We start from the raw sequence: 57671 nt of genomic DNA, 5'->3' as shown, positions 1-57671 counted from the left end.
GAGATTAAAAATACACTTTTTAAAATAAACTGTTTTGCCGCAGAAAATGGAATCGTAATCAAAGCCATTGCCTTATATCATTAACTAGAAATGAATTATAATTTTTAAATACATACATTATGAAAACCAATGAAGAATTACAAAGAGACGTTCAAAATGCCATCAAATGGGAACCGCTTTTGCATGCTGCAGAAATTGGAGTAACCGCAAAAGATGGTGTAGTGACCCTGACTGGCACAGTGGACGGATATTATAAAAAAAAGGAAGCTGAAACAGCAGCCAAAAATGTATCAGGGGTAAAAGCCGTTGTTGAGCAAATAGAAATTAAATACTCTAATACTTTTACCAAAACCGATAATGATATTGCCAATGAGGTTTTAAAAGCCTTAAAAGACAATTGGTCGGTGGCCGAAGATCGTGTTAAGGTAAAAGTAGAAGACGGCTGGGTTACACTTGAGGGTGAACTAACCTGGAATTTTCAGAGACAAGATGCCAAGACTGCTATCAGCTTTCTGCCGGGAGTAAAAGGGGTGACAAATGAGATCAAGATCAAGTCTGACATCAAAGATGCCATTGAAAAAAAGGATGTCGAAAAAGCACTGGCAAGAAGCTGGTCGCTCAATGCTAAAGATATTACGGTAACTGTAAATGGCACAAATGTTAAATTAACAGGTTTTGTTGATTCTGTTTATCAAAAAGACCAGGCCGAAAAAATCGTCTGGAAAACCCCCGGCATATGGTCTGTTGATAATGAACTTGTTGTGGAATACGATTATGCCATGTTGTAAAACACAAAAATAAAATAGAGGATCCTATCCTCTATTTTTGTTTTTTTACGGGCCGTTTTCCACATATTCCAACAAAAGCACAACAAAAAGGCATAAAAGAGTGCCAAGTCACCAGAAATGCTAAAACCAGCAATATGATAGCTATAAAAAGAGAGGGAATTATACTTGAGAAAACCGGGCTTTTTTTCGAAAATGAAGGGGTAATGAATCCAGCTGCGATGAAAACAGGAGGCTTTGTTCATCTTTTTTACCGCGCCGTTAGCAAAGGTAATCATTCCACTATTGGCTATTGCAAACTAGATGGCCCTGTGAGCCTTCTACAACGCGCGAGTAAACCAATCCTTATTGATGAATTTGAATACGAAAGCCATGGCTTGGAAGACCCAAGAATTGTAAAGATCGAAGAAATTTATTATCTGACGTATACTGCCTTTGATGGAGTAAATGCCTTAGGCTGCCTGGCAATTTCAAACGATTTAATCCATTTTGAAAAAAAAGGGATAATAGTACCCATTATGACCTTTGATCAATTTAACCAAATTACAAATTCTGATAATCACTTAAATAGCAAATATTTCAGATATAATCAACTCAATGGAGCAGCAGAACAAAACGGTAAAAAAATACTGATCTCCGATAAAAACATTATTTTGTTTCCCAGAAAGATAAATGGTAATTTTTGTTTTATGCACCGCATTAAACCCGAAATTCAGATTATTACTGTAAAAGCAATTGAAGACCTGACTGCTGGATTCTACACTAACTATTTTCTGAATTTTAGTGACCACATTCTGCTCTCGCCAAAATACGATCATGAATCAAGCTATGTCGGTGGCGGATGTCCGCCGATAGAGACAGCAAACGGCTGGCTTATTATTTACCATGGTGTAAAGGACAGTATTGATGGATATGTATACTCAGCCTGTGCCGCTTTACTGGATCTTGATAATCCGCAGATTGAAATAGCACGCCTTCCCTACCCTTTATTTAGTCCAAAAAAAGATTGGGAATTGCAAGGACAGGTAAACAATGTGTGTTTTCCAACTGGAACAGCGGTTTTTAATGATACTTTATATATTTATTATGGAGCTGCCGATGAGCAAATAGCCTGCGCATCGGTTAGCGTATCAGGTTTAATCAATGAATTAATGCTTAATACAAAAAATAATGATACTTAAGTCACCACTCCGTAACAGTATGCCTATATGGGCAAAAAAAAACAATAAAGCTATTGTAGAGGACAAAGAAAATTACAGAACACCTGAAATTTTATTTATTACATCCTATCCTGCCCGGGAATGTGGCATTGCCACCTATTCTGAAGACTTAATTGCTGCATTAAACAATAAATTTGACCAATCCTTTATCATAAAGGTTGCTGCCCTGGAATCAATCCATGACAGCTATACTTATGGAACTGCTGTAGACCGAATTCTTAAAACCGATTCTGCTGATTCCTACCTAAAGCTTTCACAGTACTGCAACACTGAAAAAGCAATTCAGCTACTTTTAATACAGCACGAATTCGGACTCTTTAAAAACAATGAAACTGATCTTATTCAATTCTTAAGCGCTTCTGTAAAACCCGTTATCATTGTCCTTCATACTGTTTTGCCTGATCCAAATCAGGATATGAAACGAAACATTATCGAAATGGATACCCTTATCGACGGGTTTATTGTCATGACCCAAAGATCGGCTAAATTACTTGAGAATGTTTATGGGATTGATAGGGGCAGAATTACCGTTATTGCCCATGGAACGCATTTGGTAAAACACGGGGACAAGAAAGAATTAAAAGAAAAATACGGCCTTTCAGGTAAAAAGGTAATCTCCACTTTTGGGCTTTTAAGTTCTGGAAAATCCATTGAAACCACCTTGGATGCATTACCGGTTATTGTGAGCCGGAATCCTGATGTCTTATTTCTGATTATTGGTAAAACCCACCCATCGGTGGCCCGCAATGAAGGAGAAAAATACAGGGATTTTCTAAAAAAAAGAGTCGAAATCTTAGGGCTGCAAGCGCACGTAAAATTCATCAATGCCTATTTGCCATTAGAGGAATTACTCGAATATCTCCAGCTTACAGATATTTACCTTTTTACCTCCAATGATCCGCATCAGGCAGTAAGCGGCACATTTTCTTATGCCATCAGTTGCGGTTGTCCGATCATCTCTACCCCAATTCCACATGCACTAGAAGTACTTGAGGATGGAACGGGGATTATTATTGAGTTTGGAAATACAGTCCAATTGGCCGAGCAGGTTATGAGACTTTTAAAAAACCCACAATTGCGTAAAAATATTTCTTCCAACGGCATACACAAAATGGCACCTACGGCCTGGGAGAATTCCGCAATTGAACATGCCTGGCTATTTAAAAAGATTATCGGGGATAAAATATCGCTGGATTATAAAATTCCGGAAATTAATCTGGGGCATTTCAGGGATTTGACTACCTCATTTGCCATGATACAGTTTTCAGTAATTAACCAGCCGGATATCAATTCGGGCTATACTTTAGATGACAACGCAAGGGCATTGGTGGCCATTTGCCAGCATTACGAATTAAAAAGAGTACCTGAGGATTTAAAGCTCATTGAAAAATATTACAGCTTTATCAAATTTTGCCTGCAGCAAAACGGGAGCTTTTTAAATTATGTAAACAAAGAAAAAAAATTCACCAAGCAAAATAGTGAAAACCTCGAGGATTCCAACGGAAGGGCCATTTGGGCATTGGGCTTCATGCTTTCTCTCTTGCCTATTTTTCCAGTTGGATTTACATCAGATGCGGCAAAGACCATGAGTAAAGCCTTATTACGAGTAGAAACAATCCATTCACCAAGGGCAATGGCTTTTGTTATAAAAGGAATTTATTACCGCAATATAAATGCGCTAGATTATGAAAATATCGTGCTGATTAAATTGCTTTCGAACCGATTGGTGCAAATGTACAGACATGAATCTAAATCAAACTGGAAATGGTTTGAAAGCTACCTGACCTATGGCAACAGTATACTGCCCGAAGCACTTCTTTGTGCCTACTTAGCCACGGGCAGCTATCAATATAAAGAAATTACCAAAGAATCCTTCGATTTTCTTTTGGCTCATATTTTTACAGAAAAAAGAATCAAAGTAATATCCAATAAAGGATGGCTTGACTCCACAATGCAAAAAAAAGAAATCCTAGGGGGAGAACAGCCTATCGATGTTGCTTACACTATTCTTGCCCTTGAGAGATTCCATGCTGTTTTTAAAAACTCATCCTACATGGAAAAAATGAAAATTGCCTTTAGCTGGTTCCTGGGCAACAATCATTTGGGTAAAATTATCTATAATCCGTGCACCGGGGGCTGTTATGACGGTTTGGAATTAAATTACACTAATCTGAATCAGGGCGCAGAATCAACTGTAAGTTATTTAATGGCCCGTTTAACCATGGAAAAATATGCTGCTAAAAAACAGCTCCCTGATAAAAATAGGCCTACAGTGAACCATTCAGATCCCATAGCGGTATAAAAGATATAATCCAATATTCTGAAAAATAAACGGATCATCCGGCGCTTTAAAGATACTTTACTGCCACGATCTTTATTTCATCAGTAAAATCATAGACCCGGGGCTGGCCTGTGGGAATATTTACTTTTACAATGTCAAGAGGATTTATGTTTTCAAGATACATCATCAGGGCCCTCAGGCTATTGCCATGGGCTACCAATAATATATTCTGCCCCATTTTTAATTTCGGTTCTATCACGGTTTTGTAATAAGGAACTACGCGCTGATAAGTGTTCAACAGGCTTTCCCCTCCTGGAGGACATATATCGTAACTCCTCCTCCAGATATCCACCTGGGCGAAACCGTATTTTTTTGCCGTTTCATCTTTGTTGAGTCCCTGTAAACTGCCATACATGCGTTCATTGAAAGCGCTGTTTTTTACAATAGGAATCGTTACCTGCATTTCTCTTAGGATAATCTGCAGGCTTTCCTGAGCCCTGGTAAGCATGGAAGTATAGGCAATATTAAAATCATAACCTATCAGTTTTTGTCCTGCCAGTTTTGCCTGTTCTTTTCCAAGGTCTGTGAGCGGAACATCCAGGATTCCCGTAAAACGGTTCTCTAAATTATAAAGAGATTGCCCATGCCTGACAAAAATTAGTAGTGCCATTTCTTCTTTTATCAAATCTAACCTAAAAGTAACCTAAAAAAGTGTTCCTTATCACTTATGATGATGTTGGTGATCATTTCTCTACTGGTTCTTTCATCTCAAATTTGCACAGTAGATTTAAAAAGTAAATCTTTTAAATTCAATCTTCTAAAAAAAATAATTATGAAAACATTATTTGCACTTATTGCACTTGCTGCTTTAACAGCTACTATCCTCATGGATACTGTAGGGAAAAGAGTTTCAAAAACTAAGTTATAACCCTAATCTATTTTATTTATGTGTTTTTCTGCTACAGCAATCATGTCAGAAATTAGAACGGGTCATCTTGAAAAATTATATTTCAAAAAAAGCGCTAGAGCTCAATAAATATTGCAAATTCTGCTCTTCTGTCTTAATTAGTAATTACGATCAATTTTTATGATGTTGAAGATCATTTCCAAAGACTGTGATAAAATACACCTTTACTATAATAAACAGTAGCAGATGAAAACCAACGAAGAATTACAAAGACGGGTCATAAAAGCCATTAACAGCAAGCCCTTATTATCAGATACAGAAATTGGAGTGCTGGCTTTAAACGGAATCATTACTCTAACAGGATCGGTGCACAGCTATGCTAAAAAAGAACAGGTCGAAGCGACTGCTAAAAATGTAAGGGGCGTTAAAGTAGTAATAGAAAAAATTGACGTAGTGTTAAAGGACAAAATACAAAAAACAGATAATGAACTGGCTATGGATATTGTAAATGCCTTCAGGTGGCATTGGGATATTCCAAATGACAGCGTACAGGTAAAAGTGGAAAGTGGCTGGGTCACCCTTAGCGGCTCTCTGGAATGGAATTACCAAAAAGAAGAGGCAAAAAAAGCTGTCAGTGTGCTTATTGGCGTTAAGGGAATCATCAATAATATAATGATAGTTTCCTTGTCCAAAGACAGGATCAAAAAAAAGGATATTGAAGATGCTATACAGAGCAACAAAATTATCGGCAATGCAATAATTACTGTAGAAGTTCTTAATAATGCCGTTACTTTAAAAGGAACTGTCGAATCATGGTTTCAAAAAAATGAAGCAGGCCGCCTTGCATGGAAAGCCCCGGGCGTACTGGTGGTTAAAAATGACCTGCATGTAGACATTCAGCAATAACCTAAAATTATGTCGAACAAAAATTATACATTATGGAAAAAGTAAATATGGACAGTCTGGTCACTGTACTGACTGAAATTGAGAAACTCGGATTTACATCCCAATTTGAGGTTAATGGAAAAAATCTGGTTTCGCTTAAAACAGACCATCACTTTATGCCAGAGCAGATAAAAATAATTCATTTCTATCGCTTTGAAGGCGAATCCAATCCTGATGACAGCTCGATCATGTATGCAGTTGAAACCAACACTAATGAAAAAGGAACCCTTGTGGATGGTTACGGTAATGCCTCAGATCCTGCAACTGCAGATTTTATGCGCAAAGTAAAGGACATTCATAAATAATAAATCTTAGACTAAAGATGAAAAAACTCAATCCGTCCATTGCTGTCATTTTTGCAATTTCGGCAAGTATAATTCTACTGAACCGATATACCCGGTTTAATATTAATGATTATCGGGTCCATTTTTTCTTTCTCTTCTTTGCGGTATCCTCATTGGCAATCCTTATTGGTCAGTTTTTCAAAAAATTACAAAGTAACTGGTCTATTATTTCGGTTTTCCTAATCATTGGAATCCTATGCGGGCTCAAAGCTTTTTTTACCTGGGGCGGAGACTGGAAAACACAAACCGTACTTTATAGAAATATTCAAAATAGAGATAAAACAATAAATTATCAATTGCGGGGAGACCGATTTGCATTTGGATACAAAAAACGAATTATTGGTATCTATCACCTGGCGCCTTTTATGGAATGGACAATAGATGTAGATACACTTTATCTTGATAAAACAAAATGGGAAAAGTTAAATCTTCAGCTCAATGAAATGAAACTGAAATAGAACTCTAAAATATTTAAAACCGCTGAAATGAATTTAGATAAGCCCAAAAACTTCTATTTCAGTTTAAAAAATAAATACAATGAAAAAATTACTCGTTACAACAGACTTTTCCAATATCTCCAAGGCAGCAATACGATTTGCTATCCAACTTGCTACTCAGACTCCCTGTGAGCTGATATTCTACAGCGTAAATACAAAAAAACTTGAAGATAATATAGACAATTATTATAAAAAGACCACGCAAACCTATAAACTTAAAAAATTCATACTATCCATTTACAAAACAACCCAAAAAGAAGCTGGTAAGGTAGAATTTGTAACCGAGAACCATACTCATGTGGATAAGGCTATTATCGCTTATGCACAAAAATGCAATGCTGATTTTATTTGTATCAACACATCCGGCCCAGGTATATTTAATCAGTTGATAGGCACTACTGCCGCAAAATTGATTACTACTTCCCCTATTCCACTTTTGGTCATTCCCTACAACTATCGCAGAAAACCAATACAGCTTTTATTGTATGGATCAGATCTTGCAAAACTAGGTGTAGAACTGCCTTTTGTTAAAAGATTTGCAGCCCTGTTTGCTGCAGATGTTGCAGTGTATCATTACGATGAATTATTAGATCAGGGTAATTTTAAGGAAGATTTTAATAAAATAGCCCAAAACTACCAATCAGATAAAGTCTCTTTTAATTTTAAAAAATTAAATATCGAATATTCCTTACTGAATCATTTAGAAGTTGATATCAGAACAATAAGACCCTCAATCGTTGTCATGTTTACCAAACAAAACCGTGACTGGTTTGAACGTCATTTTCTTTCGAGTAAAACCAAGGAATTTGGTTTTAACACCCATACTCCTATACTTGTTTTTAGAAAGTAAAAAATACCATTGAATAATGACTGCAAACAAATTCAATACAACTGGCTTAACCACTGCGCAAGTGTTTGCGGCCAGGAAAAAATACGGCCAAAACGTATCTTCTCATAAAAAAACAAACCGTTATACCGCTGCAATGCTCCGAATGATTAAGGAACCCATGATGATTCTGTTATTGGTTGCATCGAGTATTTATTTTATCAGCGGAAAAACTGCCGATGGTTTCTTTTTAGCCTCAGCAATTGTTTTAATTGCGGCTATTTCATCTTACCAGAATGCCCGAAGCAGAAATGCTTTGGAGCAGTTAAAAGATTTTACCAAACCCAAATGCAAGGTTATTAGAAATGGCAATGCTGTAGAAATAAAAACAGCAGAAATAGTCATTGGAGACAGTCTTCTGGTGGAAGAAGGCGTCTTGATTTCTGCAGATGGAATCATCTTGCATTCCAATGATTTTTCGGTAAACGAATCAATTCTTACCGGAGAATCCATGGCAGTGAGTAAAGACAAATCAACCAAAGACAATGATATTTATCAAGGTACCACAGTTATCGGCGGACTGGCTATTGCAAGGGTCACTGCCATTGGAAGCGAAACCAAACTGGGTAAAATAGGCAAAAGTCTTGAGGCTGTAAAAGAAGAAAAAACACCCTTAGAGATTCAAATTGGCAATTTTGTAAAAAAAATGGTCATTGCCGGTGCACTGGTATTTTTGATTGTATGGGCAATAAACTATTTCCACTCTTATAAGATATTTGACAGCCTGCTCAAAGCCCTTACTCTGGCCATGAGTATTCTTCCTGAAGAAATCCCTATTGCTTTTACCACCTTTATGGCAATTGGTGCCTGGCGGATGATGAGAGAAGGGATTATTGTCAAACAAATGAAAACAGTAGAGACATTAGGGAGTGCCACGGTGATTTGTATAGATAAAACAGGCACTATTACCGAAAACAAGATGAGTCTGGCGAAAATTTTTTCTTTAAAATCAGCGAAAATTACCGATTTGGAAGCGCCATTATCTGAAGATGAAAAAAAATTAATTACCCTGTCTATGTGGGCAAGCGAACCCATTGCCTTTGACCCGATGGAAATTGCCCTTCATGAAACCTATGCAGAAGTCATCGAAGAAGACCAGCGCCCTGATTTCAAACTGGTACATGAATATCCTCTGTCAGGAAAGCCGCCTATGATGACGCATGTTTTTGAAAATAAATCCGGGGCTAAGATCATTGCCGCCAAAGGAGGCGCAGAAGCATTAATGGCAGTATCAGTACTTGACCACGAGCAGAAAAAAATAATTACACAAGCAATCCAGGAATTATCCCAGGAAGGTTACCGTGTTCTGGCAGTGGGCCAAAGTGATATGAGCTCTGAAAATTATCCTGAAACACAGCAGGAATTTAAATTCCAGTTCATTGGATTATTGGCCTTTTACGATCCTCCAAAAAAGAATATCAAACTAGTTTTACAACATTTTTACCGGGCTGGAATAAATGTAAAGATTATAACCGGTGACAATGCCCTGACCACTTGCTCGATCGCCCGCCAGATCGGTTTTAAGGGATACGAAAAAAGCATCTCCGGAGATCAGCTCATGCAACTTAAACCAAAAGAACTCAAAAAATGCGTCAGGGAAACCAATTTATTTACCAGAATGTTTCCAGAGGCCAAACTCAAAATTATCAATGCACTGAAATCAAATAAGGAAATTGTTGCCATGACCGGTGATGGAGTAAATGATGGACCAGCACTTAAAGCGGCTCATATTGGAATTGCAATGGGCAAAAAAGGAACTGAAATTGCCAAACAGGCAGCCTCTCTTATCCTGATCAATGATGACCTGTCGAAAATGGTGCATGCCATAGCGATGGGCAGAAAAATCTATGCCAACATCAAAAAATCAATTCAGTTTATCATTTCAATCCATATACCGATCATATTGACCGTTTTCTTTCCCCTTGCACTGGGCTGGACATATCCCAATATATTCTCCCCTATCCATATTATCTTTTTAGAATTGGTTATGGGCCCCACCTGCTCTATTGTGTATGAGAATGAGCCAATGGAAAAAAATACTATGGCACAGCGACCAAGGCCTTTTACTTCAACCTTTTTCAATTGGAAAGAACTCTCCACCAGTATAATTCAGGGATCAGTAATCACAATTGGAACATTGCTTACTTATCAATATTGCATTTTGCAGGGTTACAATGAACAGATGACCAGAGCAATGGTTTTTGTATTATTGGTAAGCGCCAATATCTTTTTAACATTAATGAACCGCTCTTTTTATTACTCCATTTTTACCACCTTGCGTTATAAAAATAATTTGGTTCCTATAATTATCGGCATTACCATTTTCATTACCGCATTATTGCTTTATATCAAACCTTTTGCAGTATTCTTTGCCTTTGAACCGCTAAAAGCCTTACCGCTTGTCATGGTAATTGGAGTGGGCTTTCTCTCTGTAATCTGGTATGAGATAGTGAAATTATGGAAAAGGAATTTTGAGGAATTTAAAGCCTGAAAAATAAATTTGATATGTACTAAATTTATTTGCCTCTATATTGTATCAGGTGCCTGTATTTTCTTTCCAGTAAAAAAGCATTAAAGCGGATCCTGTCATATAACAAACCCAGAAGCAAAGCCGTAACTGCAATGAATAAAACATGCAATCCCATTTTGGAATAAAAAATTCCGCCTGTAATTCCACCTGCAAAAAAAGAGCTGATGATGGTCATTCGCAGTTTAATTGATACCCACAGCTTTTTTCGAAGGAGTGCTTCACGATAAAAAAACAGTTGGGACAATTCAATTCCAAGATCTGTAAATAGCCCTGTTAGATGTGTTGTCCTTACAGTAGCATTAGAGATTTTTGTTACCAATGAATTCTGCAGGCCCATTGCAAACAATAAAGTATACGCTATAAAATTAGTGTTAAGGATAATTAAATATTCTCCAAAAACGGCAATTGCCAATAAAATTGCACCTTCAATTGCGGTTGGAATTACGTAACTGTATTTCTCATTTCTTTTTAGAAGAAACTCTACAAGCATACTGGAGAAGAAAGACCCCAGGAAAAAGAAGAAAATATACAAAAAATAAATAGCTCCCTGTCTGAAATTAAGCTTAAAAATCTCATCAACGAGAAAGGCAAAATGTCCTGTGACATTAGTAGTTAATTTTTGAACTGCCAAAAAACCAGCAACATTTACAAGCCCTGCCACAAAGGACAGCAAAGAGGCAATTTTAAGATTATGTCGTAGGTTTCTTTTGTTTCCCTGATGTTTGAACATTGTTTTTCAGTACTTAATAAGGGTTATTTATCTGAAATATTATTTCACTTTAGAAATAGCATAGTTATATGTAATTTCTATGACTTCGAACTTTGCATAACTGTAATTTCCCTCTTTCAATTTCCAGATTGCTTCTGGTGAAGCTGGAATTTTAACCTGATTGATTTCTTTATAATTGGCCATTCTGCAAAGCCATGGTTCCCTTTTCTTATCGGTCATGAACCGCAGGGTTTCCATTGTAACAATTTCGCCAAGAGCATTAAATGTTACGATAAAATCAAATGAGATTTCTTTATACCGGAATGATAATTTTGCTGAATTTTCATCAATTGCACTCCAAGTTATATTTTCCGAAGGAAGTAAATTTGTCGGAAACCAAACACTTTCGGCCAGCCAGCGCTGTAACTCGCCTTCGCTCGTTTCACTGCCTTTGGCATCAACAAGAGTAAAAATATTGAATAAAGAAACTTTTAAATTTCCCTTCCCAGCAATAAAACTGTCTCTTGCCGTAAAAAGCATTGTAGTCCCTTTCCATATAAATTGTGGTCTTTGTGCAGAAAAATATTGTTTTCCTTTAATGCTAATGAACTCTTTTTTTAGATTGGTTTTAAACAACCCGTTGTGTTTTAATCTAACCAGACTTATATACGGCATTCCGTCCCGTATAACATAATTAAAATAGCGCTGAACGGGTTTAGGCAAACCGTTTAATTGACTGATACTATATGTTTTGTCAGATATATTCAATGCATTTTTGTATAATACCTTGACCTGATTTTTAAATTTTAAATGCATCGCAATTTCTCCCAGAAGAATCGCCAAAAGCAGTATTCCGATAATAATTACTAAAAATATCATGGTTTGCTATTTTGTTAAGTTTAGGATTTTGGGCAAATGTTCTGATGGCATTTTTCTCAATCAAGTTCTACAAAAAGCTCATTATCAACATACCATACTCCCGGGGTATTCCATGTGATCCTTTCTGCCTCTTCCTTTTGGAAAAGTGAACTTACAATACCGCTAAGAAATATCGTTTTGCCATCAACCCTGACTTTAATATTGCCAATATCAAGAATCCAACTGCGGCTGAGTGCTTTCACCACGATATCTTTCTCAATTTCATTTTTCATTTCAGCTTCAATTTTTATCTTATCAATTACCCCCCTTACACCCTCCAGATAGCGAATAGCATTATCTGCCGCCTTTCTTTGGAAATTCCAATGTAAAATCCCCTCCAGGGTTACCCATCCGTTTTCAACTGTAACTTTAAGCCTGTGGTTGGGAACGGCCCAGCTCTCCTTCAAAGCCTTAACAACAGAACTGGCAATGTCTGTATCATTTCTAAGTGATGCAACAGGCAGGTGAACCTTTAAATCATCAACAACAGCCGTAACCCCTAAAATGTCCCTAACAGTGCTTTCTGCTTCCTTTTTTTGAGTATAATTATCCACACTTCCTGTAAGGGTAACAATACCATCCTGGACATTGACATCTATCTTATTAGATTCTAAAAGAGGTTCCCACGTAATAGCCTCTATCACTTCTTTGCGTAAAACATCATTACTTTTTTTCATTGGAATAATTTTTATAATACTAACCTTTGAATGATATTGTTTAAAGTATCATCATCATTGATCATTACGCAAAATTGAAACAAAGAGATCTAAAAAGAAATGATTTATATCAATTCAAAAAATGATAAGAAACATTTAATTGCTAAAGCACAATAGGTAGATCATGCTAAAGCTGATCCAATAGCGCAGAGCTGCCTATTGTAATGGTCAGAAATAAAATAACTAGTAGTGACTGCTTGAGGCAATAATTCAATAAACATTTTAACAACGTTGGCTATTAGCGAAAGGTTCTCTGTTTTTTTAGCAGTATTTCATAAAATTTATGCTTTACAATTTCGGCACATACAATATAAGCTGTTATTAATAAAAACGTCCAGGTATAAAAAAGCAATGGAAGTTTTACAAAATTAAACCATCCTGCAAATGGTGTAAAAGGCACCGTCAGGACAAAGATGACAATAATGGCAGTTGCTATGGAAAGATATCTACCAGGCAAGCTCTTAAAAAACGGTAATCGGGTTCTAACTACAAGTACTATCAATGTTGCCGAAATAACGGATTCTATAAACCATGCAGTTTGAAATTCTTTTTCCCTAACATGAAAAATAAACAGTAAAATACCAAACATCAGAAAATCGAATACTGAACTCAAAAGACCAAATACAACCATAAATTTTCGAATAAAAGAAATATCCCAGCGCTGTGGTTCCTGAATATTAATAGCATCAACACGATCTGTTGCGATTGCCATTTCAGGAAAATCAGTCAGGAGATTGGTCAATAAAATCTGCTTGGGAAGCAAGGGTAAAAAAGGAAGAAATAAGGAGGCACCAGCCATACTAAACATATTGCCGAAATTGGCGCTTGTGGCCATAAAAATATATTTCATGGTATTGGTAAATGTTTTTCGGCCTTCAACAATGCCATTTATCAGAACATTTAGATCCTGACTCAGCAAAACAATATCGGCCGCTTCTTTAGCTACATCTACAGCGGTATCGACAGATATTCCCACATCGGCAATGTGCAGGGCCGGGGCATCATTGATGCCGTCACCCATAAAACCAACAACATTCCCGCTGCTTTTTAGTATCGAAATAATATGTTCTTTTTGGTTGGGCTCTACTTCGGCAAAAATATCGGTTTGCAGCGCCTGATGCATCAGTGCAGCTTTGGTCATTTTTCTTAATTCCCAACCAGTGAGTATTTTTGGGTCTTTAATGCCAACCTGCAAAGCCAGGCTTTTTGCCACCAATGCATTATCTCCGGTAATAATTTTAAGTCTTACCCCCAGTGTATTTAGTTTGCTGATTATAGTTTCTACATTGGGTTTTGGAGGATCAAACAGGGTAATGAATCCTAAGAAAATCATGTCGTTTTCATCATCCTTAGTGAAATTACCCGGATCCTTTACAGGCTTGTAAGCAACTCCTAAAGTTCTTAAACCTGCCTGGCTTAATTTCTCATATTGCGCCTGAATCGACGCTCTTGAATCTGATATGCCTGATAATTTTCCTTCAGCGATTTCAGCCTGACTGCAAATGGCCAATATAGCATTCAGGGCGCCCTTTGTAATTGCAAGGTTTTCTTTTTCACCTTTTACGGCTATAGTTAAACGTTTTCGGATAAAATCGTACGGAATCTCGGATTTTACAGAAAAAGTATTCGGTATTCCCTTATAGGCAAGACCAATAGCCTCATCAATTGGATTTTTAAACCCTTGCTGCATGGAGGCATTAAACCAGGCATATTGAAGTACTTTATCACTATGGTTTCCGTTTATATCCAAGGTATCTTTTAAATTTACTCTGCCTGCGGTTATGGTACCTGTCTTATCAGAGCAAAGAATGTTCATGCTTCCTATATTTTCGATAGAAGAAAGACGCTTTACAATAACCTGCAATTTGGCCATTCTTTTTGCTCCTGTAGAAAGATTTACACTAATAATAGCGGGAAGTAACTGTGGTGTCAATCCTACTGCAAGTGCCAGAGAAAATAAAAAAGAATCCAGAATAGGTTTGTGAAGAAAGACATTTGCGCCAAAAATAATAATGACAAGAACCAGCGTGACTTCCATCAGCAAATATCCAAATTTGCGTATTCCCAGTTCAAAATCCGTTTCCGGCACTTTTAACTGCAGGCCGGCGGAAATTTTTCCGAACTCTGTATTTTTACCTGTTTCCATTACAAGTGCAGTACATTTTCCACTGATTACACTTGCTCCCATAAACAAGGTATTGCTTCTTTTAGAAAGTACTGTATCGACAGCAAGGCGATCCCCGCTGCTCTTTTCAACCGGAAAAGTTTCTCCGGTAAAAGCCGCCTCATCAACAAATAATTCTTTTGAATCTAAAATAAGACAATCCCCAGGTATAATATCTCCTGCTGACAGAGTCACGATATCTCCGGGAACAACTTGTTCTACCGTTATTTCTTTTGAAGTTCCGTTTCTTATTACACGACATTTTATTGTGACCATTTTCAATAGTTCTTTTACGGCCGCGGCAGCTCCTTTTTCCTGCCAAAAACCAAGAAGGCTGCTCAGTATAATGATACAAAGAATAATTATTGTATCGGAAATATCTCCTAAACCAGCCGAGAGTATAGCTGCAAGAATAAGTAAAATGGTGATTGGACTTTTAAACTGTGAGAGAAACAGCAAAAACATAGAAGAATTCGCATTATTTTTTAAGGTATTGGGACCATACTGATTTAATCTTTGGGCTGCTTGTTCATCGTTAAGTCCTTTTGGATCGGTATTTAATTTATGATAAGCCTCTTCAATACTTAAATTCCAAAAACTATTTTCGTTAACTGATTTAATTTCCATGAGAGATTTACTGTTTAATTCCCATAAAGATAGAGCATAATAAACAGCTTTGCCATAGTAAAACAATAATGTTTACTTTTGGATCTGATACCCTTTTATAACAAAAGTTTAATATCGCTTTCTAATCAATTCCTTTATTTCCTTTCAAAGAATTTCAACATTATTTCATATTCTGATTTCGCAAAAATTTTTATTTTTACATTTGAAACAATCACAAATTATACAACTCATTTTAAGCAAGTTAATAGCTTAAACATTGACAATTTGAAATTTGTGGCACATTAGTGGCACAGCAGAAATGGAATGGATACCTTTTTTTGCCACAAAAAGTTAAGGCGGTTTTCGAAAAATATTTTACCAGTTTAAGTTTCGTGGCAGAATCGTGGCGCACCAGTATTTTAGAAATAGAAAACGAGTTATGATAGTCGATCCAACTGTTAGGTTCGAATCTGCAGCTGAACGATTTGCTAAGTACATCTATCATCAATTTCTTGAAGTACACTTATTCTATAACCTATTATTTAAGAACCTTGCGACCGCCCGTCAGTACAGGCTTTAAAGATAGGCTCAGAATTTATAAGCTCCACATAACAAGGGATATGCTTTAAAATTATCTACTTCAAGTTTTGTGGCAAGATCGTGGCAAATTGCATTTGAAGTGGATATTCCGGCAAAACAGTTTTGGTCAGTAGTTCTGTATGACAATCAGACCCGCCCTATGCTTCAAACTGATCAGCAGTTTCGGAGTGTCAGCAGCCAGAAAAAAGAAACTCAGGTGAATGCTGACGGTTCTGTAGATTTGTATCTTGGACCTAAATCACCTGCAGGAAAAGAAAGTAATTGGGTGCAGACATTACATGATAAAGGATGGAGCATTATTCTGCGCTTTTATGGTCCTCAGAAGTCTTGGTTTGACAAGACCTGGAAACCTTCGGAAACTGAAGAAATGCAATAATTTAAAAATCAAAAATCTAACGTCACCGATTTTGAAAGTTGCAGTGCAATGTGTTTGTTTTAATGTTAGATAAAAGAATCATTTTTTTATTCAGATTATGTTTTTTTTATAAATGAAATTAATTTCGCCTAGCCGGAAATTTACTCACTTACATTAATTTCCGTAAGTAATTTCTATTGCATAAATCCAATAAATTATCCTAATAGAGTTAGTAAAAATCAGTGGAGTTATCCTATCTTTACAATATATGAGAAGAAACGGCGAAATAATTATAATAGAAGACGACGAAGATGACAGGTTATTACTAATGGACATATTTGAAAGTTTATCTTATCCCAATAAGATAACATTGATTGATGATCCAATGGATGCCATTGCCTATTTGTCAAATCCTTTGATAACTCCTTTTATTATATTTTCTGACATTAATATGCCGAAGCTAAATGGATTTGAACTTCGCCAGCAAATACTTGAGATCCCAGAAATAAGCGAAAAATGCGTACCATATATCTTTCTTTCTACTTCAAAAACACCAGAAAATGTCATTAAAGCCTATTCCTGTCATGTTCAAGGATATTTTAAAAAGGAGGACGACTTCTTGAAGTTTAAAACCGTAATAAGCAATATCATAGAATATTGGAAAACTAGCCTCACTCCTACTAATACATTATAATACTTATATTTATACTTAATATTTATACTTCTAAATTTAAACGTAACTTTCCAAGAACGGCATTCAGGTAGATGAGAAGGAAGCTAAAATTATTTTGTAATTACTATATTTAGTATCAAAAAATTACGACAAACCAAAAGAGAAAAAAATACCATATCCTTAATGAGACTTCGAACCACTCTTAGTCCCTGTTAAATCACGAATAACCTGCTTTTAGACTGTTATTTCAAACAGACTAGGGATTCCCCATGAAAAAAATCGAACCGTAAAATATCAGGTGATAAAAGCTTGATAAACAATTATTTATAGATACAAAAAAGAGACAACTACAAAGTAGTTGTCTCCTCAAGTGACTCCTTGGTACAAAATTCGAACCTTTTACTTGAAGATTTCCAGATTTTAAGCGAGTTGACAGAGGTTTAAAAAGAAAAGGATTTGATTAACGCCACACTCCCCTCGTATTAGTTTTTTGAGGAATTTAATATCAGTTTCTTTTGCACCATAATTTAGTCTGTTTGTTATGTTAACTGTCAAGTTTATCTTTTCGCTATCGTCAGTACATAAATAACAGTTAAACTTCTGGTTTTTCAAATTTATGTGGCGTAAGAAGTCTTTCATATGGAATCAGTTTTTTAGTTGCCATTAACGTTTAGAAATTATAGCGGTTGCCGGCAAAATAAATACCGTTTTGAATTTACCATTTCATCCTACAAACTAGCTTTCTCTATTAAAGTGCCATCATGCGCAATCACTTCTTCGCTTTTCGTGCTTGTTTCAATTGTTCTAGTTCACTCAGGACGCTGCCAAATGTAGTTTTTCATTGAATCATCAAGAGGTGTTTTTGCAATTATATTAGTCAAATTGGTGATTGTCTTGCTTCCAATTCCTCCAATAATTTCAATTGCATTTTGTTGAGTAAATCCCGCATTCAAAAATTTTTCTAATTCATATGTTTCTATTTGACCTTTTTTAAGAATTAGTTGCTTTGTGAAATTTCGTAAAGTTTCAAGTTTTTCGTCTTTGATTTGTTGCCCATTTCTTAGTGCATTAATAATTTCCATTGGTACTTTAGTCATTTCCATTCCCCAAGAGTGCAAAGCCATACAGTACGGACTGCTATTTTCAAAACTAACTGTCATAAGAATAATTTGGCCTTCTAAAAGTCCTAAGGTAGATTTTCCTAAAAACAAATCAAATGATTGATTATAGGCTTGATATATTGAAGGCGATACAGCTAATATTTTGTCTTGATTAGGTACAAATCCAAATTTATTAAAAATGTTTTGAAGAAGTTCTTTTGAATTCTCAGGTGCTGTTTCTATTGTATATTGTTCAAACATTTTTTCGTTTTTTATTGCTTTTCGTTTTTTAGCCTGACAGTTAACGTTTGGCCGCTTGGTGATGTGGAGGATTAAGGAAGTCTAAACTTTCGATTAATGACTACCTTTACAAGTACAAAACCATCTTTAAATTAAGCCTAAACCTGCCAATTCCAAACGGCGGTTATCTGCTGGTTTTTTAGGGATTAGATTTTTTTATCTGTTCTGTTTTTTTAATCATTTCTTTGGCATTATCATTCTTAGGATTTAGTTCTAATGCTTTTTGATAATTTTGTTTAGATAAATTATATTCTTTATTATTAAAATAAGCTTCTCCTAAACTATCATATGCATTTCCAGAATTAGGAAATTCTGTTACAAGAAGCTTAAAGATTTTAATAGCAGAAACAATACTTCCACTTTTTAAAAATTTATAACCCAGAGAATTAAGTTCTGATTCATCTGAAAAATTATAAAGTTGGATACTTTTTTCTTTAAGTTGATAATAGTATACAATACCATCACTGATATTTTCTAGGCATTTTTTCTCAATAGCTCTTCCAATTGACTTTTTCCCAAATGGTTTTAAATCATCTACCAAACTTTGTCGTGCTTCATATAGGTATGAAGATGTATTACGACCACTTTGATTCACGATAATAGAAATTCCCATATTATATTCGGGATACACAGCAAACAAATTTTGAGTACCAAAGGCACCACCATGTTTCCAACAATTTAGTCCATTAGAATCTGAAGTTATTCCGTCCCAAAAATAGCCATTCCAAACTCCATCATTTTTTAATAAATTCCTTTGCGATTCTTGAACTATTGTATTTTTTTGGTCTAATTCAAAACTTAAAAACGTAGTTAGGTCACTCATCGAAGACTTCAAATAGCCAGCAGAACCCCAAAGACTATTGGGCATATTTGGCATTAGAATATTCTTTTCATTATAGCCATTGGCAATAGTTTCATTTATGTCTAAATGTAGTTTTGTGTTTTTTAAGTTTAGTGGGGAAAAGATATTTTCTTTCAAAAGTGTTTCATAACTTTTTTGATAAACATTTTCTAAAATATGAGCTGCTAACTCCACACTGGCGTTACTGTATTTATAAATAGTACCTGGCAATGTGTCTAATTTTATAGATTTTAAGTCATTAAAAAATTGTTCTTTGCTATAAGATTCTTCCATTTCTTTTAGCAGGAATGGCATATTATCACTTTCGCTTTTCAGGAATTCGTCTCTATTGGGCAAATCTTTATCAAAACCAGATTTAAACGAAACCAAATCTTTAATACGTATAGGCGTTCCATGGTATTCTAAGTTCGGATAAGAACCTGTCATATAGTTTCTAATATCATCATCTAAATTTATTTTTCCATCCAAAACGGCTTTTGCTATTAACGTTCCAGTAAAAATTTTTGTAATTGAGGCAATTTCAAACAAGGTAGTATTGTCGGCTTTATTTCTCTTCCCTTTATCTATTTCACCATAATGTTTGGTGTAGGTTTTACCATCTTTTACAATTCCAATTGAAACTGAATATGCTTTTGAATCTTTTAATAAAGTATTTGCATTTTCATCCATCGATGCAAAAATCTCTTTTTCAACACTCTCATTTTCTTTTGTAAGTGTCTTTTTTGAACTTTCTTTTTGCTGGCTTAAACAAGTAAAGCCAATGCTTAATGCAAAAAATAAAATTAATTTGTTCACAGGGTTAGTGGCGTTTTCATTCATTGTTGTTTGTCTTATTTCTGATTTGGCAGGTTTTGTTAAACTTTAGGTTCCTTATTTATATGTGTGCGAACCACCCAACGCTGCCCAAATTTGGGTAATTTTTTAGATGAAGTAATTAATCAGCAAAAATCTGATGCAATACCGATATTTATCGCAGACGACTAATATAAATAACATTAATTTAAAGTAATAAATATTTCAAAATTTGATTAAATAGACTTGAAATTGGGAAAACAATTTCATTGTGTATAATAACCCGTAAACTCCCTTAATATCGAATAAAGATCTCTAAATTCAAAATATTTTGGACTTATACTAGTAGCATTGGGAAAGCCTCGTTTTTTAAATAACATTTTTGTGCGCGTGACATGGAAATATTGTGATACCACAATTACGCTTACAAAGTGGAGGCTATCTTTTAATTTGAGAGTATTATCGACAGTTGCACGTGTATTATTTCCAAAATTATCAACGATTATTACAGAGTCAGGAACTTTATTTGAAACTAAGTACTCCTTCATCTTGTCTCCTTCATAATACCCTTCTCTGCCTAATCCGCCACTTACTATAATTTTTTTTATGCGGTTCTCTCGGTATAACATTAAGCCACATTCCAAACGTTTTTCCAGACGTTCCGAGAGCGTTCCGTCGTCGTTTACTTTGTTGCCAAGAATAACTGCAACATCTGCTTTTTTTAACGTATCAGTCAATCCATCAATGACTATATACAGAACATGTCCAAAAAACCACATTATAAGCAGGGTCATAAGAGATTTTAATAAAGCCTTTAAATTATACATATTTTAAGTTTAAGATTCTCTAAATCCCAATATCTTATTACATCTTCATTTACAATAAAATGCAATTGTGAGCTGTATGGCAGTATATTATAAATATTTATGTCAAAAATTAGTGCTAATGGATTTAACTTGTATCATTTTTTTGTAATAGAAATCAAAAGTTAAGAATATATTCATGTCAATTGTGCAATTTAAAAGATTTTACCCATAGTCTACAAACAATGTGATTGGTATTCCAAAAAAAACATCATTAGATAATGCAATTCTTTCAAATTAAAATTTTTCCCTATGGTCTTATTCTGTAATATTTTTTGTTTTCTTCATTCCAAAATTATCGTTAGTTATCATCTCCCCATTTTTGCATTATATTTTTGTTCCATAAATTCAGAGCAAATTCTTTAAAAATTTTTGGCGCCTTTTCAAAATTTGCGTCAAATTTAAATTCGCCACCTATAAATTTTTCTTTTCCTTCCGAAGTTTCTAACATTACTTTATTTTCACCTCTCATAGCATATTTTTCTTTGCCTTCGTACATGATAACTTTCATTTGCAACGGACTTACATCTCCATGACAAGTAGTTTTGTACATTAACCATATCTCTGCAATTCCATTTTTATTCAAATCCGTAACATTAAAAGTGTTTTTAACAAAATAGGCTGCAATTTCAACAGGGCAATCCGAAATATAGTCATAAACTTTCCATGTTTGTTTAGCCTCATCACCTGAAATTATATAATGATACGCGAACAATTCTGCATCAGAACTATCTTCATTTTCATGCTTAAATTTTGGATTGATATAATGACCAGTCTCGGTTGTGATTACAATATTATCACCCGCATTATCTTGCCAACGAACAGCATTTTTAATATTGCCTTCATATTTTAACGCGGCAGGTAAATTTGTAGTATCAATTTTATTTACTTTAAAAGAAAGATCTTTTGTTGTACTTAAAACTTTAGTTCCATCATCTGAAGTTTTACTTTTTTCTTGTTTACAGGCAGATAAAAGAACAGCAGATAAGAGAAAAACGGCAATATTTTTCATATTAGTTTACGGTATATTTTAGTCTGCAAACATACTTATTTCTTTGTAATTTAGAATTGCTGACTTTTTGTTTGATTATAAAACATTTATATACCACAAGGAAATATATTCTTTCAAATCAGTACTTTACATAAATAAAAGCGATACTCACAAGTACCTTCGTAAAAAGTGTAGATACAAAATAGATATTCGAATCACAGTTGTAGATATTAAATATATGCATGCTCAGACTCTGGAATACGACACAGCACTTTTTTTTTTGAATGACTCTCTGGTATCATCGATTTATTTATTATTTACTTTTCTGATAATCTCTATCTTTAAAAGGATTTAAATCCTGTACAAACATTTCCTCCAAGAATTATAACTATTTTCTATCGTATGTAAATATTTTCTACTCCTATTCCCTTACTTTTCAGGTATTCCCTTTCTTTAAACTGAGTGTCACTAAATAAAGACAACGTTTTTAGATTGGAAAACTGTTCTACATCTGTAATTGTATTTATATTGAAAACATCATCTTCTCCGTCCCAAAAACACAGCATATTCAGGTATATATCATCACCGCCATCCTGATAAATTTCGGTTATTTCGCTGGCAAATTTTTTATCGATTTCCAGTTTTTCAAAATAAGCTGTTACTTCTGGTATTAAAGCATATCCTTCTTCGTCAACATCAATTTCTCTGTCTTTATAACGCTCTACAAATTCATATAGATCAAATTTAGGCCGCAGCAATTCTTTTTCATACATCAGAATCTGGATAATAGCAAGTTTAAAATTGAAATCAGCAAACTCCATTTTTTCTCCTGCTACAGGTTTATAGTCATATCTATCCGGATCTTGTAAGATTGGAGGCTCTTTAAAGTCAGTAATACTTATAGTAGAGTATTGACTATCCTTTTCGTTGAACTCCATATATAAAGAATTGTTCCCTATTTGTTTTTCAACAAAATCTGATTTTTTATTTTTTTTAAATTTAATTTCCTGATAAGATTCCCCATTTATTTTAAGGACCTGATTGAATAATTTCCGAGGACTAAATTTTAGATCTTTTTGATTTGATAAATAAATTTCAAGTGTTTCAATTTGTTTCTTCTTTTTTGAATACCCCAAAACTCCTATTTCATGCCAGGTATAAATATCATTATACTTCATTTTAAAAAAATCAGGCTCTCCAAAAATTAAACTTAATTTGTTTAAATCTATCGGAAATGTAAATAGTTCTGAATTAATTTTCAATCCTTTATCTGTAATATCTATTTCTAAAATATCAGGCTTTTTCAATTTAGTAAAGTATTAAAATATTAGTATCGTTTTTAAAATTAGAGAATTGAGATTTTGATTTTTTACTTTTTTTTCGGGTTAGTTTGTTAACGGATTTTCCCAGAAATTTTTCGTTACTGAAAGAAATTCTGACACTACTATATAGATACAGTAAATAATCGTCTTAGTTTTATATTTTATTTTTATTAACTAATTCGTCAAGCAAAGCAACAAAACTGTGACCGCTAAAAACGGAGGTAAATGCTTTTTTGAAAACTATTTTGTTAGCCCTATTTGTAAGTTGTATCTGATTGGTCCAATCACTCACTGAAAAACTAAGAAGATCTGCAAAATAAATCGTTTCTGATTCAACGACCAGTTTGTCTTTGTACAACTGCATGGTTTTGGTTTTTATATTTAAATACGACTTGGTATTTAAGGCTGCAAATTGTTTCATCACCAAATTTGAAAAATCGACATATGTAAAATTTACGGCATGTCCTTCTTCCAGTTTTTTTAATACCAAGGGTGTATACAATTCAGCGTGTCTGGAACGTAGAAACTTAATAACGATATAAATAGCTGAATATCTAGCTGAAATTGGATACCAATCCTCAGTGTTATTGGTACGAAACGCAATATTATTGATGCCCAATATGTTTTTGCCGGAAGTAAACAAATAAACATCCTGAATATCTTTAATAAATAAAGTTTTTTTAGTGTCTTTGTTCTTTATAATAATGGCATTTTCATATATATAAAAAATTGGTCCTCGTGATATGTAAATTGCTAAAACCAATAAAAGTATAGCAAGTGTCATCAGAAAAGCGATCGAATAATATAAAACACTAATGTCTTCTGAAAAGTTAATACTACCGTCGTTTATTGAGCGAATAAGTATAAAATAAATAAAAATACTTAATCCGGTTAGAAAAACGAATAGTGGATAAGCAATGTATAGCATTGCCTTTGATATGGCGGTTTTTCTAATGAATGTACCTAGTTCTGAATTTGATTTCATGATGTAATTTTTAATGATAATTGGGGATTTTTTTTAGATGTTTTTTTTAATCTAAAGCTTACCAGGTTCTACAAATCTTTTATCAATCTGACTTAAGATCGTTGGATCTTGTATTTCGTCATCTTTTGCAAATAATAACACTTTAGACATTACTTCGGCTGATTTTGGGTCATCATCTGCAAACGGGAGAAACAAACGTCCCCGATGTTGCGAATGAACAGGCAGGATCGATAAATATTTACCCGGTATCTGGTGCACAACAGCACTTCCCAGATGAATACTATATTCTGCCATTTTTCCTTTTACGATGGCATGATTTTCAGTGATTTCAACATTTTTAATTTTAAACAATCGCAATGTTTCCCTTAATAATACGGCTCTCATTTCGATAGATGAATGGCTTGCTTCCGGATCTACTCCGCCAACGTGTGCAACACTTACAAATAAATCTATATCACGCATTACTTCTGAAAAATCTATTGGATCTACAGCCTCAAAAGCAATATTTTTATAGTCTTTTAACGAATGAAATACGATGGTTTCTAAAGTTGGACTTTCTACATCTGCCGGAGAAAACCAATCGGCCATTGCGTAAATTTTAACCTGATAGCCTTTTTTATGAAAAACTTTCTGTAATCCTTCTTCATAATCTACTTTCCATCCACGTGTTTTCAATAAAGCCAGCGTTTGTTTGGGCTGAACCTGATGTCCGGCGTACCTTCTGGATACTGATTTTTCTTTTAATTCATCCGGAGTCGGAATATATAATTCTCTGAATACTTGCTTAAACGGCTGTTTCAATTTGTTATCAAAACAATAGGTTTGGTAATCTGTCCATACTTTATTTTGATGCAAATCATAACAATGCGCAATTCTAAAAGTCTGCTTTTCGTTTAATGCAATTACTTCTCCTAAAGCTGTTACGAGATTTCCGTCAATATAAAAACCAACTTGATCCTCATTTGATATAAAAACTAATTTTTCCAGATGTTTTGAAATAATGGGATGTTCAAAAAGGTTTTGCATTTCCGGAAACAAAAATTCATCGCCACGAATCATACTTTCTTCAAGTCCTTTTCTCGAGCGTGTCCATTGCTCGCGCATTGTTTTTCTATAATCCGTTAATTCCAGAATGGTTTTATCTTTTTTGAATTTTGGCGGAATTGATTTTAATTCTTTATCGCCTTTCACCGTTTTTAAGTCCGCTTTACCTTCTTTATCGATAACCAGACTTATAGTTATGTCTTCAAGAGTTACATTAGTTTCTTTCGACAGGATATTTTGTACTTGTTTGGTTTCCATTGCCCAGGTCAAACGAACCGGATCAGGATAACCTGCATTTCGGGCTAAGTTTTCCAGCGCTACTCTAATCGCTAGTGCTTCACTGGCTTGTTTCATGGAGCCAAATTCTTTGCTTTCTTTTTTAAATTGCTGCACGTATTCGTAACGTGACAGAATATCTTTTTCAGGACTTGTTTTACTCAAAGGCACTAATCCGTAAACGCGCAAATAATCCTGATCTCTTTTGTCTTTTACTTTGGAGGTAACTTCCCTTATTTTTAAATCTCCTGTAAGAGTGTCGCCATACAATCGTGCACGTCTGTGTCCGTTACCATCTGCTACGTATTTTGCAGCTTCATATAAAAGTTCCCATCTTGCTTTTCCTAATTGTTTATAGGCTGATGAAAACCAATTTTTATCGACTGCTCCATCTTTAAAATCCTGAAGATCAATTGCTGAAAATTTTGCCACTTCGCTTTCCAGTTCTGAATTTACATCGCTGTAAGCTGCTGTTTTTGTGTGTGCATGCAGCCACCAGATACCTTCATCTAAACCTTTCCAGTCCAGATATTTACTTGTATGTTTTTGCCATTGCGGCGCATATATAGCGGCCTGAATAAGCCTTTCTTCGGATATTTTTGATTGTTTAATTAATTCGTTAAAACGTTCCTGCGTATCTGTGGCTAACGGATAACATCTTTTGAGCAAAAAGCTAAATAACTTTTGTTTGGTTAGCTCTGTATAACTCCACGAATAAATATAGCCTTTGTATAAACTGGCTTTACCAAGTGTTGTCAATATTTCTACAAAACGATTGATGCCGTATATTTTTCTAAATCCCTGAACAAGATGCGTAACGGATGTATTTGAATCACCACGTTTTAACTCAATATCCAAAAATGTTTCTCTGATTTTATCAATTATCGGAACCAAAAACGGAAATTGGACTATTAAATCTTCACCTCCCACATGTCTGTAATGTTTTGCACTGTCTGTTAAAACAGTAATTCTTTCACTATCCAGGATTCCTTCATAAAGTTCACCCTCGGTAATTATTTTTAAGGCATACGCTTTACAATATAAAAACAGAGGTGGTTTCTGGTACGGGATATTTCTTTTTAAGCCGTTTAATTGTTTCCATCTGTAAAGATTCCAGACCTTTTTGGTTTGTTCATCTGTTAAAATTTCTAAATTAATTTTGCTTAGATAAATATCAAAAAACATTTGATTTTGCCAACCGTTGCTTTGATTTGTATTATAATAGTCGTTCTTTCCTGGTTTATGCTCATATTCTAAAACAGCTTGCGGCATATCAGCATACAAAGTACTGCAGGCATCAATTAAAAAATCCTGTTTTTCTTTAAAAACATATTTCAACTGCAAGGCATTGAGAATGTTTATAATCACATTATTCCAATCATACCCATTTTTGTTTTGATGTGGCAATAATTCTTTATAATAAAAAACATGCTTTTCCAGAAAATCCCTGAATATTTTTCTGTCGCAATTGCTTGAAAGAGTCATCAAAAACAAATCTCTTTCGGCCAATCCTGAATCTTCAAACCATTGTGACCAAACATTATATAAGGGATAATTATGAGCTCTTTCTTCCTCGCTTACTTTTTCCTGATCAGAAAAATTTTTTATTTGATTGAAATTGTTTCCAAGAATAACGGTTTGTTTACTATTATCATGTATATCAATTTCATATTCGTAATGTCTATTTTCTTCAAATAATTTATAAAGCTTTGCAACCTCTGCTTCTATATGAGACATTGGCTTTGAGAAACCGTATTGCCCTATTTTTAAAGCTCTGGCATACAAGGAATCTTTCTCTATTTTTGGCAATTCGTAAGCTGAGATTTCATTAAGGTTATAAAAACTGTATCCGTTTTCTTCGCTTAGAATGTTTTTCTTTTTTTCCGGTTCTAATTGTTCAAGAAATTTAGTTTCTTTTTCAGAGATTTTTGGTCGTGCTAAATACTCTTTGACCCAATCATTGACTTTATCGGTTAATTTGTTGCTTTTTTGCAATTGTAACATTAAGTCTAACGCAGACATTCGCTGCTCGATATCGCCAGTTTCTAAACTTTTGTCTATAAAACTTACAATTTGAGCCTCATTTTGCTGTACTATTATGCCAATTAAATTTTTCTTTAAATTTGAATTTTTGCGTTTGAATAATTCATAAAACAAAACCAATTCTGCCTCTTTTAAACTGACATTACTCAAAACAGAAATACCGGAAGCTACAAGCGCTTCTCCCCTGTCTTTTAAAATTCGTAAAGCAAAATTTCTCTGAAGATCTGTTGGATTTTTTTTCTCTTTTTGGCTATTATCATTTAAGTTATAATACGAATAAGAATAATATTCGCCTACAATTTCTCGTGTAAGTTTATCTCTTAAATTAATCGAAAAACCTTCAAAATGCTGCAATATTAGTTGTAATCGATCCTCATTTTCGCCTACTAAATTTATGGCGGCAGCATAAAGTGTGTCTTTTTCAAACTTAGCATTTAGCCATGAAAATACCTTTCCTTCAAAAAACTTTTCCTTTACGGTTATGGTTTGTGCCAGATCGTATACTTTCTCAAAGAAATTGGGATAATCCTCACTATCCATGAAGAATTTTGATTTTGTATTGGCTTCCAGCAGTGCATTCATTCGCGGAACTGCAAATGCCAAAACCTGTAAATTATCCTCTTCAATTGCCTTAAAATAGAGTGGCATTTCGATATAAGGATCCTGGGTTTCTCCGGCAAATTTCAGGGCGAGACATTTTTTTTCTATAGATCCTTTTTCGACTAATTCCTGCAGATACGGAACTGTTTTTTCTACATCAAAAACACCCTGCACCCAAAGTGCCATATAAACTTCATTGTTGTTTTTGCTCTGAATTCCGGCTGCAATCGACTCCGGATTGGCGAAATAACCTGCTGCCAGATGAATGATATTTCGAACTGTAGTTTCTTTTTCAGATTCCCAGCCTAAACCTGTCCAGGTATCAATGGCTCTTACAACAGATGAAAAACGGGTTAATTTATGTTCAACAATAACGTTGATCATGTATTGCAAACCGCCAATTGAGGTTTCGTCAAGGGTTTCTAAAACCGTTTGGCGTAAGCCTTCCTGACGTTGTGCGGCAAGTAATAGTTTTTCTACAAGTTCCCAACTTTCTTTTCTCTCACTGTTTAAAAGCGCTTTGATGATCTGGTGAGATACTTTTCCTCTTGGCTCTTTATTAAAAATTATATCTTCAAATAATTGAAAAAGATTTTCTTTGCCCAAATCAATCGCGGCCGACCAAATCATAAACTGATTAGTCGAATTAGAAATTTCGCTATCAAAACGAATCTCATCTTCGATACTTAGTTTATAATAAGTGTTTCCATTTTGATAACTATAAAGCGTTGTACCATTGAGTAAAGAGCGCAAAAAGTTAATTTGATTAACCAGTAAATATTTTTTATTGTTTGGCGCTCTGAACGAACGTCTTGAATAGCTGTTTTGATATATTTTTTGTGGTAATCTTTTCCAGGCTTCTTTTACATATACCACATTTTCAGTTCCAAAAAAATAGACTAATAAATCGTAGTAATTTTTATCTTCCCAAATATCATCTGTAATCCATTTTTTAAATTCAGTACATTCCTTAGAACCCAGCGATACATAAGCGCTCGAATAATTATCTTTAAGTTTTACCAAATGCAAAGCGAACTCTGCCACCTCTTTTTTAAGCCTGTTTTTTGACACTAATTGAGATGCGGAATAGTCCGTAATCATTTCTTCTAATTCCTTTTTAAGTCTTTTAACAGGACTTTCAATTGCCTTACTTTTAAGAATATCTTCTATTGTCATGCTGCTCTGTTTTTTATTCTAGAATGATTTTTATGATAATTTGTTTATTGTTTCTTTTTACTACCAATAACTTCCCGCCAAAAAAGTAAGCCGGATAAAGGTGATACTTTTGTTTTCTTGTAAATTCATTTCTTCCGCTAATGTCTCTAATTGATCGTCACCGCAAAAAACAGCATAAATACCATCCTCAAAAGCTTGAATTGCTGTTTCTTGTGCAGCTCTTAAATCAACTTTGTTGTGATTGTACAGCGCTCCAAAACCTACTTTTCCGGTATCTGTTAAAATTGGTAAGTAGTTTTCTTTTGGCAGCTGTATTTTATCCTCGCCTTCCCATTCAAATGAAGAAGATTCAAACAGTTGTAACTGATGCTCAACCACTAACTCAATGAGAGTTTGTGTCGTAACAATAGGGTTTGTGAGGGCTAATTCAATACTTTTTTCGTGAAGAACAGGATGTTTTTTTCCCAATTGTTTTACAGATATGCTAACATTCATGGATACTAAATTATGATTTAGTAAATAAAAATAATACTTGACTATTTTACAATTTTTAAAGACTCTTATTCTGTGTTCTTCATTAAATTGGTAGATAATAGATAGTCCGGACTACTTGATACTAATATTTTTGATTTTTAATTTTAACTGATTCAAAGTATAAATGATTCTTTTGGTTCTTCCTGTAGGTGTAAGAACTGCATCATTTTCTTTATAGAATGGAAACTCCATCACTAACATATTTTTATCAAAAAAATATCTGTTATTCCCCATGAATCCTTCTAGTGATCCTGCTTTAGAACGTTCCATTTCATCTAATTTTTCTTTTTCACATTTTACCAGTTTATCATCCTTATCCGAAACATATACATATAAATCACCTCCACCTTCAGATCCGACGGATCGTGTAAACAAGTACATTTCATCAAAACCGTTGTTGTCTAAGTCTTTTAGCTGTATTTTTTCAATTGGATCAATATCTTCTAATGTAATTAATTTGTTTTCTTTAAATCCTTTTGTGGTTATGTTTATGTTGGATACCATTGGCCCAAAAGGATGCGATTCGGTAACAACAATTGTTTTTTTTGTTTTAGTTTTAAATTCTTTAGTATTATCGTTCTCATCAGCTTTTTGTTCTTCTTCGAGCGCAAAGTTACCTCTCTCATCTTTTATATAAACGGCACCATTTGCATTAATTTTAATGATCTCTAATTTTGGCTGATTCAAAGTATAATATATTTTTTTTATAACTCCGGTAGTGCTTGATTTCAAATCATTATCCTCAAAAAGAGGAAATTCCATTACGACCATATTTTCATCAAAAGAATAAGTGTTATTTCCTATGAATCCTTCTAGAAATCCTCCTTTACAATATTGATCTTTATCTAATTCTTCCTTTTCGCATTTTACCAGTCTTTCATCTTTGTCTGATGCATATACATACAAATCACCTCCGGCTCCAGATCCACCGGATCGCGTAAAGAAATATATTTCCTCAAAACCATTGTTGTCAAGATCTTTTAGCTGTATTTTTTCAATTGGGTCAATATCTTCTAATTCAATCGATTTGTTTTCTTTGAATCCTTTTGTGGTTATGGTTATGGTCGATATCATGACGCCTATAGGATGCGTTTCGGTAACCATAATTGTTTTCCCTGTTTTGGTTCTTAACTCCTTAGAACCGGCATTTTCATTAGGGCTTTTTGTTTCGTCAATAACGGCAGTTTTGCCCTTTTTATTTTTTTCATTACTATCATTATCTGCAAAGTAAAATTTATAAATTCCTGCGCTTAAAAGTATTCCTATAAGCACTGCAACGATTAAAATTGTTTTCTTTTTCATTTAATAGATTTATTTTTTTACGTATCGTTTTTCTACTATTTAGGTACTCATTTCTACATTATCCCAATCATTTTCCTGGTTATAAATCCATTCTAATGATTTTCGTCTTTCATATACCAATCCTTCATTTAGTTTGGCTTCCCGCCCATTCAATCTTTCATCAACACAATACCAGTGAAGTCGGTAATAATAATCTAGTACGGTACAAATCTCAATTTCAGACTTTGAAGTCTTTAAATTATTTATTTTGCTGTTATCATCTCCGTTCTCTAAATTGGGTAAAAGCGAGGCCATATTATCTCCAATATATTCCTCCGCTTCAAGTCCCGGAATCATATTTGTCACCCACATAAAAGCCCACAAGGATTCCAGGTACCATCTGAGGGAATTTATTTCAAATTGGGTCAAATCTTCATTTTGCTTACCTAATATTTCTTTTTCTGAATCTGAGAGATATTGGCTTAAATCATGATCTTCAATCCAATTTTTAATGATAAAAACAGGGGCTTCGAATGCAATGTTAATTAAAGCATTCATAACTGACATTCGTCCTTTAATCTCTTCGAGCGTTCTTAGATTTGGAGTATCTAAAATGGGTAACCAATTATTAACAACATAGCCTTTTTGATTAATAATTTTGTCGTTATCGTCTTTGATTTTTCTGCCTTGTTCTTCAGTCATAGTTTAAATTTAGCATTGAATTTATTTTCAAAAAAGATTTGAAAATACAAAATTTTGGAATTTATATACTTTAATGTACCGCGCAAACTTTTAAATAATCTTAGTGTTTTGAGTATAAAACTAATGAAAATTTGATGTTCATAATCACAAACTAAAAAACTACAAGATGAATATTTTATTATAGTCGATTGGTACATTAAAATACATAATCATTCTTTTAATGGAACTCTTATTTTGGTTTCAAATCAATTTTCCAGTACTTGAATAAGATGTTCCCATTTTAATTGTTTTGCCAGATCTAATGCGGTTTTGCCCTGATTGGTTTTCATGTTTACATCTACACCGGATTCTAATAGAATTGCCACAGTAGTCAAATTTCCGGCAATAGTTTCCCGATGTAATAAAGAGAATCCTTCCTGATCCTGATACGTAATTTCATCCGGATGCTGGTTTAAAAAATCCCTGAACTTCTCTCTCATGTTTTTACTCATTGGATGTTCAATGAGGTTTGCGGGATTTTGTTTTTGTCCATTAACTAATAGCACTTCATTGAAATCGCCAAAGTCTAAGCCCCAGGCTTTGTCATGATCTTTTCTCTCCTGGCTGGTCATTTCTGAACGTATTGCCTGAATGGTAAATCCTCCAAAAGTTTTGGGCTGAGCAACAGAAAATAGTTTAGAAACACCTTTTGGTTCACTGCCCTGAATGGCAAATAACCAATCACTAATTTGGGTTAGAGGAACTATAACCTCATCTCCGTTTTTAATGTTTGTTAACTCATTTGGGGTGTTTATCAAAACACCCCTGATTTGTTCACCATCAAATGAGATACAATCGATCCACATATGTTCGAAAGCAGCGTTTTCACTTCCGTTTATATTTTGAGAGAATGCCACTTTTACGTATGCAACCTTTAATGCAGGAATAATTCTTTTAGATTCCCACGATAACTCTCTCCAGAAATATTTAAATGTTTCCTGTGCCTTTTTAAACGCATCATTCATTTTTTGACTATCTCCTTTGGGGAATACTATTTCCTGATTTGACATGGTTTAATTTGATCTTTAGTTGATGAAATTAAATTTGTCAGTAAATAATTTACCAACTACAGGAACCGGAATTTCTTGTTCGTTGTTTGCATTAATGATTCCCATAATCCATAATACCAAAACACCAAGATTTACAAAACTCAAAATACTTGCCAAAGTGGGTACTATAACTGCGATAATAGTTAAGGCAACTGAAATTGCGATTCCCAGAATAGCAATTCCTAATCCTTGTTTTAAATGAAATCTGGTTAATGAATCTTTTACTGTTAATTTGTTGTAGTTGATGTATGCGATAATCCAACCAATAATAGTGATGTACGAAATAATTGAAAGTGCTTTTTTGCTCATGATTTAGGGTCTTAAAATTTAATCCAAAACTAACTATGGAATCTGTAAAAAATGATTTTATGGTATATACTAAACATCTACAACCCTATTTTGGGTATCTATTTTATATCTACAAGATCTCCTGTTTTGAATAAAAAACGTTTAAAGCATTGACTTTATTGATGTGATCTATGAATTTAAATCAGTTTTGCGGTAATGACTATTGGCGTCAGTAGTAAATACTGCCATCTAGAAAATTAAGAAAAATCTATTCGATTTCAATGCAATCTCCAAAATCAAATGACTCTGGAGGTTGCATTTTGTAATTATTTAAGGGTTAAAGTCAAATTTGGAACAATAATATTACCATTACCTCCAGTATAACGTTGAGCATATAATTCAACATAATCATTAGTAGATAATTCTACACTAGCATTTAGTGGAAGTACCACTATATCATTAGCAACCGTACCTCTACCATAGATTTTATATTGACTTAAAACTGTATTGTTTTTATAAATATAAATTATATAAGTTCCGGCGGCGGGAACTTGAAATGATATAGAACCCGTAACTTGAAAAATTCTTTTCTTTTTGCCTAAATATTTTAATCTTTTAGGTGTACCATCTGTCGACAATCTAAAAAGATTTGATGATGTTGAAATAGTAGCAACATCGCCAACTTTTACTATATTACTGGGGTTTAAATTGTTGGTAAAAGCCACTCCTATACCAGAACCTACAGCATAATCAACAGAAAAATCGCCAGAAGCATTTGAGTCACTCTCTGTAGGTAGTCCGGCAGATCTGACCGACCAGCTATTATTAAAGTTATATCCAGAATAACTGCCAGTGGTATATGGTTTTACATATCCCGTAGTATTAGTACCTAAGAAAACAACAGATTCCATAACTGCATCACCAAAGCAAATTTCAAGTGATAAAACTTTATTTCGATCTTGTCGCTATTAGCTTTTATGGTTACGATATCTGCAATTTCACCTGAGTAATCATCATCGTATATTATATCGTAATAACCTTGCTTTAATTGATTAATAACTTTATATTGAATAGAATCGGTTTTCTTTGGATTAACACCCTGCGCTTCATTACTTAATTCACACCATCCCAATTCCATGATATAAGTTCATCTTTTAAGTAGATCCCTATTTGCTGTTTGAGCTCATAATATTCATTACCAGTAAGATCTGACCCATCAGCAAACCAACAGTAGGAATAAATTTTTCGAAAAATTCTGCACCGCTTAGCTTAGAACGCCCAAATTGAACTTCTACTATTTCCGGAGATTGTTGATAATTCAAAATTCATTTTGTATTGGTTTTTTTTTGCAAAATGACGCCCAATGTCCCGCCGGCTTTAAGCAATCTCTACCAAATATTTATTAACTCTAATTCTTATTACGCCAGTACTAGACTTACATAAAAGAAATTGACTATAGTGTCATTAATGTTTCCATTGCTTTTTTCTCTTTTTCTGATATTTTTTTTAAAATATCAGATGCTTGCAGAATATATTGAATATCTTTTGTCCGACTCACAGTTTCAAATAAGTGAGATACTATAGTCCAAAGTTCTGCAATTTCGATAAACATTTTGTGTCCTGTTTCTAGTTTCTCAAGTTTGAGTATCTCGTAACTTTCTTTCAAAAAGTCCCGGTACAAATTCCTGAATAGTGCTCCGCCAGTACCAGCTTTTTCCATAAGCATTGCAGTTGTCTTAAAATCAGTTTCAATGTTTTTACTTGTTTTGAACCATTTGATTATTTCAGAGCTTGTTTTTAGAATCCCTTTATAGCCAATGTTCTTTATTGGCGGATTTAAATATTCGGTTGCGTTATTTTTAATTGCAGTAACTATTGCGGTTTTTAGCTCAAAATTTTCATATGTCTTATCCAAAATATAATACAAATTTTTGGAAGACATTGTCCCTTTTTCGGCTCTTGCTAATGCTAAACTTTCCAAAGAGGTTTTAACTTGTCCTCCTTGTTGTTTTGTATCTACTAAAAAAGCATTTTCATGGTCATAGCCATAAAGTGCGACATAATGTCCTGCAAAATGAAAAGATTTTGAAAAATATTGAAGATAAAAACAATCTAATTTTAAACCAACTACTTGTCCATTGTCAACTAGTTTTTTAACGTTGTCCCAAGCCTTTTGAACGGATGACGTTTCTTTTATAGTCAATTTAAGATTTAAGTTTCTTGCAATATTTTCAGTTAAAATATCCGGTTTCACTCGACCACCAATGAATGGAAAATTCATAGATTTCATATTCCAAAAAATAAATCCAATTCCTTCTCCTAAACCAAAAAGCATTGGTTCAGAAAGTTCAATATCAAGCTGTCTCAACAATGTTCCTGTTGCAGTCGTTTCACAATGTTCCCCGTCAAAAGGTTTTAAACGCTCTATTTTCATGTACTATAATTTTAAGTTCTTAATTCAGCCATTTCTGATGGTTTATTTTTGGCAATAATGTTTTTCTTGTAATATAAAAATATTACAATTGACAAAATACCTATTACTCCCTCAATGGCCACAGCCTTCTTCGGGCCTAATATCTCTGCAAGAAATCCTATTAATAGACTTCCAATGGGCAGAACCCCTTGATAAGCCATTATATAATAACTAATCACTCTTCCTCTCATATGAGGTGCAGCATTTGCCTGGATGTAAGTGTTAATTGCTGCCAACTGGGCCATCATGCCGATTCCGCTTATTGTCATAAAAAATAATGCAATAAGTAAAACATTTGAAAGCGATAACAAAAAGACACTTCCTCCAAAAAGAAAACTTGAAACCACAATCGTCGTGATTAAATATTTGTTAGACTTTAGATTAGCCAAATATACAGCACTTAATATAGAACCAAAACCCATAGCACTTTCAAAAAGACTAAACGTTTTTGCTGTACCATGAAAGAGATCTTTTGCGAAAATTGGCATTAGAGTAGTAAAAGGAAGCACCACTAAGCTACTAACAGCCAGAAGAAGAATAAGACTCATTAAATCTTTCTCAGTAGAAATGTACTGAAAACCCTCTTTTAATTCAACCCACAAACTATTTTGTGGCTTTATATTAACTGTAATTTTCATTCGCATCATATAAAGACATATCAAGACTGGTATATAGCTAACAAAATTACTTATAAAACAAAAGTTTTCATCTAAAGTACTCAATACAATTCCGGCTAAAGCTGGTCCAACTACCCTAGCTAAATTCATCATAATCGAATTTAAGGCAATCGCATTAGGCAAGTCTTCAACTTTATCTACCATTTCGATCATCAGTGTTTGACGGCAGATAACATCAAAAGAATTAATAATTCCCTGCACAAGACTCAATATTATAATTCCCGTTATACTGTAGAATTTGAAATAAAGCATAGCTGCCAAAGCTCCTGCCTGAACCATTGAAATAATCTGACTGTTTATCATAACCTTAAATCGGTTATGTCTATCAATATAACTCCCGGCATAAGGTGATAAAACCAAAGAAGGGATCAAACTTACAAAAGTGACTACACCCAATAATAAAGCAGAACCCGTTAATCGATAAACCAACCAGCTAACTGCCGTTTTCTGCATCCAGGTTCCTATAAGAGAGATGGATTGTCCGTAAAAAAACAATTTAAAATTTCTGTATTTTAAAGATCTGAAAATATTCATAATAATTGTAGTAAAAATGTTTCAATGATTTTAGAACTGCAAACTTCAGCATTATTACTATATTCGCAAAACGTTATTTTTCTATAACATCAATCGATAAAACCGATTTACAATGGAACTCAGACAACTAAAATATTTTCTCAAAGCAAAAGAATTACTCAACTTTACTGAGGCAGCAAACAGTCTACATATTAGCCAAAGTACACTATCAAAACAAATTAAGCAACTCGAAAACGAATTAAAAATTCCACTTTTTAACCGCATAGGTAAACGAATTACAATCACAGAAGCAGGTGAATTATTCTCAGTATATGCCTTACAGAGTATCAATAAGGCCAAAGACGGATTTCAACTGCTTAAAGACTTAAACGATCTTGAAACTGGAAAAATTATACTTGGAGTAACTTATGCCTTGCGGTATGTGCTGACAAAATCTCTAGTTGAATTTACTTCTAGATTTCCAAAGATTAAATTTGAGATTGTATTTGGAACTTCAAAAGAACTGCTAGAAAAACTGAGTCACTTTGAATTGGATTTCATTCTTACTTTTGAAGAAATTCCTTCGAAGAATCATTTTAAGTACCAGAAATTATTTAGCTCTCCAATGACTTTGGTTACCTCTTCTAAATCTGCCTTACGAGGAAAAACCAGTATAACTCTAAATGAGATTAGTAAACTTCCGTTAATACTCCCCTCAAGAGGTTACAGTACCACACAATTTATTAATGATAGCTTTGTAAAGAATAAACTAAACGTAAGTGTAGCCATAGAAATAAATGACATTCCAACATTACTGGAGCTTGTAAAAACTGGAAATTGGCATACTATTCTCGCCCAAACAACAGTAGCCAGCGAAAAAGACCTATTTACTATTCCAATTACAGGAAAAAACATGACAAGAACCGCCATAATTATTTCCCTGAATGAAGTCTACGAAAAAAAAGCCGTCAGTATTTTTTTTAATATTCTTAAATCACTGACCTAATAATTATTTAAAAGCTTTTAGATAGGTTCTGTCGCATCTGAGAGATTGAAAAGTAGGATTTCAGCAAAATCAATCACTACGAAGCTATTCCAATTAAATTCGGAACTAAGACAGAAAAAATAGAGCAAAAGAAAGATTAAGAATTTGATAATGAATACGTTGGCAATATTTTTACAGAAGTTGAAGTTGACAACATCATCAATAATCCTAATCCGGGCTGGACAAAACAGCCAACTGAATTATCTGATGCTGATTACAAAAACTTCTACAGAGAATTGTATCCAATGCAATTCGAAGAGCCTTTGTTCCATATTCACTTAAATGTAGATTATCCTTTTAACCTTACTGGTATCTTGTATTTTCCAAAATTAGGATCTGATATGCAAATCCAGAAAGATAAAATTCAATTGTATCAAAACCAGGTTTATGTTACTGATAATGTAGAAGGAATTGTACCTGAATTTTTAACGATGCTAAAAGGTGTAATTGATTCTCCGGATATTCCTTTAAATGTATCGTGTTCAGGTTTACAGGCTGACGGAGCAGTTAAGAAAATCTCTAACTACATCACTCGTAAAGTAGCTGATAAATTAAAAGCTTTGTTTAATGAAAACCGTGCTGATTTTGAATCTAAATGGAACGACATTAAAATTGTTTTAAAATACGGAATGCTTTCTGAAGATAAATTCTGCGAAAAAGCAGGCGCATTCGTCTTATATCCTACAGTAGATGATACTTATTTTACTTTGAAAGAATTAAAGGAAAAATAAAAGACAATCAAACTGATAAAGACAGAAAATTGGTGGTTCTATATGCCGCAAATAAAGATGCACAGCATTCTTATATTCAAACAGCAAAAGAAAAAGGTTACGAAGTATTCCTTTTAGACTCTCCAATTATCATTTGATTCAAAAAATTGAAGGTGATAATAAAGATGTAACTTTTGTTCGTGTGGATTCTGATAATATTGATAACTTGATCAAAAAAGATGAAACACTATTTCTACATTATCTGATGAAGAAAAAGAAAGTTTGAAAACTTCACTAGAACCTTATATTCCGAAAGCCTATTCAGTTCAACTGGAAGCTTTAGACAGTCAGGCAGCTCCATTCATTATCACACAGCCTGAATTCATGAGAAGAATGAAAGACATGAGCCAATCGGGCGGCGGCGGAATGTTTGGAATGGGCAATACGCCAGAAATGTATAATCTGGTTGTGAATACCAATTCTGATTTGACTGCTAATATTTTGAATACCGAAGATAAGTCAACTCAGGAAAGTTTAGTGAAACAAGCTCTGGATTTAGCTAAATTATCTCAGAACTTATTGAAAGGTGAAGAACTTACAGCTTTCGTAAAAAGAAGTTTTGATTTGATCAAATAGACATTTCTGTAATATGATTTAAAGAACCTGCAAATTTGCATTTGCAGGTTCTTGTTTTTGATATATTAAAAATAAATTTATGTATATGCTACTGGATTTAAAGTATTTGTATAATTTTATTCTGTATAAAAATTATGTAAAATTTTATTTCAATATCATGGAAACTTTCGAAACCAAAGAAGCCGAAAAATCAAAATTATTTTTAGAAGTTAATTTTGACTATAAATATTTATCGAGAACCTGAGTAGTGAAAGAAGAAATTGGAACATGGAAAAAGACCACTATAAATGATTCTAATCCCGGCGATGGCAATATCAATTTTTTTGAAGTTGGAAAAACAATTGATTTTAAAGATAAATACAGAATAATTATCATCACCTACTTTGATTTACAAAAAGTAAAAGATATTGAGGATTTCATAGAAAAATTAAAAATTCATTATCATCTGGTTGAAGACGATGACGAACCCGGAAGTTTTCTTGTCAGCAAAATATACAAGTGTGTGAAAGAAGAAATCATTATTTCAGAGTATAAAACCATCCTGTTAGTAACCAAAATAATTGAAATCAAATGAAAACGAAATCAATTATAATGCTTCTTTTAGTTACTTTGAAACTCTTTTCGCAAGAAGCAAACACCCATTCAAATTACTGATTTGGAGTTACCGAATGCTCCTGCATTTACTATATTTGATTATTCTCCAACTATCATCAGCAATCCTTCTAATAATCAGGCTTTTACACTGAGCTTAATTAATAGTATAAGTTCAGGGAACAGCGGTTTCCCTACTGATTATGCTTTGGAATTTACACCTTATTGGGTATTTGCCAACAAAGGAAGAAATTTAACTGATTATGTGATTAAGGAAAATAAAAAAAGCCATTCTAAGCCTTGTAAGAATCTTTCGTTTTCATTAGCTTCAGTAAAAAAGATACAATTCAGAATGTATCTGTTGGAATACGAACCAATCTTTTGACAGTAAACAGAAAAGAAAGACAGGAATCTATTGATAAGTTACTTTTAAAATTGGGAAGATTTAAGAAAATAACAGATCAACAATTAACCCTTGACCAAAATCCGTATGAATCAGGAACAGCGGAGTACAATCAATGGAATTTAGATCAGATTAATAAATTATCCAAATTAGAAGAATATAAAAAACTAACTACAGACATTTATGCTGCAGTTGATACTTTAGAAGCTACAAAACCAATATTTACTGTCGATATTGCCACAGCTTACGATCATTTTTTTGACGAAAATGAATTTAAATACGGAAAGTTTGAAGATATGGAGCGTGGCTTACACTAAATGCAAATTTTAAATTAAGTAAACTAAATAATAATTCTTAACATTTATCAATACTCCCGCTATTTAACTGATGAAATGAGTTATGATACACTCTTTTATCCTATAAAAAAGAAAAGAATTTTGATATGGGCGCCAAAGTTGAATTACAATTTAATGATTTTGCCATTGATTACGAATATATAAACAGAACTAATCAAAAAGACAATTACAGATCAGTAGGCAATCTAAAATATAAAATCAATGAAAGATTTTCAATTACCGGAGGCTTTGGTAAAAATTTTGAAAAGACAGATAATTTGGTTTCGTTTCTGGGAATCAGCTGGGGGATTGCGAACAACAATGCCTTAGATATCGAATAAATAATCTCACCATTTTATAAAGTAAATCATCAATCTGATGTAAGCATTTTGCCATTTGATATAATTCTTGTAGATGAAAAATAGATATCTAAAATAATAGTTGTAGATGGTTAGTAGATGCCTTAATTGTTTTTATTTATAAATAGATGCTTATTTTTGAATTAAAATAGGAATCAATCTGTCAGTAAAAAAAGCACAACTTTAATGGTATGATAAGCTAGTGTTGATTCACATTGTATTTCAATGAATTTATCTGAATAAAATCAAAAGCTTAAACTATAGAAAAATATATAATGACACAACTTAAATATTTCACAAAAGAAGGCAATAAATATGTAATGAAAAAACAATATGGTTTTGGATTGATTGTCACACTTTTACTTAGCGGTATTGCAATTGTTGGGATCGTGAACAACAAAAATGGAATAGCCTGGTTTTTTGGTATTCTGGCTGTACTTTTTTTAATTTCTGTTTTATTAAAACATGTCATTATAGATATTGATAAAAATGAAATTAGTATCAAAAGCGCCTTAATTGCTCCCGCTGCTGTTATTCCTTTAAATAATATTCAAAACTTTGAACTGGTAAGAGTCAGACAGTATTTAATTACTACCAATACTTACCTCAACATTTATTATCGCAAAGGCGAAAAAGAAAAAGGTGCTACAGTATCGCAGGGCTTTACAGCCAAGGCAATGCAAAATCTGGCAAATGAAATAGATGAAATACTGGATAGTAATGGACATACAAGAAAAATATAATATTGTAGAAACGTCTAATTCATTCTCTTTTCAACCAATGAAACCTTTGCAACAATCATCTAAAAGGCTTTTATTAATCATTGTAGCAACCGGAATTATATTGACTTTGTTTAGAGAAATGCTAGATAAAACGTTCTTTTTTGCACTTTATATTGTCTTGTCTTATCCTTTTTTATACTGCCTTTATGATATAATTATTACCGCAAACGTTCGTTATACTTTTGATACATCAAATAATTTGATTTATAGGATGAGTCCTGTGTCTGCCACAAAAAAAATAATGAAAATGGATGAAGCTGTTATTTTTATTAGCTCTGAAATGGGAAACTGGTATTATTGTTTAGGAGCCAGAAAAAGCCAGTTCGTAAAAAATTATATGATAAGCGAAAATTTCAATTCAGGAAAAAAAAGCAGACAGCAACAAAAAATATATGAAAACCATATTTTAATAAAAATTAATTATATGATTGTTTCGTCCCAAGATTCAAAAAGTTAAATTTATTTCAAATCAAAACAAAAATTATTCTGTTACTATTGACAATATAACGGTAAAAAAATAAAAGTTATTTAAAAAATACCCATATTTTCAGGTTTGATTACAAATCCCAGACGCAGCATACTTTTATGTTCCTGATAATCAATCAAACTTTCAGTGTAACCAACAAACCATTGAAGTGTGAGATAATAATTTTCATCCCTGTATGGTTTCCAGTTTATTTGTGTCTGTAAAGATCCGTAATTGATAAGGCCACTTCCCTTTCTAAAAATAACATCTGCGCTCCATCGCCATGGTTGTATTTGATAGGTTGCACTCGCTTCTCCGTAGCCAAAATATTTAGTAAGTTCAGGATTATCTTCTTTGTCAACAATCGGAAACCATCCTCTAATTCCTACCGTCCATCGTGGAGAAATCTGTGACTTTAATGAAAAGGCAAGCATATTCCATGTTCTGCAATAAATAGAATCCCTTCCATTTGATTCGTTTTCTAACGAGATTGTTCCCCATGTCAGTCTTCCGCCTTTTAAGTAAAATGGACGAACAATGGCTATTCCGGGATTAAAATTAATTTCTGCAAATAGTTTCGAGTTTGCGTAAATATCCCAAAAGGATTTCTGGGGGTATATCAAATAAGAAAAAAATTCACCCCATAAAGGCTTTGATTTTAATCTAAGTTTAAAACTTACCTGATATTTAACATCCGCATTATTGAGGGTGATATCTGTATTTATTGGCACTCCTGATATAAAAAATAATTATCTCTGTGAACAGAAAAACTAGATTCTTTCAACAGTGAATCAGCTGCAAGAAAATTTTTCTTTTCTTCAAGAATTTGCGAATTTGCTTTAAATGAAAATAAAATCAAAAAAAAAATAGAAATTTAAAATGCATTTATATGAATTAATGTCAGGTACTTTAACTTCTACAAAAATCTATTATTATAATTGATTATATTAACTCAATAAAAAGCAGAGTTAACTCAAAAGAGAATCACATTACTTCGAAATATTATTTTACACGAAAGATGCTGTCAAAACAGCCCCTTATTAATTTTGTCGTATATTTAAAGGTTAATAAATCGCTTACATTTAGTTCAGTTTTTATTTAAGCGTATAAAAAGGAATTCTTCTTATGAACGATATATTTAAAGACTTTATTACTGATTTAGCAGAAGTTAACACGCAGGATATGAATAAAATTATGTCTTGTATCACTACTCATAAAATTAAACGACATACAATTATTTTATCGTAAACCTTCGTCTGCTAGAAGTTTTACCACTTCTTCAAAAACACTGCGTAAAGCTTCTTTTAGTCTAACTCCTCTAAATCTGTTAATGGTGTTGTGGTCTGGAAAATTCATTCCAGTGAGCCACATAAAGCAGATGTTTTCTTTGCAGGAGACTTCTAATTTTCGGCTGCTATAAATGTTACTGACATAGCCATAAATTAATACTTTGAGTAACATTTTTGGATGATAACTCGAACATCCTTTACTAGCGTATGCATTTAAGAGTGTATTGATATTAATTTTATCAATTACTTCATTTACTACTCGAACAGGATGACCTTGTGGGACCAGTTCATCTAAAGAAGGGGGCAAAAGCATGATTTGCTCCTGGTGATAGGCCTTAAAAGAAGGGGTTTGTGATGCCATATATCTTTTTATTACACCATAAATATATGTAAATCAGCGCAATAAAACAAATAAATAACAAGATAAATCTTGTTATTTATTTGTTTTAGACTAAAAAGAGAGGCTGCCCTTTTGAGACAGCCTCTTTTTCTTTGAACTAATTATTTAAGACAGGTAAAAAACAAATAGGTCTGTTTTTTACCGCATCCACTTTTTCTTTTTAAACCAAATCAATGGTGCAATGAAACAAATAATTATCAATGCGATGGCATAAATAACCGTACTCCCACTCCTGTTCGGGCATATTTTTAAAGTTCATTCCATAAACTCCTGCAACGAGCATGGGTAATGAAATGCACATGGTTATAATGGTTAATGTTTTAAAGATCCGATTTTGCTCCAAATCAATTTTTGTCGAGATATAATCTTTTAAATCATCTAAGCGTTCAAAAACCATTCCTTTGATTAATAATGTCATAAAACTGATATTAGTGATGTATTCTTTATTTTTTTTATTTTGTTATACAAATTTCCTTATAGTAGGGCGTTATTGTATATTGCTATTCCTAATTTGATTTATAATATTTACTGATTATAGGATTAGAGCCATTAGAAAAATAAAAAACGGCGGCCAAAAAAATATGAAACCGCCGTCTGGCAAACGCATCAAGGAGTTTTCTACAACTAATCTTCAACAGGAGGATTATAGTCAGATAACCTTGTTACCCTTACTTTATCTATTCCCACAAGTGGTCATGTTATAGGTATCATTGTCATATAAACGCATTTAGGGCATTTGTCGCCTTTTGAGCCTATCATCTCTTTGTGTGACGGGCAACCTGTAATAAATTTTCCGTTTTTATCCAGTGCCTGACCTAGTTCATTTTCGTATTGGTTTATTTTTTTTAGTGTGTCTTTCTGTACACCTTCATACTCAATTTGATGCTGTTCAACGCTATTGTTCTCCTTGTGAGCATCTTTGTATTTGTCATTATCATTTTTACATGATGAAGCAAATAGCGCTGTAGGAGCCACTATTGCCATCATAAATTTATTTAGTTTCATGTTGGTTGGTTTATCGTTCTCCCGCAATTATTTTTTCCATTTCAAACGCAAGCTGTTGCTTACTACACTTACACTGCTTAAAGCCATTGCTGCTCCGGCTATCATTGGGTTTAGTAAAAATCCATTTATTGGGTATAAAATACCGGCCGCAAGCGGAATACCAATTAGATTATAGACATGACGTCATTCAGAAAGAAGTGGTTGCCATGCTTCAAAAATACAACACAAACCCGGGTGCGTATGAATTTGAAAGTTTGTATGGCATTCAAAAAGAACAACTGGCGCGATTAAAAGAACAAGGTTACAATACCAAATTATACTTTGTTTACGGTAAAGAATGGTATTTGTATTTATGCAATAGGATTGCTGAATATCCGCTCAATTTATTTCAGGCTTTAAATGACATTGTTGCTTAATATTTTTTGAGTTTTTAGGCATTCCGCTTCACGTTACATTAACGGTCGCAATAAACTCCTTAAAAAATTAACCGTCTATTTAGAGTAACTTTAGACTAAAAATAAACGGTTAATTTTAGTGTTTTTCACCAATCAATTTGAGATCATGAAAATTATGCGTTATTTTTTACTTTCAATATTAGGCAGGAAACCAGCTGCTAACCCAATTAAAGGTAAAAAAGCACAGATTTTAAAAATATAGCTTATACTTGTCAAATCTGCAAGTTTTCCCAAAATAGCAGATCCCAGACCTCCCATTCCAAAGGCAAATCCAAAGAATACACCTGCTACGACACCAACTTTTCCTGGCAATAATTCTGTTGCATATACTAAAATGGCTGAAAATGCAGAAGAGATAATCAAACCAATAATTACAGATAAGATACCTACCCAAAACAAAGAAACGTAAGGCAACATAAGAGTAAAAGGAGCAACACCTAAAATAGAAACCCAGATCACATATTTTCTTCCAAATTTATCTCCTAATGTGCCTCCCAATAATGTTCCTGCCGCAACTGCGCCTAGAAAAGCAAACAAGTAAATTTGTGAAACCTGAATAGAAACATTAAACTTATCTATTAAAAAAAATGTGTAATAGCTCGTAATACTTGCTAAATAAAAATATTTACTGAAGATTAAAACTAACAAAATTATCAATGAATAAGCAATTTTCTTTTTTGATAGTTTATGGATAAAAACTTCATTAAGTAAATCCTTATTTTGCCTTTTAGTTTCTAAATGTCTGCTATACCAAATTGCAATTTTATATAAAGCGAAAATTCCAATTAAAGCAATAAGACAAAACCACACTACAGATGATTGCCCATTTGGAACAATAATCAAAGCTGCCAATAAAGGTCCAATAGCACTGCCCGCACTACCGCCCAACTGGTAGATTGATTGCGCCAAACCCTTTTTACCTCCAGAAGCTAAATGTGCTACCCTGAAAGATTCGGGATGAAAAATAGAAGAACCAATACCAATCAAACTTACAGCTAACAGTAAATAAGTAAGATTGGAAGCAATGGAGGCGACAAGTAATCCAAGTAATGTAAAACTCATCCCTATAATTAAAGAATAAGGTTTAGACTTTTTATCCGTATAAATACCTACAAAGGGCTGTAAAATAGACGCAGTTAGCTGATATGTAAAAGTTATCATACCAATTTGACCGAAAGTTAAATTAAATTTTTCTTTAAATAATGGATAAACAGAAGGTATAACGGCTTGTAGCAAATCATTTATAAAATGTGAAAAACTAATTATAAAAAGAATAGAATAAATTGTTTTCTGAATCGTTTCAGGTGAATTTTTACTAGTGATCATAGGTTTGTTTTTTAATTTTCTTAAATGTTAATATTCTTAATTTTATTTTTTTTCAAAGATGAAATTAAAATACAGTGTCGAAATCACTACATTTGGACAATGAATAAGGAATATCAGACACATTTAGTCGTTGATTATGGATATCACGTAGATCCCTTTTTACCTGTTGTAGGTTATACTAAACTAGTCACAAACGCTATTTGTTCCTCACATTCACATCCGCGAGCTCAACTGATTTACGCAACAAGTGGCGTCATGAATATTGTAGTAAAAAGTCAGATTTGGGTTGTTAATCCACTACAAGGATTATGGATTCCTGAAGAATTGGACCATCAGGTTTCTTTTCAGCAGAATGTAAATTTATATAGCGTATTTATTGACCCTTCATTTACAAAAAATCTACCAACTAGTAGTTTCTCATTCGATATCTCTACATTTTTAAAGCAACTTGTTTTTAAAATTGTCTCTTTTAAGCACGACAAAGATGTTAACCCGTCACAAAGAAAAATCATGGACGTGTTTTTAGATGAGCTGGCTTTAATTGAACCAAGTTCAACTTTTTTACCCACAAGCAATCATGTACAATTAAAAAATGTTATTTCTCTTCTACTAAATGACATATCAACTAAATACACAATAGATTATTATGCTGAGCAGTCTTGTATGAGCAGCAGAACATTATCAAGATTGTTTATTAAGGAATTGGGAATGAATTTTAGCGATTGGAGAATTCGATTAAAATTATTGGAAGCCATAAAAAGATTAGGAGAAAAAAAATCCATAAAAGAAATAGCTTTTGATTTGGGATATGAAAATACCAGTGCCTTTATTTTTATGTTTAAAAAGAATTTAGGTAAAACCCCATCAAATTATATTTTGGAAAACAAGATCAATGAACCTATTTAATTCAGTAAGAAAGTAAATATCAAAAAAAACTTAAAAAAAATAGCCGCTTCAAAAATCAGGACTCGATTTTTTAGCTTGTTTTTTTATTAATACTTCTTAAAAAAGTATTTGTAAATAGATTTTTGATAAATCTTTACCGAATAACATTTTCAGATGATTTGCGATTTTGTTACACCTCTTTTTTACACTTCTATTTATATATCTTTGATCTTCTTAATCTACTTATTTTATTTATTCAGCAGTTAAAAACATTTACCACAGCGAAACCGTTAAAATGACTACAAACAGAATTACATTATTTAAAATCCTTTTCGTAACCCTTTTAGCTTTTTTTAGTGTAAGCCAAACCTACGGACAGGAAACAAAACAGGAATTGCTGGAACTGCTGGAACTGCTAAAGCGTAAAGAATTAATTCCTGAAAAAAGAGAAGTTTATTTATGCCGACTCAGCTGTATTTATAAAAAAACAGATAGTATAAAAGCATACGATTTTGCTGATCAGGCATTGCAAATAGCACGCAGTGAAAATTCACCGGGCAGAGAGGCCATTGCGTATGAAGCGGTTGCTGATGTGGCCCGATATCTGGATAATGTCCCCAAACTAATTAAGTATGCCGATTCGAGTTATACAGCGGCCCTGACATCCAAAGATGAACTGGCCCTTGCTTATGGCCATTATGCCATTGCATACAAATATGAAAAAATTGGCATCAAGGACAAGTATATTTATTACATGCTCAAATCGCTCGCTTATTTTGAAAAAAAGAAAATACGCTATGACAAACTGGTTAACGGTTATGAGAATCTGGGCTCCATTTTCATTGATAATAATGATCTGAAATACTGTGAAAAGTATAATAAAAAGGCTCTTGATTTAGCTTATGAAAGCCGGAATCCGGTAAATATTGCAAACGGCCTGACCAGTTGGGCTCTTTTTCTGGTAAGGAGTGCCGAGCAAAAATCACCTGCAAACATAAAAATGCTGCAGAAAGCAGAAACGTATTATTTAAGGGCCATTGCAATTTTTGAAAGTGAGAATATAAAAGGCAATTTAAATTTGTCCTATGGAAGGACCTGTCTAAACCTGAGCAACCTTTACCTGTATCATTTTTTTGACTCACGGCCACAAGAGACTTTAAATTATTTAAAAAAGACAGAAGAAGTTTGTCTCAAATTAGATGTTCCAATCCAGCTTATGGTAATGTACGGTCAGCAGGCGCAGTATTATACCAATCTTAATGATATTGCTAATATTGAAAAAGTACTCAAAAAAGTAGAACAGCAGATAGCTGAAAATCCTGCCATTAATTCCAGATATTACGCACTTTTATATAAAAATTATATGGATCTGGCCGAATTAAAAAATGATTTTCCAGCCTACAGAAAATATTTCGCCCTGTATGATCAGGCATTGAGAGTACGGATTGAAAAAGAAAACAGAGTAAAGGAGTACAATGCTTCAATGCGTTTTGAAACTGAAAAAAAATCACAGGAAATTAAATTGCTGAAAGAAAATCTTGAGACAAACAAAAAAGTAAATTATCTGTACATCGCCCTCGTTGTCTTTGTTTTTTTTACATTGCTTTTTATGCTTCGTTCCTACTACTTCAGACAGAAATCATACTTAAAGGCCAATCTTCTGCTAAAGAAAGCAAATGAAGAAGCTGCATTTTTGTCTAAAATAAAAGAAGAAGAAGCCCGCATTGCCTTGCTGGAATCAGAACTAAAAGAGAAAGAACTCCAGATTGCTGTTAATGAAAAAATAATGAAAGAACAGGCAAATATTAAATTGCAACAGGAATTAATGACTAATAACCTGCAGCTGGAAAAGAAAAACGATGTTCTGAAAGATATTAAAAGCAGACTTCAAATAATAAATTCTGGAAAACCTGCAGAAATAAAAAACATTTCGAAAACAATCGACAAAAGTATGGAGGTCGATGAAGAATTTGAATTGCTAAAAACAAGTCTGGAAAATACAAATCCTGCCTTTTTTTCAGCGTTACAGGAAAAAGCGTCAGGAACACTCACTAAACTGGATTTTAAATACTGTGGTTACATAAAGCTTGGAATGAGTACTAAGGAAATAGCCGGCCACATGAATATTGAAACACAGAGTATGCGTATGGCACGTTACCGTATCAAGCAGAAACTAAATCTTGACCGGGATATTGATCTGGACGACTACATTGGTTCGGTCTAGTGATACCAAGTCTAAGAAGAGCTAGTGCCTCCCTGCATAAAATCTTGTAGATACAAAATAGATACCCGATTCCCGGCTGTAGATAGTAAGTATATACAAGATTTATCTTTCTCAACCCTCCCGCAACTACTTTTGAACTGAATTTAAAATCATAAATCATGAACAAAAGAACGCTATCCATTATTTCGTATATCACAATTATCGGATGGATTATTGCTTACGTTAACTACAACAAATTAACGGTTAAAGATTCTCTTACCAGATTTCATTTGAAACAAGGATTAGGAATCGCAATTCTGGGAATAGTAATTGCAGTCGTATTAACAATAATTGCAGTTGCAGTGCCAACATTAGCCTCTATTTTAAGTCTGGTAAATCTTGGTGTTTTGGTATTATGGATTTTGGGGATCATTAATGCAAATAACGAGCAGGAGATTCCAGTTCCTATCGTGGGAAAATTATTTACTGATAAATTTGATTTCATTAAATAATTACGCAGAAATACCTTTACAGATGTAGAACAGCTTCCCAATCTAAAAACGTTGTCTTTGTTTTACGACACTTAGTTTAAAGAAAGAGAATACCTGAAAAGTAAGGGAATAGAGATAGAGGATGGTTAAGCAAATCTATTTTAGTCCAAAGGTTTCTGCTAAAATGAAGCATTTTATTTTGGTAATGTATCAGATGTGTTGGTGACTAATTATTTGATCAAAGATTCGCAGAAAATTATTTACAGTATTATCGCATTCAATAACTAAGCAATCTTAGCGTTGTTTTTTATGATATATCGTTATATTCAATATTAAGAGAATTTACAGGTTATTATATAAAATTAAATCTTTTCCCGATTTCAAATCTATTTACTCAAATTTTGAAAGACCTTAATAGATATTCCGGCTGGATTAAGACTGAGGTACATTAATTTAACAAGTCTTAAAAAAAAATGGGGTAATTTTAGCAGAAATATCAATATTTATAAAGATCTGCTCGGATCATATTGTTCTACTGTATTTGAAAATAGTATATAAAGAAAGTAAAATTAAGTTAATTTAAGTACAATAAATAATGAGAGAAATTAAAACAAAGATACAACTACTTGGACATGCTACTTTTAAAATAACAACACCTGAGAATAAGATAATTATTATTGACCCTTGGTTAATTAATAATCCTTACATCCCAACAGGTTTAGAAAATCAAAATGTCATTGATTTAATGTTAGTAACGCATGGACACGAAGACCATTTAGACATCCACATTAAGGACATAATCAATAAGACAAATCCTAAAATTATCTCAAACAATATTTGCAGACGCTATTTGATTGAGCAAGATGTTCCTGAAGCTTTATTTGAAGCAATGAACTATGGAGGAACAATAAATATTCTTGATGTCAAGGTTAGTATGGTATTAGCATTTCATAATTCACATATTTATGAAACCTCCAAAACAATTACTTTTCCTCATGCAAGTAACGGATTTATTGTTCGTATGTCTGATAACACAACGATATATTTTGCAGGTGATACTTGTGTTTTTGGAGATATGAAACTAATTAGTGAAATATACAAACCGAACATTGCAGTAATTCCAATTGGCGATCGTTCAATGATGGGGGCATTGGAAGCATCTTATGCAGTAAAACTCTTAAATACAAAACACATTATACCCTTCCATTATTGTACATTTTCAGATCATACACAAACTCCAGACGAATTTTTAAAACTAACAAAAGATTATACTAACAATAAAATTCACATAATTAAGGCAGGAGAAACTATAAATTGTAATGAACTGGAATAAAAAAGAATTAATAAAATAAAAAAAATGAATGCACAAACATTTGCTAAAGAATGGATAAATTCTTGGAATTCCCATAATCTTGAGGATATCCTTTCTCATTACTCTGATGATATTGAAATCACAACTCCAATGATAAAATTGGCTCTAGGTATAGATACCGGCACATTGAAAGGAAAAGCATTAGTTGCTGATTATTGGAGAAAAGCATTGGAAAAAATACCCGACCTTTATTTTGAACTTTATGAAGTTACATCAGGTGTGAATTCGGTTGCATTGTATTACAAATCCGTTCTAAATAAAAATGCAATAGAAGTTATGTTTTTTAATGAAAATGGAAAAGTGAATAAAATGTTTGCTCATTATACAGACTAAAAACCACTAAAAGCAAATAAAAAAATAAAATTTTACAGGCAAAAACAACTTTAAAAAGTAAAGAGAATTATGATGAAAAGAGAAATTGAGAGATTAATAAAGACAAGAATGTATTTATTTGACTTAATTAAAGATTTAAGTAGAAAATGCTTTTTGACTTAATAAAAAGAACACAAGAAATTCATTTTCAGAAAGTCTGTAAAAACTTTTTATTTCAAGCATTGAACATAATATCAAAATAACAATAAATTCAAACACCTACAGAATTATAACTGTTGAAAGAATTACAAAAAACGAAAAGTAAAATGACAAACGGATTTAAAATAATCGGAATTTCAACCCAAACGACAAACAAAGACAATCAAGCTCAACAAGATTTGGGAAATCTTTGGGAACAATTTTATTCGGAAAATTTATTAAACAAAATTCCTAACAAGATTTCTAATGAAATTATAGCGATTTATACTGACTACAAAAGTGACTTTACTGAAGATTACACGACAATAATTGGTATTCCAGTATCAACTATGGACGAAATTCCAAACGGATTAATCGGACGTGAATTTCAAGCTGAAAATTTTCAAAAATTCATTGCAAAAGGCGAAATGCCAAATGCTGTTGTTACTACTTGGGTTGATATTTGGCAGAAGGACAAAGAATTAGACAGAAAATATAGCTATGATTTTGAAGTTTATGGAGAGAAATCGCAAAATGGAGAAAATTCAGAAGTTGAAATTTTCATAGCAACGAAATAACAACACCAGCCACCAACAGCCGTTTTGAGCTAGTGTGTGATTTAGTGGAATTACCGTTTCGCATCATATTTCCTGCAAAGCCGAAAATTGAAAGGTTACGAAGACACACCATCTCAAAGCAGCAGGACGTTAGCCGTCATTGTGACGAAAAAAAAAATCTAGCCAAAAAAAATAATTTATGCCCCATTTTGTTATTGATTGTTCCGAAAATATACTAAAATTGAAATCTCCTGAAGAAATAATGCAAGAAGTATATAATTCGGCAGAATCGACTGAACTTTTGATAAAGGAGATATTAAAGTGAGGATTAATTCATACAAATATTATAATATTGGAAATTCAAAAGATGATTTTATACATATTTTCGCAAACATAATGGAAGGTAGAAATACAAATCAAAAAAGTAATCTTTCAAAAGCTATTATAGGAAAACTTAAAATGATGTTTCTAGAAGTTCCAATAATATCAATAAATATAAGAGATTTTGAAAAATCAACTTATTGCAATAAATCAATGGTAATTTAGTTTATTGAACAACAAAATCATTAAACAACGAACGGCTAACAGCAGTTTGCAAAAATGGCGGGTTTTGGGCTTAATTTGAAGTTGGTTTTGTACTTGCAAAGTCAGTGTTTAACCGAAAGTTTAAGCTTGCTTTATCCGCCACTTCTGCAAGCTGCAAAACGTTACCTGCAAGCATAGAGACAATCGTTTAACAAGATAAATAGAATAAATAATGAAAGGAATTTTAATAATACTTATAGCGACATTTACAATAAGCTGTGCATTTGGACAAAACAAAGGTACAACCCACAAAGCCGATATAAAACAAGTAATAAATACTTTTATGACCTGCCTTGTTAAAAAGGATAGCATAAAATTCTATAATCTTTTTAATTCCGACCCAGTCGTTTGGGTTGGAGTTTTTAAAGCTAAAACACAGCAAGACAGAATAAGTAATGACAGCACAAAAAAGAATTATTTTATAAGCAATTACAAAAGTTTTTATCGAAGTATTTCAGACCTTGGGACAGACGAAGAAAAGTTTTACAATATCAAAATTGACAATGACGAAAGCATTGCGACAGTTTCATTTGATTATAGCTTTTGGGAAAAGAACAAAAAAATTAATTGGGGTAAGGAAAGTTGGCACTTGGTGAAAATTAAGGACGAATGGAAAATTACAGCTGTTATTTTCTCTATAGACTTTGAAAAAGTAAATCCTGAACCTAAAAAGAAAAGCAAGTAGCGACAACCAAAATTTTAAACGCTACATCACCTATTAGCAAGACGTTATGGGCAACATCGATTTTAATACCTTTGTCGATGGTTTTTGAAATGTATTTTATCTCTTTAGGTTTTTCAGAATTTATTATTTGAATAGCCGTCATAAATGATGGCTTTTTTATTCATAAAAAAAAATAAAGTAAAACAGAACTTCGTATGTCCACCTACTTTAGTATAGATAGATGAAGTTCTGTTTAATGTATAATGTATAGAAACAAGACTCTTTATTATAAACACAACAAATAGAATAACAATGAAAATAGTTTTAACATTTATTCTTTCGATAACTCTATCAAGTATTATGGCTCAACAAAATGAAATTACTCGAAAAAACCTTCAACCGGCTTTAATTAACCAAAAAGTTAAAGCAGTGGAAATTCAAGAAATCACTTTCCCTGCAGGAAAAACCGCTCCCAAACACGTGCATCCTTGTCCTGTTGTTGGCTACGTCAAATCAGGAAGCATTTTTTTTCAAATAGAAGGACAAGACGCAATAATTTTAGAAGAAGGCGATTCATTTTATGAACCAAAAAATGTAAACATTTTGCATTTTGACAACGCCTCAAAAGAAATAGCTATGACTTTTATTGCTTTTTATCTAAAAGAAAACAATGAAGAAAATGTAAAATTAGTTCATTGAAAAAGCCTCCCTTTTCCAAACTAAATTATGTTTTAATAAAGCATATGTGATAAAACCCATCTTGAATTAGCTCAATTTTACTATTTGTGATAAAAATAGTTCTGTATTAGCGGAAGTAAAAAGTCACTTTATGATACAAAGCCAGCCTGGTAGGGAATGATTTAAGCTATTTAAAGGTGGTATAGAACTAGTTAGTAGTTGTTTTGTCGGGCACTACCATAAAATATGTAATGACTGATTTTAGATAGCAAATTCAAAGTAATAATGACAGACCGAAAAAAAGAACTGATTTCATATTTAGACAATTGCCCAGAAATCATTGACACATTAAACAAATGTAATGATTATGGCTTAACAGACTTTTATTTAGCCGGCGGAGCAATAACTCAATTAATATGGAATAACATACTTGGCAGACCTAACCTTGAAAAGGTGAAAGATTTTGATATTGTTTACTACTCTGACACCGAAGATAGATTATTAGAAAAATCACATCAGACGAATATTGAAAAAATAGTAACACATAAGTTCAAACTCGATATTACAAACCAAGCATATGTTTACGAATGGTATCTTAAAAAATTTGGAAATATTATTGACAAATTTAACAGAACAGAAGACGGTATTGAAACTTGGTTGTCTGCATTTGCAATTGGAGTAAGAAGGACATCAAACAAATTTGAAATTTTTGAACCTTATGGACTTGATGATGCTTTTGATATGATTGTTCGACCTAATAAATTAACAATGACAAAGGATAATTATTTAACAATGACAGAAAGTTTTAAAAGTAGGTGGCACAATATACATGTCCTGCCTTGGGAGTAATTAAAACAATAATGAATGATTATAGAATAACATAACGCTAACAGCAAGGGTTTGGCAAAAATGGATTTTTGTGCTAAATTGAATATTTAGACTTTGAGTTCCTCACCTTCGCCAAGTCCACAACCGTTAACTGTTCTTTTAAATAACAATGGAGAACTCAAAAATTTAGTAAAACAAATAGTAAGTTGTATTTAGCAATGGAATATAGAAATGAATTAATTGACATAATAACAAAAGATGAACTAATTATTGAAACTCTCACTATTGATTACAACATGCCATAGCAACTGTTTTTCCCTAATCTGACAAGTTATTGAGATATATTTCGTAATTCTTATGTTTTATTATTAATCAATAACAATGCTTTCAATTCCTTTTTCAAAAGCTGTTTCTTTAATACCCTTATAACGAATACCTTCTATACGAACGACAGTAACATCATCCATTCCAATCCAGCTTAAAACAGCCCTCATAAGTGGCACTACAAAATCCCAAGACTGTAATGCGCCTTCTGTATAAACACCGGCTGATGAAAAAGCGAGATATACTTTTTTGTTTTTAAAAAACCCCTCTGTTATATCGTCATTACTTTGAAATGTAACGTTTCTTCTTACAATATGGTCGAGATAAGCTTTTAAGGTAGAAGTTATAGTAAAATTGTACATTGGCGTATCAATCACTACAATGTCTGCTTCCTGCAATTCTGCAATTGCTTCATCAGAATATTTAAGTGCTTCTACCTGTTCATTTGAAAGCTTTTCAATCGGAGTAAAGAATGAATTGATGAGCAATTCATCTAAATGAGGGAATGGACTTTTAGTCAAATTCCGCTCCTTTACAATACTATCAGGGTATTTAAGTTTGATTTTATTTACAATTGCATTGCCTAATTTAATAGTTAATGAGGCTTCGCCTCGTGGGCTTGAAATAATTCGTAATACTTTCATTGTTATAACTTTTTAATATTTATGCAAAATTGGCGTATATAAACTATACTTTTGCTATAGATTACCTTTAAGAAAGTAACTATTTTTATGGAAGATACTATTTGCAGACAAGGCGAAGAAAATCACAAAGAGAAAATTTTGGCTCTGAAAGACGCTATTGAGCTATTGAGTGGCAAGTGGAAATTTTATATTCTTCAGAATTTACATTTTTATGGGACAATGCGATTCAAAGATATTATGGAAACAGCAGTTGGAATTACTCCCGAAGTATTATCGAAAGAACTTCAAGAATTGGAGCAAAATCTACTTGTTACTCGTACTGTAAACAATACAAAACCAGTTACGGTTTCTTATGCTCTTACCAAGCACGCTATCGAAACACAGCCTGTACTTGAATCGTTAATAGGATTTGGCTTAAAGCATAGAAAAAAGATTAAGGAAAATAGTATTGATTAAAAATTAACATAAAGCTAAATTTGTAATGATACGACTTGACAAATAAAGCTGCCCATGACACACGCTACAAGCAATTTGGGTATTAGTCTTAATTTAAATATGGTTTTGTATTTGGAAGATTTGGCAAATCCGAATAATGGGCTTAATTTAATCCCAAACTGCTTGTAGCGCGGGAACGTCAGGCTGTGAAAAAACCTCTCTTTTTTCTCAAAATCCTCAAATTTTACACTCCTGCAATTCAAATAAAGCCTTCTGAGAAGGCTCTTTTTTTACGCTGCAAATTTCATTGAATAAAAATCGCGCGTTGTATTTAGCTTTAAATAACCCATTTTTAGCAAAAGCAAGACTTTTGCCTTGTAGGGTGAGTTCCATTTTTGGAGTTTGGCAATCAGATCAGGAACCCCGAGTATATTGATACTGCGTTTGATATTGTAAACTAGCATAATCAAATTATGTTCTCCGTTTACTTTCTCTAATCCCGTTAAGTTGGTGTGATTGTATCCCCATTGCCGTTTGATAGTTCCAAAGATATGCTCGTTGATTTCTTGTCGCTTGCGGTACAACTGCGCATTTGCATGATAGCGTTTGTTGTTTTCTTCTACTGCATCAGCATATTGGCTTCGGTC

Annotated in this window: 55 protein-coding genes and 2 pseudogenes; 29 read left to right on the top strand and 28 right to left on the bottom strand. The window is 33.1% G+C overall.

Annotated elements, in window-relative coordinates:
- Window positions 1–119: 119 nt before the first annotated feature.
- From ACHZDT_RS18495 to ACHZDT_RS18485, 3 genes are all read left to right on the top strand, one after another.
- Window positions 120–788 (top strand): BON domain-containing protein, encoded by a 669-nt coding sequence (locus ACHZDT_RS18495; protein ID WP_394776160.1) that lies wholly within the window; start codon window positions 120–122, stop codon window positions 786–788.
- 134 nt (window positions 789–922) lie between these two features.
- Window positions 923–1966: a pesticidal protein Cry7Aa gene (locus ACHZDT_RS18490; RefSeq protein WP_394776159.1), complete on the top strand. Its 1044-nt coding sequence runs from the start codon at window positions 923–925 to the stop codon at window positions 1964–1966.
- A gap of 19 nt (window positions 1967–1985) precedes the next feature.
- Window positions 1986–4307, top strand: a complete 2322-nt coding sequence (locus tag ACHZDT_RS18485) for a glycosyltransferase (protein WP_394776158.1) — start codon at window positions 1986–1988, stop codon at window positions 4305–4307.
- A gap of 46 nt (window positions 4308–4353) precedes the next feature.
- Here ACHZDT_RS18485 and ACHZDT_RS18480 read toward each other — a convergent pair whose 3' ends face one another.
- A complete protein-coding gene (locus ACHZDT_RS18480; protein WP_394776175.1) occupies window positions 4354–4956 on the bottom strand; it encodes a 2,3-diphosphoglycerate-dependent phosphoglycerate mutase in 603 nt (200 codons plus the stop codon).
- Window positions 4957–5439: 483 nt separating this feature from the next.
- Between ACHZDT_RS18480 and ACHZDT_RS18475 the strand changes: the two genes are divergently transcribed.
- The 5 genes from ACHZDT_RS18475 to ACHZDT_RS18455 all read left to right on the top strand — a co-directional run bounded on the left by ACHZDT_RS18475 (window position 5440) and on the right by ACHZDT_RS18455 (window position 10356).
- Complete coding sequence (locus ACHZDT_RS18475; RefSeq protein ID WP_394776157.1) at window positions 5440–6099, top strand: BON domain-containing protein; 660 nt, start codon at window positions 5440–5442, stop codon at window positions 6097–6099.
- A 32-nt stretch (window positions 6100–6131) separates the two neighbouring features.
- Entirely contained in the window at window positions 6132–6443 is a 312-nt protein-coding gene (locus ACHZDT_RS18470) for a hypothetical protein (RefSeq protein ID WP_394776156.1), read from the top strand.
- Between the two features lie 17 nt (window positions 6444–6460).
- Window positions 6461–6940 carry a hypothetical protein gene (locus ACHZDT_RS18465; protein WP_394776155.1) on the top strand — a complete coding sequence of 160 codons (480 nt, stop codon included), beginning with the start codon at window positions 6461–6463 and terminating at the stop codon, window positions 6938–6940.
- 79 nt (window positions 6941–7019) lie between these two features.
- Complete coding sequence (locus ACHZDT_RS18460; RefSeq protein ID WP_394776154.1) at window positions 7020–7829, top strand: universal stress protein; 810 nt, start codon at window positions 7020–7022, stop codon at window positions 7827–7829.
- A 16-nt stretch (window positions 7830–7845) separates the two neighbouring features.
- On the top strand, window positions 7846–10356 hold the full coding sequence (locus ACHZDT_RS18455; RefSeq protein ID WP_394776153.1) for a cation-translocating P-type ATPase: 2511 nt from the start codon (window positions 7846–7848) through the stop codon (window positions 10354–10356).
- A 25-nt stretch (window positions 10357–10381) separates the two neighbouring features.
- Here ACHZDT_RS18455 and ACHZDT_RS18450 read toward each other — a convergent pair whose 3' ends face one another.
- From ACHZDT_RS18450 to mgtA, 4 genes are all read right to left on the bottom strand, one after another.
- Window positions 10382–11125, bottom strand: a complete 744-nt coding sequence (locus ACHZDT_RS18450) for a YoaK family protein (protein WP_394776151.1) — start codon at window positions 11123–11125, stop codon at window positions 10382–10384.
- A 39-nt stretch (window positions 11126–11164) separates the two neighbouring features.
- Entirely contained in the window at window positions 11165–11983 is an 819-nt protein-coding gene (locus ACHZDT_RS18445) for a DUF6544 family protein (RefSeq protein WP_394776150.1), read from the bottom strand.
- Window positions 11984–12039: 56 nt separating this feature from the next.
- Complete coding sequence (locus tag ACHZDT_RS18440) at window positions 12040–12699, bottom strand: BON domain-containing protein (protein WP_394776149.1); 660 nt, start codon at window positions 12697–12699, stop codon at window positions 12040–12042.
- 277 nt (window positions 12700–12976) lie between these two features.
- Complete coding sequence (mgtA, locus tag ACHZDT_RS18435; RefSeq protein ID WP_394776148.1) at window positions 12977–15529, bottom strand: magnesium-translocating P-type ATPase; 2553 nt, start codon at window positions 15527–15529, stop codon at window positions 12977–12979.
- A 628-nt stretch (window positions 15530–16157) separates the two neighbouring features.
- Between mgtA and ACHZDT_RS18430 the strand changes: the two genes are divergently transcribed.
- Complete coding sequence (locus tag ACHZDT_RS18430) at window positions 16158–16484, top strand: DUF1214 domain-containing protein (RefSeq protein ID WP_394776147.1); 327 nt, start codon at window positions 16158–16160, stop codon at window positions 16482–16484.
- 247 nt (window positions 16485–16731) lie between these two features.
- Complete coding sequence (locus tag ACHZDT_RS18425; RefSeq protein WP_394776146.1) at window positions 16732–17157, top strand: response regulator; 426 nt, start codon at window positions 16732–16734, stop codon at window positions 17155–17157.
- Between the two features lie 788 nt (window positions 17158–17945).
- Here ACHZDT_RS18425 and ACHZDT_RS18420 read toward each other — a convergent pair.
- The 16 genes from ACHZDT_RS18420 to ACHZDT_RS18345 form a co-directional block, all read right to left on the bottom strand.
- Window positions 17946–18497: a carboxymuconolactone decarboxylase family protein gene (locus ACHZDT_RS18420; protein WP_394776145.1), complete on the bottom strand. Its 552-nt coding sequence runs from the start codon at window positions 18495–18497 to the stop codon at window positions 17946–17948.
- 178 nt (window positions 18498–18675) lie between these two features.
- Window positions 18676–20217 carry a serine hydrolase gene (locus ACHZDT_RS18415; protein WP_394776144.1) on the bottom strand — a complete coding sequence of 514 codons (1542 nt, stop codon included), beginning with the start codon at window positions 20215–20217 and terminating at the stop codon, window positions 18676–18678.
- A gap of 239 nt (window positions 20218–20456) precedes the next feature.
- The gene (locus ACHZDT_RS18410) at window positions 20457–21017 is read right to left on the bottom strand and encodes a YdcF family protein (protein WP_394776143.1); all 561 of its coding nucleotides are present in this window, start codon (window positions 21015–21017) and stop codon (window positions 20457–20459) included.
- A 337-nt stretch (window positions 21018–21354) separates the two neighbouring features.
- Complete coding sequence (locus ACHZDT_RS18405) at window positions 21355–22065, bottom strand: M949_RS01915 family surface polysaccharide biosynthesis protein (RefSeq protein WP_394776142.1); 711 nt, start codon at window positions 22063–22065, stop codon at window positions 21355–21357.
- A gap of 374 nt (window positions 22066–22439) precedes the next feature.
- Window positions 22440–23351: a DUF6892 domain-containing protein gene (locus ACHZDT_RS18400; protein WP_394776141.1), complete on the bottom strand. Its 912-nt coding sequence runs from the start codon at window positions 23349–23351 to the stop codon at window positions 22440–22442.
- A gap of 169 nt (window positions 23352–23520) precedes the next feature.
- A complete protein-coding gene (locus ACHZDT_RS18395; RefSeq protein WP_394776140.1) occupies window positions 23521–24351 on the bottom strand; it encodes a hypothetical protein in 831 nt (276 codons plus the stop codon).
- Between the two features lie 51 nt (window positions 24352–24402).
- Window positions 24403–29490: a DUF4132 domain-containing protein gene (locus ACHZDT_RS18390; protein WP_394776139.1), complete on the bottom strand. Its 5088-nt coding sequence runs from the start codon at window positions 29488–29490 to the stop codon at window positions 24403–24405.
- 60 nt (window positions 29491–29550) lie between these two features.
- A complete protein-coding gene (locus tag ACHZDT_RS18385; RefSeq protein WP_394776138.1) occupies window positions 29551–29985 on the bottom strand; it encodes a hypothetical protein in 435 nt (144 codons plus the stop codon).
- Between the two features lie 111 nt (window positions 29986–30096).
- Entirely contained in the window at window positions 30097–31326 is a 1230-nt protein-coding gene (locus ACHZDT_RS18380) for a hypothetical protein (RefSeq protein WP_394776137.1), read from the bottom strand.
- 39 nt (window positions 31327–31365) lie between these two features.
- Entirely contained in the window at window positions 31366–32007 is a 642-nt protein-coding gene (locus tag ACHZDT_RS18375) for a DUF4272 domain-containing protein (protein ID WP_394776136.1), read from the bottom strand.
- 245 nt (window positions 32008–32252) lie between these two features.
- Window positions 32253–33056, bottom strand: a complete 804-nt coding sequence (locus ACHZDT_RS18370; RefSeq protein WP_394776135.1) for a DUF2314 domain-containing protein — start codon at window positions 33054–33056, stop codon at window positions 32253–32255.
- A 15-nt stretch (window positions 33057–33071) separates the two neighbouring features.
- Window positions 33072–33404 carry a DUF4870 domain-containing protein gene (locus ACHZDT_RS18365; protein WP_394776133.1) on the bottom strand — a complete coding sequence of 111 codons (333 nt, stop codon included), beginning with the start codon at window positions 33402–33404 and terminating at the stop codon, window positions 33072–33074.
- A 305-nt stretch (window positions 33405–33709) separates the two neighbouring features.
- Complete coding sequence (locus ACHZDT_RS18360; protein ID WP_394776132.1) at window positions 33710–34294, bottom strand: hypothetical protein; 585 nt, start codon at window positions 34292–34294, stop codon at window positions 33710–33712.
- Window positions 34273–34521: a hypothetical protein gene (locus ACHZDT_RS18355; protein WP_394776130.1), complete on the bottom strand. Its 249-nt coding sequence runs from the start codon at window positions 34519–34521 to the stop codon at window positions 34273–34275. The genes ACHZDT_RS18360 and ACHZDT_RS18355 overlap by 22 nt, the downstream gene beginning before the upstream one ends.
- Window positions 34522–34836: 315 nt before the next feature.
- A complete protein-coding gene (locus ACHZDT_RS18350; protein ID WP_394776129.1) occupies window positions 34837–35817 on the bottom strand; it encodes a BtrH N-terminal domain-containing protein in 981 nt (326 codons plus the stop codon).
- 11 nt (window positions 35818–35828) lie between these two features.
- Window positions 35829–37067, bottom strand: coding sequence for an MFS transporter (locus ACHZDT_RS18345; protein ID WP_394776128.1), 1239 nt, complete (start codon window positions 37065–37067; stop codon window positions 35829–35831).
- Between the two features lie 112 nt (window positions 37068–37179).
- Between ACHZDT_RS18345 and ACHZDT_RS18340 the strand changes: the two genes are divergently transcribed.
- The 8 genes and pseudogenes from ACHZDT_RS18340 (at window position 37180) to ACHZDT_RS18305 (ending at window position 42364) form a co-directional block, all read left to right on the top strand.
- Window positions 37180–38052 carry a LysR substrate-binding domain-containing protein gene (locus ACHZDT_RS18340; RefSeq protein WP_394776127.1) on the top strand — a complete coding sequence of 291 codons (873 nt, stop codon included), beginning with the start codon at window positions 37180–37182 and terminating at the stop codon, window positions 38050–38052.
- An 80-nt stretch (window positions 38053–38132) separates the two neighbouring features.
- A pseudogene (locus ACHZDT_RS18335) lies at window positions 38133–39437 on the top strand (molecular chaperone HtpG); the annotation flags it as partial.
- 247 nt (window positions 39438–39684) lie between these two features.
- On the top strand, window positions 39685–40011 hold the full coding sequence (locus tag ACHZDT_RS18330; RefSeq protein ID WP_394776126.1) for a hypothetical protein: 327 nt from the start codon (window positions 39685–39687) through the stop codon (window positions 40009–40011).
- Window positions 40012–40092: 81 nt separating this feature from the next.
- Complete coding sequence (locus tag ACHZDT_RS18325) at window positions 40093–40413, top strand: hypothetical protein (RefSeq protein ID WP_394776125.1); 321 nt, start codon at window positions 40093–40095, stop codon at window positions 40411–40413.
- The gene (locus tag ACHZDT_RS18320; protein WP_394776124.1) at window positions 40410–40748 is read left to right on the top strand and encodes a hypothetical protein; all 339 of its coding nucleotides are present in this window, start codon (window positions 40410–40412) and stop codon (window positions 40746–40748) included. Before ACHZDT_RS18325 ends, ACHZDT_RS18320 begins: the two co-directional genes overlap by 4 nt.
- 125 nt (window positions 40749–40873) lie before the next feature.
- Window positions 40874–41107 carry a hypothetical protein gene (locus tag ACHZDT_RS18315; RefSeq protein WP_394776123.1) on the top strand — a complete coding sequence of 78 codons (234 nt, stop codon included), beginning with the start codon at window positions 40874–40876 and terminating at the stop codon, window positions 41105–41107.
- A gap of 293 nt (window positions 41108–41400) precedes the next feature.
- Complete coding sequence (locus ACHZDT_RS18310; RefSeq protein WP_394776122.1) at window positions 41401–41868, top strand: hypothetical protein; 468 nt, start codon at window positions 41401–41403, stop codon at window positions 41866–41868.
- Window positions 41828–42364 carry a hypothetical protein gene (locus ACHZDT_RS18305; protein ID WP_394776121.1) on the top strand — a complete coding sequence of 179 codons (537 nt, stop codon included), beginning with the start codon at window positions 41828–41830 and terminating at the stop codon, window positions 42362–42364. The genes ACHZDT_RS18310 and ACHZDT_RS18305 overlap by 41 nt, the downstream gene beginning before the upstream one ends.
- A gap of 71 nt (window positions 42365–42435) precedes the next feature.
- Here ACHZDT_RS18305 and ACHZDT_RS18300 read toward each other — a convergent pair whose 3' ends face one another.
- From ACHZDT_RS18300 to ACHZDT_RS18285, 4 genes and pseudogenes are all read right to left on the bottom strand, one after another.
- Complete coding sequence (locus ACHZDT_RS18300) at window positions 42436–43104, bottom strand: phospholipase A (protein ID WP_394776120.1); 669 nt, start codon at window positions 43102–43104, stop codon at window positions 42436–42438.
- Between the two features lie 514 nt (window positions 43105–43618).
- Window positions 43619–44023 (bottom strand): annotated as a pseudogene (locus ACHZDT_RS18295) (transposase); the annotation flags it as partial.
- 199 nt (window positions 44024–44222) lie between these two features.
- Window positions 44223–44480, bottom strand: a complete 258-nt coding sequence (locus ACHZDT_RS18290; RefSeq protein ID WP_394776119.1) for a CorA family divalent cation transporter — start codon at window positions 44478–44480, stop codon at window positions 44223–44225.
- A gap of 275 nt (window positions 44481–44755) precedes the next feature.
- Complete coding sequence (locus ACHZDT_RS18285; protein ID WP_394776118.1) at window positions 44756–45049, bottom strand: hypothetical protein; 294 nt, start codon at window positions 45047–45049, stop codon at window positions 44756–44758.
- A gap of 146 nt (window positions 45050–45195) precedes the next feature.
- Here ACHZDT_RS18285 and ACHZDT_RS18280 point away from each other — a divergent pair, with 146 nt between their 5' ends.
- The gene (locus tag ACHZDT_RS18280) at window positions 45196–45483 is read left to right on the top strand and encodes a hypothetical protein (protein ID WP_394776117.1); all 288 of its coding nucleotides are present in this window, start codon (window positions 45196–45198) and stop codon (window positions 45481–45483) included.
- Between the two features lie 159 nt (window positions 45484–45642).
- Here the strand turns inward: ACHZDT_RS18280 and ACHZDT_RS18275 are convergent, their stop codons facing one another.
- A complete protein-coding gene (locus ACHZDT_RS18275; protein ID WP_394776116.1) occupies window positions 45643–46848 on the bottom strand; it encodes an MFS transporter in 1206 nt (401 codons plus the stop codon).
- A 99-nt stretch (window positions 46849–46947) separates the two neighbouring features.
- Between ACHZDT_RS18275 and ACHZDT_RS18270 the strand changes: the two genes are divergently transcribed.
- The 9 genes from ACHZDT_RS18270 to ACHZDT_RS18230 all read left to right on the top strand — a co-directional run bounded on the left by ACHZDT_RS18270 (window position 46948) and on the right by ACHZDT_RS18230 (window position 55642).
- The gene (locus ACHZDT_RS18270) at window positions 46948–47754 is read left to right on the top strand and encodes an AraC family transcriptional regulator (protein ID WP_394776115.1); all 807 of its coding nucleotides are present in this window, start codon (window positions 46948–46950) and stop codon (window positions 47752–47754) included.
- A gap of 274 nt (window positions 47755–48028) precedes the next feature.
- Entirely contained in the window at window positions 48029–49957 is a 1929-nt protein-coding gene (locus ACHZDT_RS18265) for a hypothetical protein (protein WP_394776114.1), read from the top strand.
- 158 nt (window positions 49958–50115) lie between these two features.
- Entirely contained in the window at window positions 50116–50448 is a 333-nt protein-coding gene (locus tag ACHZDT_RS18260; RefSeq protein ID WP_394776113.1) for a DUF4870 domain-containing protein, read from the top strand.
- Between the two features lie 574 nt (window positions 50449–51022).
- A complete protein-coding gene (locus ACHZDT_RS18255) occupies window positions 51023–51760 on the top strand; it encodes a metal-dependent hydrolase (protein WP_394776112.1) in 738 nt (245 codons plus the stop codon).
- 24 nt (window positions 51761–51784) lie between these two features.
- Window positions 51785–52132, top strand: a complete 348-nt coding sequence (locus ACHZDT_RS18250; RefSeq protein WP_394776111.1) for a nuclear transport factor 2 family protein — start codon at window positions 51785–51787, stop codon at window positions 52130–52132.
- A gap of 305 nt (window positions 52133–52437) precedes the next feature.
- Window positions 52438–52887, top strand: a complete 450-nt coding sequence (locus ACHZDT_RS18245; RefSeq protein WP_394776110.1) for a GyrI-like domain-containing protein — start codon at window positions 52438–52440, stop codon at window positions 52885–52887.
- 736 nt (window positions 52888–53623) lie between these two features.
- Window positions 53624–54136, top strand: a complete 513-nt coding sequence (locus tag ACHZDT_RS18240) for a hypothetical protein (RefSeq protein WP_394776109.1) — start codon at window positions 53624–53626, stop codon at window positions 54134–54136.
- A 291-nt stretch (window positions 54137–54427) separates the two neighbouring features.
- Window positions 54428–54814, top strand: coding sequence for a cupin domain-containing protein (locus tag ACHZDT_RS18235; RefSeq protein WP_394776107.1), 387 nt, complete (start codon window positions 54428–54430; stop codon window positions 54812–54814).
- Between the two features lie 264 nt (window positions 54815–55078).
- Window positions 55079–55642, top strand: a complete 564-nt coding sequence (locus tag ACHZDT_RS18230) for a nucleotidyltransferase family protein (protein WP_394776106.1) — start codon at window positions 55079–55081, stop codon at window positions 55640–55642.
- Between the two features lie 347 nt (window positions 55643–55989).
- Here ACHZDT_RS18230 and ACHZDT_RS18225 read toward each other — a convergent pair whose 3' ends face one another.
- Window positions 55990–56589 (bottom strand): FMN-dependent NADH-azoreductase, encoded by a 600-nt coding sequence (locus ACHZDT_RS18225; RefSeq protein ID WP_394776105.1) that lies wholly within the window; start codon window positions 56587–56589, stop codon window positions 55990–55992.
- A gap of 87 nt (window positions 56590–56676) precedes the next feature.
- Between ACHZDT_RS18225 and ACHZDT_RS18220 the strand changes: the two genes are divergently transcribed.
- Entirely contained in the window at window positions 56677–57045 is a 369-nt protein-coding gene (locus tag ACHZDT_RS18220) for a winged helix-turn-helix transcriptional regulator (protein ID WP_394776104.1), read from the top strand.
- A 269-nt stretch (window positions 57046–57314) separates the two neighbouring features.
- Here ACHZDT_RS18220 and ACHZDT_RS18215 read toward each other — a convergent pair.
- Window positions 57315–57671 (bottom strand): transposase (locus ACHZDT_RS18215; protein WP_394776102.1); only part of this gene is annotated, 357 nt, incomplete at its 5' end.

Source organism: Flavobacterium sp., from assembly GCF_043722275.1.
Lineage (GTDB): Bacteria > Bacteroidota > Bacteroidia > Flavobacteriales > Flavobacteriaceae > Flavobacterium.
Note: the sequence above shows the minus strand (reverse complement) of the source record. Positions and strands in the feature narration are given on the sequence as shown.

Bases quoted from the DNA above. Each gene is read 5' to 3' on its own strand.
- ACHZDT_RS18370 (WP_394776135.1), bottom strand. From the start codon at position 33,056: ATGTCAAATCAGGAAATAGTATTCCCCAAAGGAGATAGTCAAAAAATG.
- ACHZDT_RS18260 (WP_394776113.1), top strand. From the start codon at position 50,116: ATGAACAAAAGAACGCTATCCATTATTTCGTATATCACAATTATCGGA.
- ACHZDT_RS18240 (WP_394776109.1), top strand. From the start codon at position 53,624: ATGAAAGGAATTTTAATAATACTTATAGCGACATTTACAATAAGCTGT.
- ACHZDT_RS18285 (WP_394776118.1), bottom strand. From the start codon at position 45,049: ATGATGGCAATAGTGGCTCCTACAGCGCTATTTGCTTCATCATGTAAA.
- ACHZDT_RS18465 (WP_394776155.1), top strand. From the start codon at position 6,461: ATGAAAAAACTCAATCCGTCCATTGCTGTCATTTTTGCAATTTCGGCA.
- ACHZDT_RS18410 (WP_394776143.1), bottom strand. From the start codon at position 21,017: ATGTATAATTTAAAGGCTTTATTAAAATCTCTTATGACCCTGCTTATA.
- ACHZDT_RS18255 (WP_394776112.1), top strand. From the start codon at position 51,023: ATGAGAGAAATTAAAACAAAGATACAACTACTTGGACATGCTACTTTT.
- ACHZDT_RS18415 (WP_394776144.1), bottom strand. From the start codon at position 20,217: ATGAATGAAAACGCCACTAACCCTGTGAACAAATTAATTTTATTTTTT.
- ACHZDT_RS18355 (WP_394776130.1), bottom strand. From the start codon at position 34,521: ATGGAATTGGGATGGTGTGAATTAAGTAATGAAGCGCAGGGTGTTAAT.
- ACHZDT_RS18265 (WP_394776114.1), top strand. From the start codon at position 48,029: ATGACTACAAACAGAATTACATTATTTAAAATCCTTTTCGTAACCCTT.
- ACHZDT_RS18455 (WP_394776153.1), top strand. From the start codon at position 7,846: ATGACTGCAAACAAATTCAATACAACTGGCTTAACCACTGCGCAAGTG.
- ACHZDT_RS18445 (WP_394776150.1), bottom strand. From the start codon at position 11,983: ATGATATTTTTAGTAATTATTATCGGAATACTGCTTTTGGCGATTCTT.
- ACHZDT_RS18350 (WP_394776129.1), bottom strand. From the start codon at position 35,817: ATGAAAATAGAGCGTTTAAAACCTTTTGACGGGGAACATTGTGAAACG.
- ACHZDT_RS18420 (WP_394776145.1), bottom strand. From the start codon at position 18,497: ATGTTTGAACAATATACAATAGAAACAGCACCTGAGAATTCAAAAGAA.
- ACHZDT_RS18275 (WP_394776116.1), bottom strand. From the start codon at position 46,848: ATGATCACTAGTAAAAATTCACCTGAAACGATTCAGAAAACAATTTAT.
- ACHZDT_RS18480 (WP_394776175.1), bottom strand. From the start codon at position 4,956: ATGGCACTACTAATTTTTGTCAGGCATGGGCAATCTCTTTATAATTTA.
- ACHZDT_RS18305 (WP_394776121.1), top strand. From the start codon at position 41,828: ATGAAATACTGGATAGTAATGGACATACAAGAAAAATATAATATTGTA.
- ACHZDT_RS18440 (WP_394776149.1), bottom strand. From the start codon at position 12,699: ATGAAAAAAAGTAATGATGTTTTACGCAAAGAAGTGATAGAGGCTATT.
- ACHZDT_RS18470 (WP_394776156.1), top strand. From the start codon at position 6,132: ATGGAAAAAGTAAATATGGACAGTCTGGTCACTGTACTGACTGAAATT.
- ACHZDT_RS18405 (WP_394776142.1), bottom strand. From the start codon at position 22,065: ATGAAAAATATTGCCGTTTTTCTCTTATCTGCTGTTCTTTTATCTGCC.
- ACHZDT_RS18230 (WP_394776106.1), top strand. From the start codon at position 55,079: ATGACAGACCGAAAAAAAGAACTGATTTCATATTTAGACAATTGCCCA.
- ACHZDT_RS18425 (WP_394776146.1), top strand. From the start codon at position 16,732: ATGAGAAGAAACGGCGAAATAATTATAATAGAAGACGACGAAGATGAC.
- ACHZDT_RS18270 (WP_394776115.1), top strand. From the start codon at position 46,948: ATGAATAAGGAATATCAGACACATTTAGTCGTTGATTATGGATATCAC.
- ACHZDT_RS18220 (WP_394776104.1), top strand. From the start codon at position 56,677: ATGGAAGATACTATTTGCAGACAAGGCGAAGAAAATCACAAAGAGAAA.
- ACHZDT_RS18485 (WP_394776158.1), top strand. From the start codon at position 1,986: ATGCCTATATGGGCAAAAAAAAACAATAAAGCTATTGTAGAGGACAAA.
- mgtA (WP_394776148.1), bottom strand. From the start codon at position 15,529: ATGGAAATTAAATCAGTTAACGAAAATAGTTTTTGGAATTTAAGTATT.
- ACHZDT_RS18395 (WP_394776140.1), bottom strand. From the start codon at position 24,351: ATGAAATCAAATTCAGAACTAGGTACATTCATTAGAAAAACCGCCATA.
- ACHZDT_RS18345 (WP_394776128.1), bottom strand. From the start codon at position 37,067: ATGAATATTTTCAGATCTTTAAAATACAGAAATTTTAAATTGTTTTTT.
- ACHZDT_RS18460 (WP_394776154.1), top strand. From the start codon at position 7,020: ATGAAAAAATTACTCGTTACAACAGACTTTTCCAATATCTCCAAGGCA.
- ACHZDT_RS18290 (WP_394776119.1), bottom strand. From the start codon at position 44,480: ATGACATTATTAATCAAAGGAATGGTTTTTGAACGCTTAGATGATTTA.
- ACHZDT_RS18360 (WP_394776132.1), bottom strand. From the start codon at position 34,294: ATGGAATCTGTTGTTTTCTTAGGTACTAATACTACGGGATATGTAAAA.
- ACHZDT_RS18490 (WP_394776159.1), top strand. From the start codon at position 923: ATGATAGCTATAAAAAGAGAGGGAATTATACTTGAGAAAACCGGGCTT.
- ACHZDT_RS18450 (WP_394776151.1), bottom strand. From the start codon at position 11,125: ATGTTCAAACATCAGGGAAACAAAAGAAACCTACGACATAATCTTAAA.
- ACHZDT_RS18310 (WP_394776122.1), top strand. From the start codon at position 41,401: ATGACACAACTTAAATATTTCACAAAAGAAGGCAATAAATATGTAATG.
- ACHZDT_RS18385 (WP_394776138.1), bottom strand. From the start codon at position 29,985: ATGAATGTTAGCATATCTGTAAAACAATTGGGAAAAAAACATCCTGTT.
- ACHZDT_RS18340 (WP_394776127.1), top strand. From the start codon at position 37,180: ATGGAACTCAGACAACTAAAATATTTTCTCAAAGCAAAAGAATTACTC.
- ACHZDT_RS18375 (WP_394776136.1), bottom strand. From the start codon at position 32,007: ATGACTGAAGAACAAGGCAGAAAAATCAAAGACGATAACGACAAAATT.
- ACHZDT_RS18225 (WP_394776105.1), bottom strand. From the start codon at position 56,589: ATGAAAGTATTACGAATTATTTCAAGCCCACGAGGCGAAGCCTCATTA.
- ACHZDT_RS18390 (WP_394776139.1), bottom strand. From the start codon at position 29,490: ATGACAATAGAAGATATTCTTAAAAGTAAGGCAATTGAAAGTCCTGTT.
- ACHZDT_RS18380 (WP_394776137.1), bottom strand. From the start codon at position 31,326: ATGAAAAAGAAAACAATTTTAATCGTTGCAGTGCTTATAGGAATACTT.
- ACHZDT_RS18315 (WP_394776123.1), top strand. From the start codon at position 40,874: ATGGGCGCCAAAGTTGAATTACAATTTAATGATTTTGCCATTGATTAC.
- ACHZDT_RS18475 (WP_394776157.1), top strand. From the start codon at position 5,440: ATGAAAACCAACGAAGAATTACAAAGACGGGTCATAAAAGCCATTAAC.
- ACHZDT_RS18365 (WP_394776133.1), bottom strand. From the start codon at position 33,404: ATGAGCAAAAAAGCACTTTCAATTATTTCGTACATCACTATTATTGGT.
- ACHZDT_RS18495 (WP_394776160.1), top strand. From the start codon at position 120: ATGAAAACCAATGAAGAATTACAAAGAGACGTTCAAAATGCCATCAAA.
- ACHZDT_RS18250 (WP_394776111.1), top strand. From the start codon at position 51,785: ATGAATGCACAAACATTTGCTAAAGAATGGATAAATTCTTGGAATTCC.
- ACHZDT_RS18235 (WP_394776107.1), top strand. From the start codon at position 54,428: ATGAAAATAGTTTTAACATTTATTCTTTCGATAACTCTATCAAGTATT.
- ACHZDT_RS18245 (WP_394776110.1), top strand. From the start codon at position 52,438: ATGACAAACGGATTTAAAATAATCGGAATTTCAACCCAAACGACAAAC.